The organism is Acinetobacter sp. YH12200 (assembly GCF_013418175.1).
GTDB classification, from domain to species: domain Bacteria; phylum Pseudomonadota; class Gammaproteobacteria; order Pseudomonadales; family Moraxellaceae; genus Acinetobacter; species Acinetobacter pseudolwoffii.
This window is the reverse complement of the sequence record NZ_VPCO01000020.1, coordinates 1-57,671: the sequence shown is the minus strand read 5'-3', so window position 1 is coordinate 57,671 and position 57,671 is coordinate 1. Positions and strand designations below refer to the sequence as shown.

At 45.3% G+C, this 57,671-nt stretch carries 47 protein-coding genes, 5 tRNA genes and 1 pseudogene (1 of these 53 running past the window's edge); 28 read left to right on the top strand and 25 right to left on the bottom strand.

The annotated features are described in order from the left end of the window. The 4 genes in view from mnmC to FTU90_RS12505 are tightly spaced (at most 39 nt apart) and all read right to left on the bottom strand, a layout consistent with a single transcriptional unit that may run on beyond the window. Window positions 1-1,723, bottom strand: partial view of an FAD-dependent 5-carboxymethylaminomethyl-2-thiouridine(34) oxidoreductase MnmC gene (gene mnmC, locus FTU90_RS12520; RefSeq protein WP_159138800.1) — the 5' portion only. Its footprint begins 176 nt before the window's first position; only the first 1,723 of its 1,899 coding nucleotides appear in the window; the start codon lies at window positions 1,721-1,723; its stop codon lies beyond the left edge, outside the window. 39 nt (window positions 1,724-1,762) lie between these two features. Further along, window positions 1,763-2,269 carry a hypothetical protein gene (locus tag FTU90_RS12515; RefSeq protein ID WP_100329844.1) on the bottom strand — a complete coding sequence of 169 codons (507 nt, stop codon included), beginning with the start codon at window positions 2,267-2,269 and terminating at the stop codon, window positions 1,763-1,765. A gap of 5 nt (window positions 2,270-2,274) precedes the next feature. Beyond that, the gene (locus FTU90_RS12510) at window positions 2,275-2,577 is read right to left on the bottom strand and encodes a YciI family protein (protein WP_005098111.1); all 303 of its coding nucleotides are present in this window, start codon (window positions 2,575-2,577) and stop codon (window positions 2,275-2,277) included. Between the two features lie 28 nt (window positions 2,578-2,605). Further along, on the bottom strand, window positions 2,606-3,217 hold the full coding sequence (locus FTU90_RS12505) for a septation protein IspZ (protein WP_005168649.1): 612 nt from the start codon (window positions 3,215-3,217) through the stop codon (window positions 2,606-2,608). A gap of 44 nt (window positions 3,218-3,261) precedes the next feature. Between FTU90_RS12505 and FTU90_RS12500 the strand changes: the two genes are divergently transcribed. Beyond that, window positions 3,262-4,116, top strand: coding sequence for a PHP domain-containing protein (locus FTU90_RS12500; RefSeq protein WP_005098107.1), 855 nt, complete (start codon window positions 3,262-3,264; stop codon window positions 4,114-4,116). 74 nt (window positions 4,117-4,190) lie between these two features. On the opposite strand, the gene FTU90_RS12495 is transcribed toward FTU90_RS12500, so the two are convergent. Then, window positions 4,191-5,102, bottom strand: a complete 912-nt coding sequence (locus FTU90_RS12495; protein ID WP_180072748.1) for a bestrophin family protein — start codon at window positions 5,100-5,102, stop codon at window positions 4,191-4,193. Between the two features lie 64 nt (window positions 5,103-5,166). Continuing rightward, window positions 5,167-5,868, bottom strand: coding sequence for a DNA repair protein RadC (gene radC / locus FTU90_RS12490; RefSeq protein WP_180072746.1), 702 nt, complete (start codon window positions 5,866-5,868; stop codon window positions 5,167-5,169). 113 nt (window positions 5,869-5,981) lie between these two features. Between radC and coaBC the strand changes: the two genes are divergently transcribed. Then, on the top strand, window positions 5,982-7,256 hold the full coding sequence (coaBC, locus tag FTU90_RS12485; protein ID WP_005098105.1) for a bifunctional phosphopantothenoylcysteine decarboxylase/phosphopantothenate--cysteine ligase CoaBC: 1,275 nt from the start codon (window positions 5,982-5,984) through the stop codon (window positions 7,254-7,256). 230 nt (window positions 7,257-7,486) lie between these two features. Next, entirely contained in the window at window positions 7,487-7,999 is a 513-nt protein-coding gene (locus tag FTU90_RS12480) for a hypothetical protein (protein ID WP_005098102.1), read from the top strand. A gap of 75 nt (window positions 8,000-8,074) precedes the next feature. Here the strand turns inward: FTU90_RS12480 and dusA are convergent, their stop codons facing one another. Then, window positions 8,075-9,100 (bottom strand): tRNA dihydrouridine(20/20a) synthase DusA, encoded by a 1,026-nt coding sequence (dusA, locus tag FTU90_RS12475; protein WP_100535415.1) that lies wholly within the window; start codon window positions 9,098-9,100, stop codon window positions 8,075-8,077. Between the two features lie 275 nt (window positions 9,101-9,375). On the opposite strand from dusA, the gene FTU90_RS12470 reads away from it, so the two are divergent. Beyond that, entirely contained in the window at window positions 9,376-10,020 is a 645-nt protein-coding gene (locus FTU90_RS12470) for a hypothetical protein (RefSeq protein WP_180072743.1), read from the top strand. Window positions 10,021-10,034: 14 nt separating this feature from the next. On the opposite strand, the gene FTU90_RS12465 is transcribed toward FTU90_RS12470, so the two are convergent. Next, window positions 10,035-11,222: an MFS transporter gene (locus FTU90_RS12465; RefSeq protein WP_180072741.1), complete on the bottom strand. Its 1,188-nt coding sequence runs from the start codon at window positions 11,220-11,222 to the stop codon at window positions 10,035-10,037. Window positions 11,223-12,164: 942 nt separating this feature from the next. Here FTU90_RS12465 and FTU90_RS12460 point away from each other — a divergent pair. The 3 genes from FTU90_RS12460 to FTU90_RS12450 are packed head-to-tail and all read left to right on the top strand — an operon-like array spanning window position 12,165 to window position 15,076. Continuing rightward, window positions 12,165-13,292: a Re/Si-specific NAD(P)(+) transhydrogenase subunit alpha gene (locus FTU90_RS12460; RefSeq protein WP_180072739.1), complete on the top strand. Its 1,128-nt coding sequence runs from the start codon at window positions 12,165-12,167 to the stop codon at window positions 13,290-13,292. Window positions 13,293-13,303: 11 nt separating this feature from the next. Then, entirely contained in the window at window positions 13,304-13,627 is a 324-nt protein-coding gene (locus tag FTU90_RS12455; RefSeq protein ID WP_004281642.1) for a proton-translocating transhydrogenase family protein, read from the top strand. Window positions 13,628-13,630: 3 nt separating this feature from the next. Continuing rightward, window positions 13,631-15,076, top strand: a complete 1,446-nt coding sequence (locus FTU90_RS12450; protein ID WP_005098093.1) for an NAD(P)(+) transhydrogenase (Re/Si-specific) subunit beta — start codon at window positions 13,631-13,633, stop codon at window positions 15,074-15,076. Window positions 15,077-15,355: 279 nt separating this feature from the next. Here FTU90_RS12450 and rsfS read toward each other — a convergent pair whose 3' ends face one another. From rsfS to FTU90_RS12425, 5 genes are all read right to left on the bottom strand, one after another. Next, complete coding sequence (gene rsfS, locus FTU90_RS12445) at window positions 15,356-15,763, bottom strand: ribosome silencing factor (protein WP_005098092.1); 408 nt, start codon at window positions 15,761-15,763, stop codon at window positions 15,356-15,358. Between the two features lie 81 nt (window positions 15,764-15,844). Then, a complete protein-coding gene (locus tag FTU90_RS12440) occupies window positions 15,845-16,633 on the bottom strand; it encodes a hydroxypyruvate isomerase family protein (RefSeq protein ID WP_180072737.1) in 789 nt (262 codons plus the stop codon). Window positions 16,634-16,673: 40 nt separating this feature from the next. After that, window positions 16,674-17,543 carry an NAD(P)-dependent oxidoreductase gene (locus FTU90_RS12435; protein ID WP_159138805.1) on the bottom strand — a complete coding sequence of 290 codons (870 nt, stop codon included), beginning with the start codon at window positions 17,541-17,543 and terminating at the stop codon, window positions 16,674-16,676. A 36-nt stretch (window positions 17,544-17,579) separates the two neighbouring features. Further along, window positions 17,580-18,368, bottom strand: coding sequence for a crotonase/enoyl-CoA hydratase family protein (locus tag FTU90_RS12430; RefSeq protein ID WP_100329837.1), 789 nt, complete (start codon window positions 18,366-18,368; stop codon window positions 17,580-17,582). Window positions 18,369-18,472: 104 nt separating this feature from the next. Then, window positions 18,473-21,280, bottom strand: coding sequence for an ATP-binding protein (locus tag FTU90_RS12425; RefSeq protein ID WP_159138806.1), 2,808 nt, complete (start codon window positions 21,278-21,280; stop codon window positions 18,473-18,475). Between the two features lie 366 nt (window positions 21,281-21,646). Here FTU90_RS12425 and cysM point away from each other — a divergent pair, with 366 nt between their 5' ends. The 5 genes from cysM to FTU90_RS12400 all read left to right on the top strand — a co-directional run bounded on the left by cysM (window position 21,647) and on the right by FTU90_RS12400 (window position 27,903). Then, window positions 21,647-22,576 (top strand): cysteine synthase CysM, encoded by a 930-nt coding sequence (gene cysM / locus FTU90_RS12420; protein WP_005098086.1) that lies wholly within the window; start codon window positions 21,647-21,649, stop codon window positions 22,574-22,576. Between the two features lie 18 nt (window positions 22,577-22,594). Next, entirely contained in the window at window positions 22,595-23,413 is an 819-nt protein-coding gene (locus FTU90_RS12415; RefSeq protein ID WP_005098085.1) for a 3'-5' exonuclease, read from the top strand. 6 nt (window positions 23,414-23,419) lie between these two features. Continuing rightward, entirely contained in the window at window positions 23,420-24,796 is a 1,377-nt protein-coding gene (rlmD, locus tag FTU90_RS12410) for a 23S rRNA (uracil(1939)-C(5))-methyltransferase RlmD (protein ID WP_005098083.1), read from the top strand. Between the two features lie 44 nt (window positions 24,797-24,840). Beyond that, window positions 24,841-27,150, top strand: a complete 2,310-nt coding sequence (locus tag FTU90_RS12405) for a bifunctional (p)ppGpp synthetase/guanosine-3',5'-bis(diphosphate) 3'-pyrophosphohydrolase (RefSeq protein ID WP_005098082.1) — start codon at window positions 24,841-24,843, stop codon at window positions 27,148-27,150. A 99-nt stretch (window positions 27,151-27,249) separates the two neighbouring features. After that, window positions 27,250-27,903, top strand: coding sequence for a hypothetical protein (locus FTU90_RS12400; protein WP_159138807.1), 654 nt, complete (start codon window positions 27,250-27,252; stop codon window positions 27,901-27,903). A gap of 47 nt (window positions 27,904-27,950) precedes the next feature. Here FTU90_RS12400 and secF read toward each other — a convergent pair whose 3' ends face one another. From secF to queA, 8 genes and pseudogenes are all read right to left on the bottom strand, one after another. Then, window positions 27,951-28,925 (bottom strand): protein translocase subunit SecF, encoded by a 975-nt coding sequence (gene secF / locus FTU90_RS12395; protein WP_171509130.1) that lies wholly within the window; start codon window positions 28,923-28,925, stop codon window positions 27,951-27,953. Window positions 28,926-28,933: 8 nt separating this feature from the next. Beyond that, window positions 28,934-30,832 carry a protein translocase subunit SecD gene (secD, locus tag FTU90_RS12390; protein ID WP_005168609.1) on the bottom strand — a complete coding sequence of 633 codons (1,899 nt, stop codon included), beginning with the start codon at window positions 30,830-30,832 and terminating at the stop codon, window positions 28,934-28,936. A 51-nt stretch (window positions 30,833-30,883) separates the two neighbouring features. Continuing rightward, window positions 30,884-31,213, bottom strand: coding sequence for a preprotein translocase subunit YajC (gene yajC, locus FTU90_RS12385; RefSeq protein WP_005098077.1), 330 nt, complete (start codon window positions 31,211-31,213; stop codon window positions 30,884-30,886). Between the two features lie 101 nt (window positions 31,214-31,314). Then, window positions 31,315-32,445: a tRNA guanosine(34) transglycosylase Tgt gene (tgt, locus tag FTU90_RS12380; protein ID WP_005098076.1), complete on the bottom strand. Its 1,131-nt coding sequence runs from the start codon at window positions 32,443-32,445 to the stop codon at window positions 31,315-31,317. Between the two features lie 119 nt (window positions 32,446-32,564). Beyond that, window positions 32,565-33,415 (bottom strand): annotated as a pseudogene (locus tag FTU90_RS12375) (hypothetical protein). 111 nt (window positions 33,416-33,526) lie between these two features. Further along, window positions 33,527-34,096, bottom strand: coding sequence for a LemA family protein (locus FTU90_RS12370; RefSeq protein ID WP_005098074.1), 570 nt, complete (start codon window positions 34,094-34,096; stop codon window positions 33,527-33,529). Between the two features lie 57 nt (window positions 34,097-34,153). Next, window positions 34,154-35,182, bottom strand: coding sequence for a hypothetical protein (locus FTU90_RS12365; protein WP_180072735.1), 1,029 nt, complete (start codon window positions 35,180-35,182; stop codon window positions 34,154-34,156). 15 nt (window positions 35,183-35,197) lie between these two features. Further along, window positions 35,198-36,232, bottom strand: coding sequence for a tRNA preQ1(34) S-adenosylmethionine ribosyltransferase-isomerase QueA (queA, locus tag FTU90_RS12360; RefSeq protein WP_180072734.1), 1,035 nt, complete (start codon window positions 36,230-36,232; stop codon window positions 35,198-35,200). 167 nt (window positions 36,233-36,399) lie between these two features. On the opposite strand from queA, the gene FTU90_RS12355 reads away from it, so the two are divergent. Continuing rightward, window positions 36,400-36,486 (top strand) — tRNA-Leu (locus FTU90_RS12355). Between the two features lie 257 nt (window positions 36,487-36,743). Here the strand turns inward: FTU90_RS12355 and FTU90_RS12350 are convergent. Continuing rightward, on the bottom strand, window positions 36,744-38,975 hold the full coding sequence (locus FTU90_RS12350; protein ID WP_074383515.1) for an NADP-dependent isocitrate dehydrogenase: 2,232 nt from the start codon (window positions 38,973-38,975) through the stop codon (window positions 36,744-36,746). 486 nt (window positions 38,976-39,461) lie between these two features. Here FTU90_RS12350 and FTU90_RS12345 point away from each other — a divergent pair, with 486 nt between their 5' ends. Then, complete coding sequence (locus FTU90_RS12345; protein ID WP_005098068.1) at window positions 39,462-39,971, top strand: DUF1543 domain-containing protein; 510 nt, start codon at window positions 39,462-39,464, stop codon at window positions 39,969-39,971. Between the two features lie 136 nt (window positions 39,972-40,107). Then, window positions 40,108-41,100: a DUF2804 domain-containing protein gene (locus tag FTU90_RS12340; protein WP_074383514.1), complete on the top strand. Its 993-nt coding sequence runs from the start codon at window positions 40,108-40,110 to the stop codon at window positions 41,098-41,100. 61 nt (window positions 41,101-41,161) lie between these two features. On the opposite strand, the gene FTU90_RS12335 is transcribed toward FTU90_RS12340, so the two are convergent. Next, a complete protein-coding gene (locus FTU90_RS12335; RefSeq protein ID WP_180041030.1) occupies window positions 41,162-42,040 on the bottom strand; it encodes a metal-dependent hydrolase in 879 nt (292 codons plus the stop codon). A gap of 142 nt (window positions 42,041-42,182) precedes the next feature. Here FTU90_RS12335 and FTU90_RS12330 point away from each other — a divergent pair, with 142 nt between their 5' ends. Beyond that, on the top strand, window positions 42,183-43,220 hold the full coding sequence (locus FTU90_RS12330) for an AraC family transcriptional regulator (RefSeq protein ID WP_180072732.1): 1,038 nt from the start codon (window positions 42,183-42,185) through the stop codon (window positions 43,218-43,220). A gap of 48 nt (window positions 43,221-43,268) precedes the next feature. Here the strand turns inward: FTU90_RS12330 and FTU90_RS12325 are convergent, their stop codons facing one another. Continuing rightward, window positions 43,269-44,603 carry a Na+/H+ antiporter NhaC family protein gene (locus tag FTU90_RS12325; protein ID WP_180072730.1) on the bottom strand — a complete coding sequence of 445 codons (1,335 nt, stop codon included), beginning with the start codon at window positions 44,601-44,603 and terminating at the stop codon, window positions 43,269-43,271. A 365-nt stretch (window positions 44,604-44,968) separates the two neighbouring features. Between FTU90_RS12325 and trpA the strand changes: the two genes are divergently transcribed. The 4 genes from trpA to FTU90_RS12305 are packed head-to-tail and all read left to right on the top strand — an operon-like array spanning window position 44,969 to window position 48,987. Next, complete coding sequence (gene trpA, locus FTU90_RS12320; RefSeq protein ID WP_159138815.1) at window positions 44,969-45,769, top strand: tryptophan synthase subunit alpha; 801 nt, start codon at window positions 44,969-44,971, stop codon at window positions 45,767-45,769. 1 nt (window position 45,770) lies between these two features. Beyond that, a complete protein-coding gene (gene accD / locus FTU90_RS12315) occupies window positions 45,771-46,667 on the top strand; it encodes an acetyl-CoA carboxylase, carboxyltransferase subunit beta (protein WP_034608357.1) in 897 nt (298 codons plus the stop codon). Then, window positions 46,664-47,947, top strand: coding sequence for a bifunctional tetrahydrofolate synthase/dihydrofolate synthase (gene folC, locus FTU90_RS12310; protein WP_159138816.1), 1,284 nt, complete (start codon window positions 46,664-46,666; stop codon window positions 47,945-47,947). Before accD ends, folC begins: the two co-directional genes overlap by 4 nt. After that, complete coding sequence (locus FTU90_RS12305; RefSeq protein WP_373683527.1) at window positions 47,938-48,987, top strand: SPOR domain-containing protein; 1,050 nt, start codon at window positions 47,938-47,940, stop codon at window positions 48,985-48,987. The genes folC and FTU90_RS12305 overlap by 10 nt, the downstream gene beginning before the upstream one ends. A 396-nt stretch (window positions 48,988-49,383) precedes the next feature. On the opposite strand, the gene FTU90_RS12300 is transcribed toward FTU90_RS12305, so the two are convergent. After that, entirely contained in the window at window positions 49,384-50,019 is a 636-nt protein-coding gene (locus tag FTU90_RS12300; protein WP_159138817.1) for a peroxiredoxin, read from the bottom strand. 333 nt (window positions 50,020-50,352) lie between these two features. On the opposite strand from FTU90_RS12300, the gene secA reads away from it, so the two are divergent. From secA to FTU90_RS12260, 8 genes are all read left to right on the top strand, one after another. Beyond that, window positions 50,353-53,079: a preprotein translocase subunit SecA gene (gene secA / locus FTU90_RS12295; RefSeq protein WP_005098055.1), complete on the top strand. Its 2,727-nt coding sequence runs from the start codon at window positions 50,353-50,355 to the stop codon at window positions 53,077-53,079. A 137-nt stretch (window positions 53,080-53,216) separates the two neighbouring features. After that, on the top strand, window positions 53,217-53,570 hold the full coding sequence (locus FTU90_RS12290; protein ID WP_005098054.1) for a hypothetical protein: 354 nt from the start codon (window positions 53,217-53,219) through the stop codon (window positions 53,568-53,570). A gap of 158 nt (window positions 53,571-53,728) precedes the next feature. After that, window positions 53,729-54,949: a bifunctional glutamate N-acetyltransferase/amino-acid acetyltransferase ArgJ gene (gene argJ, locus FTU90_RS12285; protein WP_074383508.1), complete on the top strand. Its 1,221-nt coding sequence runs from the start codon at window positions 53,729-53,731 to the stop codon at window positions 54,947-54,949. 152 nt (window positions 54,950-55,101) lie between these two features. Next, window positions 55,102-56,169, top strand: a complete 1,068-nt coding sequence (gene nadA, locus FTU90_RS12280; RefSeq protein ID WP_159138818.1) for a quinolinate synthase NadA — start codon at window positions 55,102-55,104, stop codon at window positions 56,167-56,169. A 151-nt stretch (window positions 56,170-56,320) separates the two neighbouring features. Beyond that, window positions 56,321-56,397, top strand: a tRNA-Pro gene (locus tag FTU90_RS12275). Window positions 56,398-56,431: 34 nt separating this feature from the next. Continuing rightward, a tRNA-Arg gene (locus FTU90_RS12270) sits at window positions 56,432-56,508 on the top strand. Between the two features lie 33 nt (window positions 56,509-56,541). Next, window positions 56,542-56,617: transfer RNA gene (locus FTU90_RS12265), tRNA-His, on the top strand. A 17-nt stretch (window positions 56,618-56,634) separates the two neighbouring features. Continuing rightward, window positions 56,635-56,711: transfer RNA gene (locus FTU90_RS12260), tRNA-Pro, on the top strand. Window positions 56,712-57,671 lie beyond the last annotated feature (960 nt).

Sequence of the window (57,671 nt, the reverse complement as noted above, 5' to 3'; positions counted from 1 at the left end):
AACTATAAATTTCCTGTTCAGGCTGCATTTTACCGAGTAAAGGAAAGTAATCCTGACTTTGGGCACGTAGCGCTGCACGGCCATGCCAGGTGTCCATCGGTGCTAATGACGCGGCATAATCTGGAAAGACGCTCTGGAGCAGCTCATGATTATGTGCATGATCTTCTGGGAGCACCTCTGTATCCTCCCGACCAGGATGGAAAGATGCACCGAGAATTAAATGTGTATCATCCAGTTGCATACAATACCCACCGTAGTTATAAGCAGTCTCTTTGCTTAAAGGCTGAGCGCTATTGTTTAGCCAGCTCACTTGTCCACGAATTGGCTTGAGTGCCGGATAATGCTCAAAGAATTGTGCTGTCTCGCGCGCGCTACAAACCAGCACATGATCAAACTGACCCAAACAATTTTCATTTTCAAAAAGTTTGGGTTGAGATAGCTGCTCAATTTTGGTGATTTTTGCTTGGATATATTTAATATTCGGATGCTGTAAAATTTCATCACGCAATTGATGCGGAGAAATAGTTCCTGCTGCTAAAAGTTTTAAACTTGAATATTCAGTATGCAGTTTCTGCTCATCCGCCGTTTGCACTGAAAGAATATGTGCTGGATATTCATTTGCCAGACTTAAAAGAGTCTCGGGATGTTTGAGTGCCAATTGACTGACCTGAATCGGTCGAAAGGCTTTGAATTTTGCATAATGAGTCAGCGCATGTTGCCAAGCCAAGGTCATTAAATGTTCTGCACTCTGCTCAATCGGGCAGAGTTTTGGGTTCAGGAGCGCAAGCGGGTTACCAGAACCACCAGCAAGTGGCGCTGATTGATCGTAAATCGTGACTTGGTGGCCACGCTGCGCAAAGGCCCAGGCAGCACTTAAACCTGCGATTCCGGCACCAATAACCGCAATCTGGCGTACATTAAATTCAAGTTCAGGATTTAATGCTATTTTTTTTTGAGTAATATCCTGATCTGCATCCGAATTGGCTGGTTCAGATAGTTTCCAGATGGCTTTGAGCATTTCACGTTTATGCCCAAAACCTCTTGGACGTGAAATGGAAATCCCATGATTCTTTAGGCCACGTTTCAGGACACCTGCGACACTAAAAGAAGCGAAAGTGGTGCCGATCTCGGATAAACGCACAATATTATTTAAAACATTTTCTTCCCACATGTCTGGATTACAAGACGGCGCAAAACCATCCAGAAACCATGCATTCACAGGTGCGGTTTTTTCCATGATGGGAAATACATCATGGGCATCTCCAAGCCACAAGTCGATTGAGAAACATTCTTCCGGGAAGCTTAAGCGGTGGCAGCCTGCAATTGGCATCGGATATTGGGAAATCAGTTGATCTGCCAATGGCTTGAGTTCAGGCCAGACATTTAAAGCGCGAATCAGATCGGGTTTAGAGAGCGGAAATTTCTCCACTGAAATCGCATGCAAATGACTGTGATTGTCCGGACGGGTCTGCTGCCAGAGCTGCCATAACGCCAGAATATTCAGTCCTGTGCCAAAGCCGGTTTCGCCCACACAAAAATATTCAAACGGTTTTAAGTCAGTCAGGCGGGTCGGCAGGTCATTGCCATTTAAAAAAACATGGCGGGTTTCCAGCAAACCATTGTCTTTAGAAAAATAAACATCGCCAAACTGTTTAGAGACAGGCACTTCAATGCCATCCACCAATTGCCAATCGAGATCGGCGGTTTGAATTGCATGCGACAAAACGACTACAACCTTAAATAAGTCCGAAAGGGGAATAGATTACCATTGACGGCGACGTTTGGTATAAACGTAACTGGCAATCAGAAAGCCCAGCAAAACGCCTACGGCCAACGTGGCAGCACCATACAGGAACATCTGCGCACTGCGTTCGCTTTGTAAAACCTGTACTTGCACGCCAAGATTGTCATTTCTGAGCTGTAGTTCCTGATTTTGTGCTAACGCTTCCAGATTGGCTTTTTCCAGCTGTTGCAGACGTGTCGCCTGATCTTTCACCAAGGCTTTTACTTTGGCATCTTGCTGAGCTTTATTTCTGGCGAGTTCTTCAGCAGTCAGTGGCTTATTTCCAGTTGCCGGAAGGGCTTGAGATGCTGTTGCAGCCACAGGGATGATTGCAGGTTTTGGCGTAGCAGTGGGGGGTGCGACTGCAGCTTGTACAGCGGCGGCGGCGACACTGTTCGGTGTTGTCTGAACTGTGGCAACTTCTACTGCCCATACAGAATGAAAGGTACAACAGAGGCCAATAACACTGGCAAGAACAACACGCATAAACCTTATCCTTGAGGGAATGCTTTGTTAAACGGTTTCACATCAATCTGTGCATATACACCTTCTTTCAGGAAGGGTTCATCCTCTAACCAGGTATCCAGGTCTTCACGGCTGTCAAAATCGACAATGATGGTACTGCCATAAAAGCCGGCTTGTGGATTACTCGGATCTTTCGGCATCGCGCCTGCAACAATCAGACGGCCTTCATCATTCAGCTTTTGCAAGCGGGCAAGATGTTGTGGACGAATGGCAAGACGTTTCTCCACTGTACCTTCCTGATCGGTACAGCTAACGACAAATAACGGCATGATGATTCTCAATCGTTTGTAGTTGGATTTATTCAGCAGTCTTAAAGTATTTACGCAATACAATAAACTGGATAATGATAAAGGAAAACATCACGATCATGTCACCGAATGCCGTAAATTCGCCCCAATATTTTCCATCCAGCCACAAGTAGGCAAAGAAGGTATGTAAAAATGACATCAGTGCAAACATGGCGACCCAGGCATAGTTCAGTTTGATCCAGCCTTTTTCACTTAAGTTGAAAACCGGGCCAAACAGACGCTGAATCAGTGGCTTTTTATCTTTACTAAACCAAGGCGACAGCAGGAATACGCCCGCAAAGACCAGATTCAGCAATACCGCCTTTAAACGGATATAGAAATCGTCGCTCAGCATCAGAGTGATCCCACCAAAAATCACGGTCATAAACAGTACAATCCATTGCTGCTTATCCAGGCGGAATTTTTGCATGACAAATAACGCACCATAGACCACCAGCATAGCAATAATCAGACCAGTGGTTGCCACAAGAATATTATTATTGTCGACACCCCCCGCAGAACCGATCAATTGCAAAAGTTGATGGTCAGTGTCTTTTGGATCTACAGTTTTATATAAATAAAAGAAAATAATGAGTGGCACAAAGTCTAAAAGTGCTTTCATGTTAGAGTATCTAAATCTGATTAAATAAATGTCATAGTATAGAGATGCACGGCGTAGATTTACATACACATAGCAATATTTCTGATGGAACTTTAACTCCACAGCAATTGGTCGAGGCTGCCGTAGAGAAATCGGTGCATACTTTGGCATTGACAGATCACGACACTATGGATGGCCTGGAACTGGCACAAGAAGCCGCTAAAAATCATGAGATTAAGATCATTTCTGGGGTGGAAATCTCCAGCCAGTGGTCACGTCCAGCCACCAAGAAAAATTATGGTGTGCATATTGTTGCACTGAATATGCAAAATCCTGAGCCTTTACAAAAAGCCCTCAATCAGCAGAAGAAAATCCGGGCGGAACGCTCGAAACAGATCTGTGACTTACTGATTCCTTTAATTGGTCAGGATATTTATGCCGATGTACTGGTCAAAGTCGATAATATCCCTGATCGGGTAACACGGACGCATATTGCCAAAACCTTAGTAGAAAAGGGCATTGTGACTCGCCCGCAACAGGCTTTTGATAAGTACATCAAGGAAGGTAAGAAAGCCTATGTCAAATTTGATGGCTTGAGTCTTGAAGACACGGTTCAGGTGATTCATGAAAGTGGCGGTTTTGCAGTGCTGGCACATCCGACCAAATATGACCTATCTGCAACCAACATTCGTTACCTGATCGAGATCTTTGCCAAGTTTGGTGGCGACGCCGTTGAACTGCCGCCAGCGGTAGATCCAAGTTCTACTCGCCAGATGGTCGATCGGATGATTGCGGAGCATCGTCTGAAAGTTTCGATTGGCAGTGACTTTCATGGCGACCATATGCCATGGATCAGACTCGGGAATGTGCCGAGCCTAAAACCGGGACAAGTCGGGATTTGGGAGAGTTTTGTTGATTGAGTGCTTTACTCGAACTTTGTTCTTGCAGAGCAGAAGTGCCCTTTGCTGATAGAAAAGGGCAAGAGAAGAATAAATTACAGTAGGTTATGATCTTTGGCCTGAATCGGTGGTGGGGTTGGTTTGCCCAGCGTGCCTAAGAGTTCAATTTCAATGGTACGTACCATTGAGTCCAGTGGCAAATCATTACTTTGCGTGCCAAAAGGTTCTTCAATTTCTGAGCTTAAGGCATCTAGTCCTAAAAAGGTATAAGCTAAAATACCGACCAGTAAAGGCGTAAATAAACCCAATGTTGAACCCAGGCTAAAGGGCAAAATAAAACAGAAAAAATAGACGGTACGATTCAGCAAGACTGAATAGGCAAAAGGTAAAGGCGTCGTCGCAATCCGGTCACAACCAGTCTGGACAATACTTAGTTCCGCCACGTGATTATTCATCTGCATATAGATGATGTCTGAGATTTCACCTTCTTTGAGCGCCTGCATTAACTCCCATTGAATCAGGCTTAAGGTATATTGCGGCGCGTTGGCCTGTTGATAGAGCTGGGTCACAGCTTGCTGGCTCATGCCGCTGGTTTCAACCAGTTCGGTCGGATTGGCTGTCTGATGGCGTAGCCGGTCACGGAGAACATTGGCAAAGACAATCACGTGCTGAATTACACGTTCACGGCGACCTTGAGACAGCATCCGGCAATCCCGGTCAAAATGTCGTGAATTGGCAATCAGAATACCCCAGAGTTTGCGGGCTTCCCACCAGCGGTCATAACAGGCCGAATTCTTAAATCCGAGAAAGATCGACAGCACCACTCCAATCAGGGTAAAGCCAACCAGGGGTAATTCTGGAAAATGAAAATAACCAATATGCGACAAGCCACCAATGATGGCCGAGATCAACATCACTACGCCTAAAGGTGGCAAAACTTTCGGCAAAATTGTACCTCGCCAGGAAAACAGCAATTTAAAAAGACTTGGCTGGTCACGTACAATCATTTATTGGAATCATCACAGTTTTTTCATGATCTTCTTGACTTGTGCCAGCTTTGTCAAGTGCTAATCACCTGTGTATTTCGGGTTGAATGAGTTGCTGCTCGGCAAAAGAAAAACTGCCCTCTAGGGCAATGATACAGTGGTCGATTAAATAAATATCGACCAGTTGACAGGCCTGCTGAATCTGGCGAGTCAGATGCAGATCTGCTGGAGAGGGATAGGCCCGGCCGAGTGGATGATTATGCGCAATTACAATTGAGGTTGCCTGTTGGCTAATCGCATAACGTAGCAATTGATTAATGGAAATATCACATGCATTGATGGAGCCATAAAACAGTTTTTTAAAGGCAATTTTTCTTAAACTGGCATCCAGACACAGCATGGCAAACACTTCCTGAGTTTCACCGAGCAGTTCAAAACGTAAGTAATCTCTCAGCCGCTTGGAATTGGTAAGTTCCAGTGCATCCTGTTTCAGGTGCTCGGCTATGTAACGCCGTCCGAGTTCCTTGACGGCCATCAGTTGAGTATATTTACTGATGCCCATGCCATGAAACTGGCTGACTTCCTGTAAAGGTGCATCGAGCAACGCAGTCAAATGACCAAAATGCTGAATCAGCAAACGCGCCAGATCAACTGCCGAATGTTGCTGGGAACCGGAGCGTAGAAAAATAGCCAGTAGCTCGGCATCGGACAGACTTTCTGCGCCATATTGAATTAAGCGTTCTCGCGGCCGTTCTTGTTCCGGCCAGTTTTTAATAGAAAATTGCATAGTTATTAGACTTATTTATTATGAATTATCAGTTTTCCCGCAAGCTGATCTCTTGGGAATGCCATTATTTAATGCTATTGTGAGCCCCACTGCAACAGAAAGGTAGCCTGTTTGTGAGCTTCGATGTAAGTGTAATTCCTCATAAAAATATCATTTTAGCTGTGACTGGCGGCATTGCTGCCTATAAAAGTGCGATTCTGGTTCGTCGTCTGAAAGATGCCGGATTTAATGTGCGGGTGGTGATGACCCAAGGGGCACAGGCTTTTATTACACCTTTAACGTTTCAAGCCTTATCAGGCAATCCGGTCCATACGGCATTACTGGATCCTGAAGCGGAAGCAGGTATGGGGCATATCGAGCTGGCACGTTGGGCGGATCTGTTACTGGTTGCACCTGCAAGTTGTGACACCTTGGCAAAGTTTGCAGCAGGTCTGGCAGATGATTTGCTCAGTACTTTATATCTGGCGACCAAAGCACCGGTCTGGGTAGCGCCTGCCATGAACCAGCAAATGTGGGCAGCTAAGCCAACACAACGCAACTTGGCCACTTTAATTGAAGATGGTGTGCATGTGATCATGCCGGATGCCGGATCTCAAGCCTGTGGCGATGTGGGTTTAGGCCGTATGCCTGAGCCGGAAGATCTGGCACGACAAGTCACAGAATATTTCCATCAAGCACAGCGTGCGATCGCAGAAAAATTTGGTCAGCTTGCGGGTAAACGTGTCACCATCACCGCCGGTCCAACCCGTGAAGCGATTGATCCGGTACGTTATATTTCCAATCACAGTACCGGTAAAATGGGCTTTGCTCTGGCAGCTGCCTGTTATGCCGCTGGGGCAGATGTGACCCTGATTGCAGGGCCAGTGACTCTGGATACACCAAATGGCGTCAAACGCAAAAATGTCAGTTCTGCCGTAAAAATGCTCAATGAAAGCATGCAGATGCTGGAAGATGGCTGTGATATTTTTATTGCAACTGCTGCGGTGGCGGATTACCGCGTGGCGGAAGTTGCAGAACACAAAATTAAAAAATCTGGCGATGAGCTGAATGTGGCGCTTGTGAAAAATCCGGATATTGTGGCGACTATTGCCCAGCAAGAGAAACGTCCATTTATGGTCGGTTTTGCGGCGGAAACCCGCAATATTGAAGAATATGCCGCGGGCAAACTGGTCGCGAAAAAACTGGATATGATTGCCTGCAATGATGTCTCACGTGCCGATATCGGTTTTGCGTCGGATGAAAATGCCATGACCGTATTTTTTGCCGAACAGTATCAGATGGATAAGCGTGATCTGGAAAAAGCCTCCAAGCAGGAAATTGCCCAGCAGCTGATCGAAGCGATTCATGATGCCTTGCATCGTGATCCATCCAGTGATGACGATTTTTAAAAGAATCTTCACAAAAAAAAGCCCTGTTAGACTCAGGGCTTTTTTATGAGTAAATTTTTATCATTTATTCAAAAAGCTGTAGAAATCTTAAATAATTTAGTCATGATTCATGCACTGCTTATTTCTTGTTTTTTCAAAAAAGCATAAAATAGGTCACAGAATAAGCAAGCATAACAATACTGCATATATCAGCTATAAGCAGGAACAGGAAAGAAAAAGAAGGAGGCGCTATGAGAACAATCATTGTGTTATGGATGATCGCCTGTCTGGCTGGATGCAGTTACTTTGTCTCGATGGATGAATTGGCCAGAAATATTCAAGCGCAGATGCAACAGGAATTTAATTCCAATCAGGATTATCAACGCTATCGTTTTACTGTGCAGAAGGTCAAAATTGTCCAGCGGCAGGGCAATCAATTTAAAGCGATTTCTCATCTGAATTATCAGGGGGAGGCATATCCGGTCAATGTCAAAATTTTTAAGGTCGATGGAGGCTATAGGTGGTCGATCGAAGAGGATGCCTTTGCTTTTATTGATGAAATTGAAATAGAGCAATACCGGCAGCAACTGGATCGGGAGTTACAGCAGCTGGCTTCAGCCTTAGATGACCTGGAACCTGTAGATGAGTCAAAAGAACATGAGCGCGGTTCTCTGGTCACACCCATTGCCGAGCCAGAATTTCAAGGTGTTTCTTATCAGGAAGAACCGGTTCCGGTCGGTAATATCACCGCATATACTCAATAACGTCTTCGCTCATCTCTATAAAAAAGCACCGATGATCGGTGCTTTTTTATATCGATTAGACTTTTAAATTCGTATTTAGGATTCAACTTGCTGATGTTCACGCACATAGTCTTCAGTACGTTGCATTGCTTCTTGAATATTAAACAGCGCAGTTTCCACATCTTTCAAGGTTTTGGCATTGCCACCGCTTAGTGCCTGACGCCATTTACGTGCACCCGGCAAGTTCTGGAACAGTCCTAAAATATGACGGCTAATAATTGACAATGGTGCACCTTCTGCCATGCGCTGGGCAATATAAGGCAGCATTTGTTGCATGATCTCGAAACGATCCGGTGCATCCAGATTCCACAATTGGCCCAGTTCAGCCAATAAGTACGGATTATGATAGGCTTCACGACCAATCATCACGCCATCGACATGTTTGAGATGTTCCAGCGTTTCGGCATAGGTCTTGATCCCGCCATTGATTTCAATCAGCAGATCAGGACGATCCTGCTTCAGGCGATAAACATCTTCATAACGCAGGGGCGGCACATCGCGGTTTTCTTTAGGCGATAGACCTTTTAATAAGGCAATGCGCGCGTGTACGATAAAATTATTGCAGCCGGTTTTGGCTACGGTATCGACAAAATGCAGCATTTCTTCATAAGACTGCATATCATCAATCCCGATCCGGTGTTTTACAGTCACTGGAATATCCACCGCATGCTGCATTTCAGCAATACATTCCGCGACTAAATCGGGTTCAGCCATGAGGCAGGCCCCAATTTTATTATTCTGTACCCGGTCACTCGGGCAACCCACATTTAAATTGACTTCGTTATAACCCCAATCCTGTGCCATCTTGGTACAGGTCGCGAGATCTTTAGGATTCGAGCCACCAAGTTGTAGCACGATCGGCTGTTCTTCGGTGTTAAAGTCCAAATGCCGTTTGGCATCCCCATAAATGATGGCACCTGTGGTGACCATTTCAGTGTACATAATCACATTTGGGTTAAACAGACGGGCAAAGAAGCGATAGTCTTTGGTGGTCCAATCCATCATCGGGGCAACACTGATTCGTGGTTGAAGTTTATTTTCAATGGTGGTCAGATCAGTCATTCAAAATTATGCCTTAACGAAATGGAAGAAGAAGGGATGAATAAATCACCCAAAGATTATTTTTTTTTTGCCCAAGCTCGCTAGGCCAACATCGCAAAAAAAGAGGGCGTAATACTAGCATAAAATCAGCAGAACGACCCGGCGAACTTGAGTCAAGCCAGTAAGTCCAGGACATAAAACAAGAAATAAAATTAGAATTCCAAGTCATTCCAGAATGGTATATTTTGATAGTAGAAACACCAATATAAAAAATGATAGAAATAAGGAGAATAATTATGCTGTTATTGGAGGAGATTTATAAAAGCCATAAAGCACAAAATTCAGCACATTTTAACTTAAAAATTCATCGTGGCTTAGGCTGGTTTAAAAAAGCGCTAGACTTGGATCAAGATCTGGATTTTAAATTCATCAGTCTATGGATTGGTTTTCAGGCTATTTATGCAGAAGAGGATGATCGGGTTCAGGGAAAGGATAAGCTGCATCAATTTCTAGAAATACTTTGCCAAAATGATCTGGACCAGAAGATTAATCATATTGTCTGGGAAAAGTACAGTCAGCCAATCCACTCACTCTTAGCGAACCCCTATATGGAACAAAGTTTTTGGGATTATCGTCACCAGAAAATTAGTCTGGAAAGCTGTAATGCTGAACTGGAAACACAGAAAAAAATCATACAGCATGCTTTAAATGAGCGAAATTCTGTCGAAATTTTAGTCGGGGTGTTTCGTCGTTTATATACATTACATCATCAGCTCATGCAGGGCGGAGTTACCTATCATAGTTCCCTGAATCACAAGTCACTCGAGGAAAGCTGCCGGATTCTGGCCGCTTTGCTGCCGGTCTTTATCTGTATTTTATTGGAAAATTCAGTTGCTCTAGATTTAAATAAACCTTTCTATCCAGCGGCTCAAGTCAGCTAAGTATAGTTAAGCATCTAGGCTGCTGTCCGGGCGTGATGCCATTGATCCAGTAAGGCGAATAGGGTAGCGCCTAGGGCCAGCCCGAGTCCTGCAATACAGGTCATGCTCCAGCCCCCATGATGCCAGGCATAAACCCCTAAGGCTGAACCACAGGCACCGCCAATAAAGTACAGGGTCATATACAGTGAATTGACCCGTGATTTGGCATCCGGGCGCAGGCGGAAAATCACATTCTGATTACAGCTATGCGTAATCGCCAACCCCAGATTAATCAGTCCATAGCCCAGAATATAGCTCAGCAGCGATACCGCACCAAAATATAGGAACAGCCAGCTCCCAATCAGGATCGAACAGCCAATCCAGCTCAAGGTTTTGATATGGCCCCGATCGGCCCATTTGCCAATAAATTGAGTCGACAATGCACCAAAGACGCCGACCAGTGTCACCAGACCGACCATGACATCAGACAGCTGGAAAGGTTCTTGGGTCAGCAGCAGGGCAATGGTCGAGAACAGCATGCTCATGGCGGCAAAAGCACAGGCACCGGTAAGAGAGCGCAAGACCAGTCGTGGTTCATGTGTTAATAAGCTCGTCATAGATTTGAAAATCGCTGCATAGCTGATTCTTAGACGTGGCAGACTCGGTAATTTTCCTCGCAGATAAAAACTTAAAGCCAGCATGCTGATGCCACTGACGATATAGATCATTTTCCAGTGAAACAGGTCGGACAATAATCCCGCAATACTGGTCGAGAGCAGAATACCGACCAGCAAGCCGCTCATCAGGAAACCCACTACTTCTCCAGTTTTTTCCGGTTTGACCGCCATGGTGGCCAGGGGAATCAGAATCTGTGCAGCCACGGAAAACAACCCGGCAATGATGGTGCCAACCCACAGCATCGGCAGGTTTATTGCACTGGCACAAATAAATAAACCTGCAGCTGCACCCAGCATGAGAAAGGGAATCAGCTTGGTTTTATTCAGCATATCGCCCAAAGGTACAATAAACAGCAGGCCTAATGCATAAGAGATTTGAGCAAAGGTAACGGTGAGTGCCACTTGTGATTCCGGCACCTGATAATATTGCTGAATCGATGAAATCAGTGGCTGGCAATAATAGTTGGCGCCGGCACATAAACCACAGGCAATCGCCATCAGCCATAATAAGGGCTTGTTTTGACTGATATCGAGGGGCGTGTTCATAGCAGCAACCTTATCTAAGCCGAGGAGAATTTAAAACAAGCAGCGCATTGATGCAGGAATGAAAGGCACTATAAGTGAGAACTTTAGGCTTTAAAAGTAGAAAAATATTACAATGACTCAATGAAAAGATCTTAGAAAACCAGTCAGGAATAATCAGGTTGCCAGATTTTTGATCAATAGCTGGCTTTATTACAATGCATAGGACAAAGAAAGAACGGAAAATCCCCTGAAAATGAAAAAAATTAAATAATGGCTCTCATTTTATGCGCAGATATGGTGCATAAACTTTATTTTAGTCACTTATTCGGTTTATGACATTAATATAATAAATGGTCAGCAAGATTTTTGTTCCTCTTGGTCTGATCATTTTAGAGATAAGTGACCCTTAGACCCACAGATCTCGTTGTGTCACATCCATCAATTCAACCCTAGCTCGATGGGTGTTAAATCATAACTAAATTGAATAAAAGGTATTACTTTACAGATCAGATAGCTTATCGGGAATAAGTTCTTTATTTGTCAATAAAGTCAAATTTAGAAAACTTGGAGAGCTAAAGTGCCGCTGTCCTTAGCAGAGAGACCTATTCAGAAACGGGTAGCATAAAGAACCAAAACAGGAATTTTGGTCAGAAAGATCAATGTAACAAAAAAAATCTCAAGTAGGCGGCTTATCAGCCGAGCGCATTTTCAGGTTTTCATTCAGGTGAATGAATATCGTTTATAAAATAATCAAATATAAATATTTGGCGTATATAAGCCACGCACCAGTACAGCAACATTTTTATGAATCATCAGTTCAATATATAGGCATTTATTAAATAAATAGTAGGTAGTAATTTCAAACAGTTTGATTAGAATCCAAAAATTCAACAAGAACACATCCTGAGGGGAAGCATCGTTTAAGCGATGTTTACTTAAGAAAAATTAGCTTGAGGAACGCTCATGCAGATCGGAATTCCAGCCGAAACTGTTGTCGGTGAAAATCGCGTCGCTGCGACGCCAGAGACAGTAAAGAAATTGATCAGCGCAGGACATAGCGTGATTATCGAACGTAGTGCAGGGCTTAAAGCTGCCTATATCGATAGCGCCTATGAACAAGTTGGTGCCAAAATTACGGATGATGCCTACACCGGCAGTCAATTGATTTTAAAAGTTCGTGCACCGAAAGGTGAGGAAATTCAAAAACTCAATCCGAACACCGCCATCGTGGCGATGTTTGATCCTTACCGTAATACTGAGCTTGACCAATTTGCGGCACAGAACGTGTCTGCATTTGCATTGGAACTTTTGCCACGGACCTTGTCTCGTGCGCAGAACATGGATGTCTTGTCTTCTCAAGCCAACCTTGCAGGATACAAATCGGTGCTTTTGGCTGCGGCTGAATACCAGCGCATGTTCCCGATGCTAATGACGGCTGCGGGGACGGTCAAACCGGCCCGTGTGGTGATCATGGGGGTCGGTGTCGCGGGTCTGCAAGCGATTGCCACTGCAAAACGCTTAGGCGCTATTGTGGAAGCCACAGACTTGCGTCCAACAGCAAAAGATCAAGTGGAATCATTGGGCGGTAAATGGCTGGACGTGCCGATGTCTGCCGAAGAGCAGCAAAAAGCGGCGGATGCGGCCAAGAATGGTTATGGCTGGATGCCGGGTGAGGAATACATCCGCGATCAGGCTGCCATTGTGGATAAAGCCGTATCAAATGCTGACATTGTGATTACCACAGCGCTTTTACCCGGCCGTGATGCACCGCGTTTAATCCGTGCTGAAACAGTGGCGAAAATGAAACCGGGTTCAGTCATTTTAGATATGGCAGTGGAATCGGGCGGTAACGTTGAAGGTTCGAAATGCGGTGAAACTGTGCATACCGGCAATGGTGTCAAAATTCTCGGTATTCCCAATATTCCTTCGACAGTCTCGACTGAAGCATCGGCTTTATATGCACGTAACGTGTTTAATTTTGTCGAAACGCTGTTTGATGCCGATAAGAATTTTGTCCTGAATCCAGAAGAAGAAATTCAAAAAGCCCTACTTGTCACTCATGCCGGCCAAGTGCTGCTGAAACGTGGTTAAGGAGAAGACTCATGGTTGAAACAATTACGATTTTTGTCCTTGCCATTTTCGTAGGTTACTACGTGGTGTGGGGGGTAACGCCAGCATTGCATACGCCGTTGATGGCGGTCACCAATGCCTTGTCATCGATCATTATTGTCGGTGCAATGATCCAGACTGTTGGTCTGCCGGTGATCGGCGTTGAAGGCAGCGTGGATTTCCAGACCATTAACGTGGTGAGCGTACTTGGCGCAATTGCAGTATTCCTGGCGAGCATTAACATTTTCGGTGGCTTTGCCGTGACTGCTCGTATGCTGGAAATGTTTAAACCTAAGCAAAAGAAAAAAGAGGGTTAATCCATGGAAATGATTCGAGAATATGCGGATTGGTTCTACCTGATTGGTGCCGTTCTTTTTATCCTGACGCTACGTGGTTTATCAGGTCCTAAAACTGCAATCCAAGGTAACCGTTACGGTATGATCGCCATGGCGATTGCAGTATTGACCACCTTCTTTGTTGCAGATAATCCTGTGGTGTGGATGATTGTGGGCGCAATGGTAGCAGGTGCGGTGGTGGGTATTGCCCGTGCGCGTACTGTCCCTATGACCCAAATGCCAGAAACTGTGGCGCTGATGCACTCATTGGTGGGTCTGGCTGCGGTCTTGATTGCGATTGCTGCAATTATTCATAACAACAAACTGATTGAACTCGGTCCAGACCTTTTGGCGGCCAATGGCGTCAATTTCCATGAAATGAGCCGTGTTCATTTATTTGAACTGTTCGTGGGTTGTTTTGTCGGTGCAATTACCTTTACAGCATCAGTCTTTGCTTATGGAAAACTGGCTGCGAAGAAATGGGCAAAAACCATTTCTGGCGCATGGGTAAAACCTGTTCAGGCCATCATCTTTATTGCCATGTTGGTGTTTGGTTTCATGTTCTTCTCAACAGGGAATATGACCGCATTCTGGGCAATGACAGCACTTGCACTGGTCTTTGGCTGGGTATGGATTGCACCTGTCGGCGGTGGTGATATGCCGGTGGTGGTCTCGCTACTCAACTCATTCTCTGGTTGGGCTGCAGCCGGGATTGGTTTCACGCTTGAAAACAACATGCTGATTGTGGCAGGTTCACTGGTCGGTTCTTCAGGTGCGATTCTGTCTTATATCATGTGTAAAGCCATGAACCGTTCAATCATCAACGTTCTGTTTGGTGGCGCAATGGGCGGTACAGCTGCGCCGACAGCAGGTGCGGGTGAGCAGGTACAACGTAACCACCGTTCTGGTTCAGCAGATGATGCGGGCTTCCTCATGTCAAATGCGGACAGCGTGGTGATTGTACCGGGTTATGGAATGGCGCAAGGTCGTGCACAGAATGCGGTCAAAGAACTTGCGAACATCTTAAAAGAGCAGGGCGTAACCGTACGTTTTGCAATTCATCCGGTGGCAGGTCGTATGCCAGGTCATATGAACGTATTGCTGGCTGAAGCTGATGTGCCGTATGAAGATATTTTAGAGATGGATGAGATCAACTCTGACTTCCCGGCAACGGATGTGGTGCTGGTGATTGGTGCAAACGACGTTGTCAACCCAGCAGCCAAAGATGATCCAACATCGCCGATTTATGGCATGCCGATTCTGGAAGCGCATAAAGCACGTACTATTATGGTAATCAAACGTTCAATGGCGACCGGTTATGCAGGTCTGGACAATGACTTGTTCTATAACGACAAGACCATGATGATCTTCGGTGATGCCAAGAAAGTGGTGGAAGATATGACCAAAGCGATTAATGGTACGGGTCACTAATCATTTAAATCCCCCTAAGTCCCCCTTTAATAAAGGGGGATTTTTTATTTTTTATTTTATATTTTATATTTTATATTTTGGAAAAAAGATGATTGAGCGGTCATCGAACGTCTATGTTTATGATGAATTTATCCTAAAATACCCATCAAATCGGTGCATAAGACAAGATGAAAATTAAAGAAAAATAGCTGTAGCTTGAGTTGTATTAACGCTTATAAAGTCCGATGAACAGGCAATAAAAAAGCGACCTACACAGGTCGCTTTTTTGAATATTCGATTTTACGCTACAGAGTTTGTATCTGCAGGATTGCGCCATAAGCTTTCTAGATCATAGAATTTACGCGCTGTTGGAAGCATACAATGAACCACTACATAACCGAGGTCGATGAGGATCCATTCAGCATCACGTTCGCCTTCAATACCAAGCGGACGGAAGCCAGCTTTACGTGCTTCTTCAGCAACGTTATTGGCCAGTGATTTGATATGACGTGTCGATGTGCCGCTTGCAATGACCATAGCATCAGCCACATTACTGATACCGCTGACATCAAGCTCAACAATTTCTTTTGCTTTTACATCTTCAAGTGCAGCATGTACGACTTTTAAGCAGTCCTGTACAGCTTGAGAATTTGAATTCATAGTAAGATCGTGAGAATTAGAAGCGCTGGGCGATGGTTCTAAATTCATGGGGTGTGTAATTTCCTAACAATTATGCATGGTCTAATATAGCGGTTTTAGTGCTGAATTTCAAATGAAGCCGCAGTCCACTCAGTCATGCTCCGGAAAGAACTCAGCTTTCCAGACAAAGGAGTCATTGGAATGCTGCATCGGCTTATATTCGGCAGCGACATAAGCTTGATATTGACTATGTTTTAACCACTGAAATATATCATGATATTGAATAGACGCCGTATTGGGTTGATGTCGTCCCGGACAATCCGCAAACTGGATATGACCAATCAGGTGAATATTTTCTTTTAAATTTTCCAGTACATCTTCGCCCATCATCGCCATGTGATAGCAGTCATACTGCATTTTTAAGGCCGGATGATTGACCGCTTCCAGCATTTCCTGAGCTTGTGCAACATTTTGAATCAAAAAATGTGGCATATCGGTGCCATTGACCATTTCAAAGACCGGTTCAATTTGATGCTCGAGCAGCATTGAACAGGCTATTTTCAGATTACTTGCCAGCGTATTCAGGCAGGGCAACAGGTCACAATCCAGAGGCTGTTTGCCGGCCAGAATATTGACCCGAGGTACATTTAAGGCCGTGGCATACTGGATAGCTTGTTCAACAGCATGACGGAACTCGATTTCCCGCCCCGGGATACCGGCCAGGCCATGGCCGCCCTGCATTAAATCACCGGCAGGCACATTAATCAGGCATAAGTTCAGTTGATGGATGCTGAGCTGATTTTGAATCTGGCCAATCGTCAATTCATAAGGAAACTGGATTTCGACATGATTAAAGCCCTGTGCTCGAGCCAGCGCGAAGCGTTCGATGAGTGGCACTTCGGTAAAAATCATCGACAGGTTAACGGCAAGTTTAATCATGTATTTTCCTTATACATTCAGGGTATTACAAAAGTAAAAATTATGCGTGCTTGAGCTGTTGAATCACAGTGGCCAGATCGGCCTCGGCAAAGCCCTGGGCCTGATGGATTTGCAGCTGTGATAAGGCCTGAGTCGCGACCGGAACATTCAGATCAAAGCTTTGGGCCAGTTGCACGGCATTGTTCAGATCTTTAGATAAGGTCTGCACTTTCCATTGCACCGGTTCGAAAGTTTGTGTGGCCATACGTGGTGCCAGAATCTGGAAAGGTTTGGAATCGGCAAAACCACCTGCCAAGGCAGGTGCCAGTAGGCGTGTATCTACACCTGCAAGGCCCGCCAATGCCACTGCTTCCGCGATCAGGGTACTATTGGCTGCGACAATGAGCTGATTACAAATTTTGGTCGCCTGACCAGTACCGGTGTCGCCCATACGGGTGACGCGCTGTGAAAGTGCTGCATAAATTGGGTCAAGATGTTCAATCATTGCGGCATCACCACCGGCAAAAATCACCAGACTGCCTTGTTCAGCACCTGCGGTACCGCCTGAAACTGGGGAATCAATCCAGCTCACCTGTTTGGCCTGTGCTTGTGCTGCAAGCGCGTGAGTTTGCTGCACCGAAAGGCTGGAAAAATCCACAATGATTTGATCGGCAACCAAATACGGCGCGATCTGCTCAAAGACCGATTGCACCGCCTGATCATCTGCCAAGCAAGTCAAAATCACTGGATAATCCGCAATCTGATTCAAAGACAGCGCAGTTGCACCCAAGTCGATTAAGGGATGGCAAGCCGCCGGGGTACGGTTCCATACCGCAACCTGAAAACCTGCATGTAGTAGACGGGTCGCCATCCGGCGTCCCATCAGGCCCATACCCAAAAAGGCAATCTTAGTATCGCGATTTAACTGCATGCTTTTTCTTATTCCTTGCTTGGACTCTAACTCGATTTAGTTATATTGGCGTGGCACGAACTGGACTTCCGGATTCTTGTCCTTTTTACGAGCCAGCTGGCTGTTTTTACCTAGCAATAATTTCAGCTGCCAGATTTTTTCCATACGTAAAGATTTATTTGGACGATGCTGCATGGCATCCAGTACAAACTTAGAGGCCATCAGGGCATCCGGAGAGCGTTGCAGCATTTCCTCAGCCAATGCTTGTGCGCGTGCCAGTGGTTCTTGATCCACATGGGTAACCAGACCAATCTCTTTGGCATAGGCACCGTCAAAAATCCGGGCAGTCAAAGTCAGTTCTTTGGCCAGATCAATCCCAATCAGGCCTTTCAGCGAACGGCTGAGCCCCATATCTGGTACCAGTCCCCAACGGGTTTCCATAATCGACATTTTGGTATCAGGATGTGCAATACGGATATCTGCGGCCAGAGCAAGCTGCATACCAGCGCCAAAACAGAAGCCCTGCATCGCAGCGATCACCGGCACCGGTAATTCCTGCCAGACCAGAAAGGCTTTCTGGAACAGGCTCTGACCCGGACGGATTAACTCCCAGGCCGCATAGGCACGATTTTTAGGATTATTTAAATCGGCCAGATCAATGCCGGCACTAAACACCTGCGCTTCACCGGTTAAAATGACGCAACGGATACTTTTATCTTTTTTGATTTTCTGCGCAGTCGCAACCAGTTCACGCAGCAGGGCAAAGCTCATGGCATTGCGTTTATCCGGGCGATTCAGTGTAACTGTGGCAATGCCGTTATTTTTTTCCAAGCGCACGAGTGACATGGCATTCTTCCTTATTTTCCTGAGCCGAGCATAACATGCGGCCCGTGAGCTTACATGACAGCTCAGTCATACTTTCTAAGTCACGGACTGAGCAGCTTCAAGTTTTAATTCAAATGTTGTTTCAGAATTTGCTGGGCGGCCTGTTCAACTTGTTCGACCACGGCTTTAAGTTCATCAAAATGTTTCAGCACGTCTTGAACAAAGTTTTCGTCGGCCTTGCGACGTTCTTTACGCAGGGTTGAAACGAACTGTTCAAATCCGCCCGTGACTTTCTGCAAAGTCGGTGCGCCGACATAGCGGGTTGCACCATATAAACGATGCAAGACATGTTCCAGTTGCGGGAAATCTTCCAGTTCAATTAACTGCTGCATTTCAGTGAGTTCATCGGCAAAACTGTCGACCAGCATGCGCAACAGGTCTACTGCCAGATCTTCCTTATTGGCTGCCAGTTGCAGGCTTTGCTGCCAGTCCAGAATATTCGGATCCAGTGCATCAATCACATGGGCGCGTTCCAGCACTGGAAGCCGTTTAAAATGTTCGGTGGTCCAGTGGGTCAGAATCTGCACAATCTGCTCGATCTGGATCGGCTTGGTGACATAATCATCCATGCCATTTTGCAGCAGCTTATGTTTTTCATCTGACAGCGCATGTGCAGTCAGGGCAATAATCGGCAGTCGGTTATGGTTTTCAAAGGTCGATTCCAGTGAGCGAATCGCACGTGTGGTATCAATTCCCGACATCACCGGCATCTGAATATCCATAAAGACCAGATCAAAAGCCGGCTGTTTCTGCTCATAACGGCGCTGGATGATATCAATCGCTTCCTGTCCGCTCAGGGCTTTGCTGGTGGTGACATTCAGTTCAGCGAGTAATGCTTCCAGAACAATCAGGTTGGGCAAATGGTCATCGACGGCCAGAATATGCAGACCCTGACCATTAAAGTCTTCATGCTGTTCCTGATCGAAGACCGGTTGATTGCCCAGCAGCTGAATCAAGGCACTGCGGCTGAGTGGCTGATGCAGAGCACGGGCACGATGGTCGTTCAGCATGCTTGGATCGAGTTGCATCTGATAACCATATACGGCCAAATGACCCTGATAACGCGAGCGGATCTCGCGTAACAGGACTTCGCTGTCGCCACTATGATCGACGATGAGCCAGGTGTTTTCAGAATTCTGTAGATGATTCAGGCGGCTAAACAGATCCAGAATCGATGCGCATTCAATATGCTTGACCTGATAATTTTCCAGATAATGACGCAAGACGTTCGCGGTTGCCGGATGGGCCAGATAAGACACCACCGTCAATTCATTGAAATCTGGATGTTCAATTACAGTATCTTCATCGACCAGGAATTGTGCAGTAAACCAGAAAGTTGAGCCTTTTTCGGTTGGGGCACGTTCCTGATTATCTTCAAAACCAATCTGGCCATGCATCAGGCTGACCAGCTGTTTGGAAATGGCCAGCCCCAGCCCTGTACCGCCAAACTGACGGGTGACCGAAGTATCGCCCTGTGAGAAAGACTCGAATAATTTTTTACGATCGGTACCACTCAGGCCAATGCCGCTGTCCTGTACACTAAAATGCAAGACACATCGATCGATGCCATCATGTTCCATGCGTGCCCGGACAATAATTTCGCCATCCGGAGTGAACTTGATTGCATTGGAAATCAGGTTGGTCAGAATCTGCTTAAAACGTAAGGCATCGCCAATCACATGTTTCGGTACACTGTCCGCATAGTAAAACGCCATATCAATATGTTTTTGCGCGGCCAGTGGCGAGAGCATGTCCATCACATCAAAAATGGCTTCTTCCAGATCAAAAGCTGCTGTTTCCAGTTCCAGTTTGCCGGCATCAATTTTGGAAAAGTCCAGTACATCATTAATCAGTGCCAGCAAATGCGCCGAAGATTTACGAATGGTCTGCAAATATAAGCTTTGCTCATTGCTGAGATTGCCCTGACGCAAGAGCAGATGAATAAAGCCATCAATACTGTTTAGCGGGGTACGTAGCTCATGGGAAATGTTGGCCAGAAATACCGACTTGGCCTGATTGGCCGAGATTGCCTGGTCACGTGCCTGACGGTAGGTAATATTCTGGACTTCCAACGTGTCCAGAGTACGGCGTAAATCATCTTCGGTCTGTTCGGTATGTTCGCGCAGTTCCAGAAAGCTGAAATGCAGACGTTTCACCACATTGGCGATATCACGCTGCAATAAACGCAGTTCTCCAGTGCTGTTAATCACCATATGCTGACCCAGGGTGTCGGCATTCAGGCGTTGCAGCTGCATGCGAATTTCATACATCGGTGCAATCCAGCGCCGTGAGTAGAAATTCAGACAGAGTAATAACAGCAATAAGGTCAACAGACCGGTCGCAATCAACACGATCAAGACCCGGTAACGGGCAATTTCCAGCGGCTGATTATCCAGTTCAATTGCCAGCCAGCCTTTAGAAAAACTGTTTTCATTCACTTTAATGGCATAAATATGATTGTCTTTATGCAGAATCGGGCCAATAAAGTTACCGCTTTTATCAAAATCGGGCCAAGCGGCCTGTTCCTGAAAGCCGATACCTAAACGATTCTTGCCACTGTCATCCAGAATGGCTGCCCGAACCAGATGTTTTTCATTGAGCATATTCTGCATGGCATTGTGGGCCTGATCATATTGCCAGGGATACAGGCTTAAAATATCCAGTGCATACTCAGACGTGCCTTGAAAACGCGTCATAATGGCAATTGCCATCTGCTTTTGCTGGGCACGTGCGGCATTCGAGGTTTCAGTCAACACCAGCATCGCGCCAACACAGGCCAAAATAGTAATCGGCACAAAAATCAGCGCAATCAACTGTCCATAGGCGTGATTTAAGTGTAGGCGTTTAAACAGCTTTTTATTGATCGTTGACATGATTTAAGCAGTATTTTCTTTATGTCTGGCATATTAGCATGCTTTAAATCGACAGTTAAAATTTAAGCATTATTTTTATAAGGGTTCAGATCAACCTTTAAAAATACAAGAGATTTCAGTTAAATGATTGCTGAAATACAGTGAAAAGCGGGCGATGAAGACTTCAGTCGTCTGAAAGTCCGGGGCTGAAAATAACGCTTTTATATTCACAGCTGAGCTGCTTGATCTTGCTAAATCACAGGGAAATGAAGTTTATAGCAGGATACTGAGTCTGTTTTAGAGAGTTTCCTGAAAAAGCAGTGCTAAATGGATGCAGGGAAAAGCATTTTTTCATACAATAGCCGCACCTCGATATAGGTGCACACAATGAGTAATACCACCCCCGATTTTCAAGCAGATGAATTTTTGTTAGACCACTATGTCGGCAAAACGCCACTGGTGCGTTTACAGCGTCTGGTAAGTCACACTCAAGCTACAGTACTCGCGAAACTCGAAGGCAATAATCCGGCAGGATCGGTCAAAGACCGTCCGGCCTATAATATGATCATGCAGGCCGAGAAGCGTGGACAGATCAAGCCGGGTGATACCCTGATTGAAGCAACGAGCGGAAATACGGGGATTGCATTGGCGATGGTCGCAGCGATGCGTGGCTATAAAATGAAGCTGATCATGCCGAACAATATGAGTCAGGAACGTAAGGATGCGATGCGTGCTTATGGTGCCGAGCTGATTGAAGTTACCAAAGAACAAGGCATGGAAGGTGCACGTGATCTGGCCGCTCAAATGCAAAATGATGGCGTGGGTCTGGTACTGAATCAGTTTGGCAATCCGGATAATGTCGAAGCACATTATCTGACTACAGGTCCTGAAATCTGGCAGCAAACCGGTGGCAAGATTACCCACTTTGTCAGTTCTATGGGTACAACCGGCACTATTATGGGTGTCTCGAAATATCTGAAGGAAATGAATCCGGAGATTCAGATCGTGGGTTTACAGCCATCTGATGGTTCAAGCATTGCCGGAATCCGTCGCTGGCCGGAAGAATATCTGCCGACCATTTTTGATCGCAGTCGCGTGGATCGTATTATCGATATTCCACAAATTGAAGCTGAAAAAACCATGCGTAAGCTGGCGCAGAAAGAAGGCATCAGTGCTGGTACTTCATCTGGTGGTGCAGTGTGGGCTTCCATAAAGCTGGCGGAAGAACATCCGGATGCCGTCATTGTGTGTATTATTTGTGACCGTGGTGACCGTTACTTGTCTACAGGGTTATTCTCTGTGCAAGATTCTGAATAATTATTTGAGCACTGTGTTATGCGCCTGCCTGTTTTAACTTTCGATATTGAAACCCAAACCGATCTCAAATCAGGCGCGCATTTATTTGGTCTGGACTTGCCTGAAGCAGATCTGGATCAGGCCCTGACCAAACTGCGCCGTCAGGATTCAGGCTCTGATTTTCAGCGTCCGCCCTTGCATGAAATTGTCTGTATTTCCGGTTTATGGATCGATGAGCAGGGCATGAAGCTGTTTTCTTTTAGCCGGGAACAGCATTCTGAAGCGGAAATTTTAAGAAAATTCTTATCGATTTTTGATAAGCGTCATCCGACGCTGGTCAGCTGGAATGGTTCACAGTTTGATTTACCGGTGATTTTATACCGTGCCATGTATCATGGACTCTCTGCACCGAGTCTATTCGATCAGGGCGAAATTGACACGCAAAAGCGTTATAATAACTACCAGAATCGTTACCATCATCGTCATGTCGACTTAATGGATGTGATGGCCATGTTCCATGCGCGTCATTTCCAGAAGCTGGACGATGTTGCACATTTGCTGGGTTATCCGGGTAAACGCGGTGACGGGGCCTATCGGGTTCCTGAATATGTCCGCAATCAGCAATGGACCGAACTGACCTCTTATTGTGAAGGCGATGTGCTGAATACCTGGCTGGTCTATATCCGCTGGCTGTTGTTAAAAGGACAGCTGTTATTGCCGGATTATCAGCATTTGCTGCACAGTACGATTCAATATTTGCATACCCAACCGCAGCATGCGGACTTTTTATCGGTTTGGCGTGAAACGTCACAAAGAACTGACTTTACCCGTTTTGATTTTCCAACTCCCACATCCTAGGTTTTCATGAAGCATCGAGCACACACACGTCCTACCCAGCAACCCGAGTACATTTTTCAGGTTGAGTCACTTTCGCATGAGGGACGTGGCATCGCTCATTATGGTTCACACCCGGATCATCCACCGCATAAACACGGCAAGAAAGTCTTTATCCGTTATGCCTTGCCCGGTGAAACCGTGCGTGCTCGCATTACCCGTGAAGTTAAAAAACTGGAAGAAGCTGACAGTCTTGAATTACTCAGCGAAGCTTCCGAAATTCGCGTCAAGCCGATCTGTGCACATTTTGGGGTCTGTGGCGGCTGTAATATGCAGCATATCGCAGCCGATGCACAGATTGAACTAAAACAGAATGTGCTGAAATCGCATTTACAGCATTTTGCTGGCATCCAGCCTGTGCAGTGGCTTGCACCGCTACGTTCCGAGCGTGAAGATTATCGCCGTAAAGCCCGGATCGGAGTGCGTTATCTGCCGGCTAAAGACACATTGGTGGTGGGTTTTCGTGAGAATCAAAGCAATAAATTAACCTCGATTGATCGCTGCATGATTCTGGATCGTGAATTTGGATCGCTTACAAGCCTTAAACAATTGCTGCAAAGTCTCAATGGCAAGGCTGACATTGGTCATATAGAATTGGCCATGGGGGATCAGGATATTGCCTTACTGGTGCGTGAAACTGCAAAATTATCAGTGGCTGATGTCAACCAATTGCGCGAATTTACGTTACAGAAAGGCTGGCAACTGTATGTGCAGCCTGCCGGCAAAGATACACTCTCGCGAATTGATGCTCCAGATGCCGCGGCGCGCTTGCACTATAGTCTTGATGACTTTGATGTGAAATTCGGTTTTAATCCTGTGGACTTCACTCAGGTGAATTCGACTATCAATCCGCAAATGGTAGCGCTGGCATGTAATTTGCTACAGTTGCAACAGGGTGAGCGGGTTCTGGATCTATTTTGTGGATTAGGAAACTTTTCTCTAGCACTGGCACGCTGTGTAGGCACATCCGGTCAGGTGATTGCGGTGGAAGGGAGTGAAGAAATGGTGCAACGCGGTGCGGAAAATGCCAAAAATAATGGTATTGCCCAAGTTGCTTTTTATTCACAAGATTTAACCAAAGATTTCTCGCACCAGACTTGGGCAAATCAAGGTTTTGATGCATTATTGATTGACCCGCCACGTGCTGGCGCAGAAGAAGTCATGCATTATCTTCCTCAGTTTGGCGCAAAAAGAATCGTTTATGTGTCATGTAATCCTGCGACACTCGCAAGAGATGCAGGGCTCTTGGTACAACAGGGTTATCGCCTCACTCAAGCCGGAGTGATGGATATGTTCACGCATACTGGGCATGTTGAATCGATTGCATTGTTCGAAAAAGAAAATTAAATGAACGATTGAAGAAATGATGTATTTACAAGTAGGAGAAGGGTATGGTCACAGTACGTGAGCAACTCCCTGGACGACTCAATGAGTTGTCACAGGAGACGACTGTAGAACATGCCGAACAAGCACACCACGATCTGACTGAGTGGTTGGATCGGGTTCGTGGCATATTAGATGGGGCACCTTTACAGCAGCTCGAAGAAGTCGCCCACTTAACATTAGAAAGAGAGCTGCAAAGTACGGTTCAGCATCGTTCCAATACCTTTTATACCGGTATTGAGATGGCAGATATTTTGGCACATCTGCATGTCGATGAAGATACCCTGTCTGCGGCCATGCTCTATCGTTCGGTGCGTGAAGGCGTCATGCCACTGACTGAAGTGTTAGAAAAATTTGGTGAGCAAGTGCATAGCCTGGTCAAGGGCACGCTGGCCATGGGTAAACTGTCTGAACTGATCGAAAAAAATAAACGTCTGGAAGACCATTTCGATAATAATCAGCGTGAACATCTGTCCGGCATTTATAAAATGCTGATTTCAGTGACTGAAGATGTGCGTGTGGTTCTGGTGAAGTTGGCAGAGCGTACCTATGCCTTGCGTGAGCTGACCAATTCCTCGCGTGAACGTCAGGAGCGGGTTGCCCGAGAAATTCTGACGATCTACTCACCACTGGCGCACCGTTTAGGCATCGCCCAGTTAAAGTGGGAACTGGAAGACTTGGCCTTCCGTTATCTTGCGCCAGAACGTTATAAAGAAATTGCTTCTTTACTGAATGAAAAACGTTTAGAGCGAGAGCAATATATTCAATTCGTGATTGATAAATTACGCAATGAATTGTCTGAATATGGCATCGAAGCTGAAATTAACGGACGCGTAAAACACATTTATTCGATTTATCGAAAAATGAAAAGCAAGAGCCTGAGTTTTGACCAGCTCTATGATATTCGTGCCTTAAGGGTATTGGTCAAGAGCGTACCGGAGTGTTACCACAGTTTAGGGATTGTACATCAGATCTGGCGACATATTCCGCATCAGTTTGATGACTATATTACCAATCCAAAAGCCAATGGCTATCGTTCCCTGCATACGGCTGTAATTGCCGAGAACAAATCACTTGAAGTGCAGATTCGTACTTACAGCATGCATGAAGAAGCAGAGCTGGGGGTGTGTTCGCACTTTAATTATAAAGAAGGCTCGAAAACCACCGATCATTCTTTTAACCATCGTTTGCATTCCTTACGCGCAGTTCTCGAGCATTATCAGGAACGCAATGAGTCCAGTGCACATAAAGAAGCAGAAGATGAAATCGAAAACTTCGAACATATTCAAGACTTCGAAGGCTTCGAAAAAATTTATGTGTTTAGTCGTGATGGTGATATCAAAGAGTTGCCGCGTGATTCAACTGTGCTCGACTTTGCTTATCATGTGCATACCGAAGTTGGTAACAAATGCTATGCCGCGCGTGTCAATCAGCGCTATGTGCCACTGACCTATACCCTGAAAACCGGGGAACAGGTCGAGATTCTGACCAAAAAAGACCGTGAGCCGAATCGGGACTGGCTGGTTAACTCTCTGGGTTATATCAAGACTGCACGTGCGCGCGACAAGTTGCGCCACTGGTTCCGTCAACAGGACCGCAGTAAAAACCTGGAAGTCGGCCGTGAAGTGCTGAATAAAGAATTGTCACGTCTGGCGATTCATCCAAAATCGATCGATTTGAGTGATTATTGCAATCATTTTAATGTCAAAACTGGTGATGACATTCTGGTGAATCTGGTCAATGGTGATATCAGCCTGCATGCCTTGATTAATCAGGTGAATCGTCATATGCATCTGGATCAGGATGAACCTGAGCTGGTGCTGAAGCCAGCGCTGAATCCGCGTGCCAGTCATACCCTGTCAGCGCACGGTATTCTGATTGACGGGCTGGATAACGTAGAGCTGCATGTCGCGCAATGTTGCCAACCGGTGCATGGTGAGTCGATCGCTGGCTATATCACCCTGAATCGTGGGGTAAGCATTCATAAGGTGGCTTGTCCGGACTATGTGCGCATGATCACCCAAGAGCCTGAACGTGCGGTAGAAGCCGACTGGGAAATGCAGCCGACTCGTGGCCAGAGCGTACAGATTGTGGTGGAAGCCTATGATCGACGTGGTCTGCTCAAAGATTTGACGCAAGTGATTTTCTCCGATCAGATCAATATCCGTCAGGTCAATACCATTTCGGAAGCGGATGGTATCGCCAATATGAAGCTGTTGATTGAAGTCAAAGGCCTGGCGCAACTTTCCAAGCTGCTGGCTCGTCTTGAGCAGCAACCGGGGATTATTAGTGCCCGTCGTCTGGTACAGGGTACTTAAATTCCTATGAAATCAGTTGAAAAGCCTGCAATTTGATTGCGGGCTTTTTTATTGTAAGGTATTTGAATAAAATGGATAAAAAAAGATCAGTAGATGGATATGAGTGCGCCAGAAATATTTGAACGAAGACGACATCATCTGACAAAAGTGATTGATCAGCTGATTGACACCCAGCAATTTAAAACCGGCAAAGAGATCTGCGAGCATTTTGGCTTGTCTGCTGCCTATATCGCACAGTTACTGAATAGCAAACGTCAGATCGGGGAGAAGGCGGCAAGGGAACTGGAACAGCAGCTTGGCTTAGCCCGTTTAATTCTGGATCAGACGGTCGAGCCGAAGATTGAACTTGCTACAGCTATAGAACAGGTCGCTTTGTTTCAGATGCAGGTGGTACAGCAGCAGGCCTTTAAACTCAATCCCATAGATTCTACGGTTTCGTTCAATCCGGATATTTTTCATCTGCAAGCACAGCATTATGCGATTCAGGTGGCAGAGCGCTATTATTTTCCCAGTCTGAAACCGGACTGGTGGCTGGTTTGTGATAAAGAGTTGCCAGTTTTGGGGATGTGCTGTGTGTATCTGGCCAACGGCTTGCAGCTCATTTTAGAAGAGTTGGGCGAAGCTCAGGATGTTTATGAATTTCGAAGTCTGGATGAAAATCGGAAAGTCATTTTCCAAAAAACAGATATTGAAAAAATCCATCCAGTGATTGCGATTCTGCCGGCTACTTCAACATTCAAACAGCAGAAATAATTCAGCCCATCCTAGGACGGGCTGAACGATGAAAATGAAATATCAGATTAGGGAATCTGGTTTTCGTCTTCAAATTCTGGCTTGACTTGTACGATAAAGTCCTGACGGTTTAAACCACGCCAAAGTGCAAATCCAGTCCCGATATAGATTGAAGAGTAGGTACCGACAAAAACGCCGACAAACATCGCAATCGAGAACCATTTCAGGCCATCACCACCCATGAGCATCATTGCAACAACAACCAGCAATAGCGTCATAGAGGTATGAATGGTACGGCGTAAGGTTTCGGTCAGGGCAATGTTAATCACTTCAAGCGGTTCTGCACCCCGAATCTTACGGAAGTTCTCACGGATACGGTCAGAGACCACGATATTATCGTTCAGTGAGAAACCAATGATCGCAAGGAGTGCCGCAAGTACCGTCAGGTCAAATGGCCACTGCGTCATGGCAAAAATCCCGAGGGTCACCACGATGTCATGGAACAGCGACAGTACTGCACCGATCGCCAGTTTGAGCTCAAAGCGGATGGTGACATAGACCAGCATCAGTAAGAGCGCCAGTGCTACAGCACCAGCAGAACGAACATAAAGCTCGTTACCCACCTGTCCGCCGACCACATCAAGCTTCGGTACCTCTGCCGCATTATTTGGCAGCTGAACCGCTGCTGTGACCGCTTTGGTCAGGTCTTCAGCTTCAATGTCTTCCTGAACGGGCATACGTACCATCAGGTCGCGTTCTGAACCCAAAGTCTGCACCACGGCATCGTTGAAGCCAGCCTGGCTGAGTGCCTTGGAAACATCCTCCGGTTTGACCGGATTGGTATAGTTCAGCTCGGCTGCCACACCACCGGTAAAGTCCAGACCCAGGTTCAGACCTTTAGTGGCAATAAAGAACAGACTCGCAACCGTTAAGAAGATAGACAACAATGCCGCAGGCAAAGCAATCTTCATAAACGGAATGACGCGTTCGTCTTCAGGGCGACCATACTGTTTCTGATTCAGTTGAGTATTTTCAGTCATCATCGATCTCCTTAAATGCTCAACTTTTTCAAGTTACGTTTTTTGCCATAAATGATCTGTACCACGGCACGGGTCACTGTAATGGCAGTAAACATCGAGCAGACGATACCAATCATCAGGGTCACGGCAAAGCCTTTGATCGGACCTGTACCAATCGCGAACAGAATAAATGCAACCAGGAAGGTGGTGAGGTTCGAGTCGAAAATGGTGTTATAGGCTCGATCATAACCCGCCACGATCGCCTGTTTCGGCGAGGCACCCCATTTCATCTCTTCCCGTATTCGTTCACAGATCAGTACGTTGGCATCGACCGCCATACCGATGGTAATCACGATACCGGCAATACCAGGAAGGGTCAGAGAAGCACCAATCCATGACATGACGGTAAGAAGCATGGCCAGGTTAAAGACCAGAGCAAAGTTGGCAATCACACCAAACAGACGGAAGAATACCACCATCCAGATCGCCACCAGAATGAAGCCGATTTGCGTTGAAAGTACCCCTTTGTCGATGTTTTCCTGACCCAGACTTGGACCAATCACACGTTCTTCGACAAAGTACATTGGTGCAGCCAAAGCACCTGCACGTAGCATCAAGGCAAGTTCAGCAGCTTCCTGCGGAGAATCCAGACCAGTAATACGGAACTGAGAGCCGAGTACCGCCTGAATAGTTGCAGCATTAATCACGACAGATTCAGTATATGGGGTACGAACTTCAGTTTGAGTACCGGTCGCAGGGTCTTCCACATAGCTAATGCGCTGTTTGTTCTCGATGAACAGTACCGCCATACGTTTGCCAACCGCATTACGGGTCGCATCCGACATCAGTTTGCCGCCTGCGCTGTCTAGCGTAATGTTGACTTCAGCACCGCCGGTGTCCTGACTAAAGCCAGAAGATGCATTCTGAACACGTTCACCAGTCAAGATCCGGTTGCGGTTCAAAAGCAGCTGACGACCACTGTCCAGGGATTCATAAGCGAATACTTCTGTACCTGGTGGCAATGTGCCAGTCGCCTGACCGGTATATGGATCAATATATTGATCATTCAGGTCAGAAACCAGACGAAACTCAAGGTTTGCGGTACGACCCAAGACACGTTTTGCTTCTGCAGTATCCTGTACACCCGGCAATTCAACCACAATACGGTTGCTGCCTTGGGTTTGCACCAATGCTTCTGCCACACCCAACTCGTTAATACGGTTACGTAAGGTGGTCAAGTTCTGGTTGACTGCATAAGACTCGATTTCTTGCTTACGTACATCAGTATAAGTCAAACGTAAAGTCGAGCCGGTATCAGTCGCAACAGCCTGCTGGGTAAACTCATTGCCATTACGGCGCAAGAAGTCCATTGCTGCAGCACGATCATCGTTGCTGGCAAACTGCACCACAATGGTGTTGCTGCTTAAGTTCAGGCTATTAAATTTCAGGTTGTTATCACGCAACTGACGACGTAGGTCTGTCGCAGAGGTTTCCATGCGCTGCGCAATCGCTTTGTCCATGTCCACTTCGAGTAAGAAGTGAACACCGCCACGTAAATCCAGACCCAGCTTCATTGGCTTGGCACCAATTTTTTGCAGCCATTCCGGCGTGGTCGGGGCAAGGTTCAATGCAACCACGTAATCATCACCTAATCCGCGACGTAAAGCTTCTTTGGCTTTAAGTTGCAATTCACTTGAATCTACACGTAATAAGGCAGCATTGTTGCTAAAGCTATTGTCATGGGTGGCAATATTTTCAGTTGTTAAAATTTGCTCTGCTTTTTGTACGATGCTTGCATCAATTTGAGTACCGGCTTTGGCACCCGAAATCTGTACAGCAGGTTCATCTGGATACAAACTTGGCAGGGCATATAAGGTACTGATGACTAGTACAACTAGAATCAGTACATATTTCCATGCTGGGTAACGCATTTATTTTCTTCTTAAAATGAAAAAGTCGTGCAAGGGCACGACTATTTTTGATTAAAGGTTATTTAAAGTGCCTTCAGGAAGGACTGAAATCACACTCGCACGCTGAACTTTAACTTCTACGCCACGGTTCAATTCAACCACTGCGAAGTCACCTTCAATCTTGGTGATTTTGCCCATTAATCCGCCTGCAAAAACGACTTCACTGCCAACACCAAGGCTTTCAACCAAAGCACGATGTTCTTTGGCACGTTTAGATTGAGGGCGCCAGATCAAAAAATAGAAGATTGCAATAAAAACCGCAATCATCAAAAGGTTCGCCATCATGCTGGGTTGTTGTGCAGCTTCACCTGCAGCGTGAGCAGTCGAAATAAAAAGGCTCATTACATTTTCCTAAAATAAAAAAACTGGTGATCAACTTGATAATAAATTGACATATTCTTGCAATTTACATTGTCTTTTTCCTCAGCGCAAATGCTGATGGATTAATCTTGCGGGCAAGGGGGTACTTCCAGGCCACGACGGGCATAAAAGTCCTGCACAAACGCATCAAATGTACCGTTGTCCAAGGCATCACGCATGGATTCAGTCAAGCGCAGGTAATAACGCAAGTTATGAATGGTACCGAGCATCGAACCAAGCATTTCCCCACATTTTTCGAGGTGGAATAAATAAGCACGAGTGAAGTTGGTACAGGTGTAGCAATCGCAATGTGGATCAAGCGGGCTTTGATCGTGACGATATTTTGCATTACGGATCCGTACCAGACCATCTGTGACAAAATAATGACCATTACGTGCATTTCGGGTTGGCATCACGCAGTCAAACATATCGACACCACGGCGCACCGCTTCCACAATATCTTCAGGCTTGCCGACACCCATCAAATAGCGCGGTTTATCTGCCGGCATTTGTTCTGGAAGATAATCCAGTACCTTGATCATTTCCTCTTTAGGCTCGCCAACGGACAGACCGCCAATCGCGTAACCATCAAAGTCAATATCAAGCAGGCCTTTTAACGATTCTTCACGTAAGTCTTCATACATGCCACCCTGAATAATCCCAAACAGTGCATTACGGTTTTTCAGAACCTCATGATGTTGGGTTTTACAGCGCTTCGCCCAGCGCAAAGACAGTTGCAAGGATTTTTGCGCTTCTTCATGCGTCGCAGGGTAGGGCGTACATTCATCAAAAATCATCACAATGTCAGAGTTCAGCGTGTGCTGAATGTCCATTGAAATTTCAGGCGATAAAAATACTTTTGAACCATCGATGGGTGAGCGGAAGGTGACCCCTTCTTCTTTAATTTTACGCATTGCACCCAGACTGAATACCTGGAAGCCACCGGAATCGGTCAAAATGGGATTATTCCACTTCATAAATTCGTGCAGGCCACCATGTTCACGAATCACATCGAGTCCTGGACGTAAATACAAATGGAAGGTATTGCCCAAAATGACTTGAGACTTGATCTCTTTAATATCACGCGGCAACAGGCCTTTCACCGTACCGTAAGTGCCGACAGGCATAAACATCGGGGTTTCAACCACACCATGTTCAAGCGTTAAACGACCACGACGGGCGCGACCCGACTGACCTAATTTTTCAAACTTCATAGGAGTTCCACATCCAGGCGAAAAAACAGTTCGCTGCTAGTTCATAGCTAAAGGGCGCTATTTTCCTTGATTCTTACGCTAAACGCCAGCATTGTAGAGCATTCGCTCTGTAATTTTATTTATCGTTGAATAAATGCAAGATCAGGTGAAATAGTCGAATTTGCAGAAAACTGTTGCAAGCGCTGCTGGATATCTTCCCGGCTAAGAGCACAGCTGCCATCCGGTTCAGAGGCCATGGCGGCAATATGCTGGATCAGTTTCTGGATATAGATATTGCTGTCGATAAAGTAGGATTCCAAGGTCAGCAAATAGGCATCGTGCGCCACTTGCAGATAATCATAAGGCTCCATCACCAGCATTTGCTCCAGATCAATCAGAATGTCTTTGTCATTTTGCGAGAGTTTTAATCGCTTACTGATTTCAGAAAAAGGCTGGGCATGTCGGGAGGCTAGAAAGTTTTGCAATAAGGCACTTTCTGGGTTGAGTTCCAGTGCAGATCGGCGTTCAAATTCGGCCTGGTTTGGCAGGCTCAGGAAAAAAAGTATATTGCCCAGATCCAGACCATAGGCTTCGGAGAGGCGATATTTGGCCTGTTTGAATGTTTGCAGTAATAAATCCAGATGTGTTGTGTGGAGCTGTTGCTGTTCTAATAGCGGATGACCAAAACTATGCTGGGTTTTAAAATAATCAGCCAGCAAAGTTTTGAAGGGGATCAGTCCAGAGTCGGGCGCAGCTTGTGCCCGATAACGCCATTTTGGGACATTCCAGCGATCTTGTTCAGCCAGATATTGCCGCTGATCTTCCGGATCTTTAAAAATATGCATTCAGTCGAAATGGCCAGATCATCCAGCAGTAAAAATTCGTCAAAGACCAGACTACAGGCATAGATTCCATCGTCCTGATAATGGTCATAAAGCTGATAAAATTCTTCCACCAGCGTCTGCTCTAAGCGCTCTACATAATTCAGCATAATTTTTATTCTTTATTTTATTGGTTTTATAAAGGTGTAGCTTCATCCTGGGTCATTTTATTATAAGTTGAGTACGCCAGGATGAGAAAGTCGATCAGATGAGATAGTTGCTCAGTGAAAATTTGGACGATAGTCAAAACTCTGGGTTGCGCTCTGATCGCGAAAAGGGCGAACTGCTTTTTTTCCTAACAGCATATTATTAATCACATTGTGTGGAAAAATCTGGATCTGGTTATTAAACAGTTCCACATTGCGATTATAAATGGTAATTGCCGCACCGACATTTTCATTCTGTTCTTCAATTTCAGCCATCATTTTCAGATAAATGTCATTGGCTTTTAGCTCGGGATAGTTTTCAACCACTACATTGAGGCTATGCATGAGTTGTTTGTTCAGGCTTTCAATGCGCTGTAACTGAGAAATGTCGGCATCGTTGATATTTAAATTCATGATGTTCTGACGCAGTTCGGTGACTTTTTCCAGTGTGCCTTTTTCAAAAGAAGAATATTGCTCGACCAGCGGCTGCAGTCCATCCAGAATTTTCAGTTTCTGCCGTTCATAACTGGCAACATCCGACCAGGCGCGAATCGTCGCGTTGTGATGACGGACAATACTGTTGCGGATCATAATGATCAGCACAATCAGCGCAATAATAATCAAACATAAAACCAAAAATCCCATGCGAGATATCCCCAATTCATATTTATATTCTGAAAATATTGATTTAAAAAAAAGCAGTTATTTTAAAAACTGCACAAGATCATGTTGTAACTGTTCGAGTTGTCTTAATTTAAACGTTCTGAGATGGCCGCGCAATGTCGAAATATCATTGATATGACGATGCTTGCTCGACACCTGAAATAAATCATGAGGCCCCAGATAGCAGAGCATCCGATTTTCCGGATGAAACAGTAAATCCCCCTGACGCTGTGCAAAAAAATCGGCCAGACGCAGTACAAAACCCGGACTGAGTAATTTGGCGGTTTGCATCGGATCACTGCCATAAAAGCTTAAGCGTTGATTGGTACGAATATCGCTACTATGCCAGGGATGGTTATAAGGATAATAAAATTTACGTCGAGAAGTCGTGACCGCCAGTCCCTGAATCTGGATATCAAAGACAAACACGCCCCACAGGTCTTTGTGAACCTGCATTAATTTAACCGGCTGCCCTTGCTTGTTGCGAACCTGTACTTCATCAATATAGTGATATTGAAACAGCAGCACCTGATGTTGCTGGCCGTTTTCATCTTCCCATACCGTGCTGGCATAACGTGTAATCTCATTACTCAAAGAACCTTGATTGAATAAGGGGAATAAACGTTTTAAATGTCCAATAAAATGCAGGGGATTTAAAGGAATTGAAATATGCTGTGGCTGTTGCTGAAAGGCAAGCTGATATTTTTTGGCCAGTGCTGCATCTTCCAGAAAGCCAATAATTTCATCTAATGGTTGTTGTTGCTCATAGCAAAGATAGGCCCAGAACAGCAGCAGACCGCCCAGAAAAACGCCACTTTGAATCCAGATATTTTCCGGTGCAATAAAAATGCTGACGATGAGCAACAAACCAATACCAGCCAGCGCCAATGGCAGATTATTTTCAAATTTTAGCGTTATCGGGCCATTCCAGGGATGCAATCCGTCCAGCAGGTCTTGATGACTCTTGGCTTGACGGCCCAAATCCCACAGCCGGGCGATATTCTGAAACACCACTGCATTTTTCTTGCGGCGAATATGAATGGACTGTTGTACAGACTCGATCGGCATGGGCAGCTATTCTCGCTATTGTGCCTGATCAATCAGCATGGCATCGCCATAACTGAAGAAACGATATTGGCTGTCTACTGCATGCTTGTAGGCATTCAGAATGTTGTCACGATTGGACAGGGCAGACACCAGCATTAACAGGGTCGATTCTGGTAAATGGAAGTTGGTAATCAAACGATCGATCACTTTAAACTGATAACCCGGATAAATGAAAATCTGGGTATCACCGGTCCAGCCTTTCAGCTCACTGCCATTGGCCTGCGCCGCACTTTCTGTGGCACGGGTAGCCGTTGTACCAACGGCAATGACTTTATTGCCACGCGCTTTAGTTGTTTTGATGAGTTCCATCGACTCATCGGACACCTGGCACCATTCGCTGTGCATGATGTGATTTTCAATATCGGTAGTGCGTACTGGTAAAAATGTACCTGCGCCCACATGTAGTGTGACAAAGGTGGTTTGAATTCCTTTGGCTGCTAACTTTTTCAATAAGTCTTTATCGAAATGCAGAGAAGCCGTAGGTGCTGCGACACTGGCCAGCTTGGTTGGATCATTAAACACAGTTTGATAACGTTCGGTATCAATTTCTTCTGCTTCACGGTTGAAATAGGGCGGAATAGGGAGGGCGCCATATTTGTCTAAGACGTCTAAAATCGGCTGTGAAAATTCCACAATAAACAGGTTTTCATGACGACCTTGCACGGTCACTTTTACTGCATCTGGGCCAATAAACAGTTCTGCACCGGCTTTCGGTGAGTTGCTGGCCTTGATATGACAATGTGCAATGAACTGATCCATCATGCGTTCAACCAGTACTTCTATGGCACCGCCTGAGGCACGTTTGCCTTTTAGACGTGCTTTCATGACTTTGGTGTCGTTCAATACCAGTAAGTCGCCGTCTTCAAGCAAGTCCAGAATGTCGGTAAATTGATGGTCGTGATATTGACCGTGTGCGTCGAGGTGCAGCAGGCGAGAGGCACTGCGTGTTTCCAGAGGATAGCGAGCAATCAGCTCATCGGGGAGATCAAAATTAAAATCAGAAAGTTGCATGATGATTTACGCTAAAAAAACTGCGGCTAGTATAAACTTTTTTCTTTTTTATAGCGGGAATTGCTCGATTTTAAAACGAAAAAATGCCATTTGTTTTAAAAATAAACAAATGTAAATATTCTGCGTTGACAGTGCCGAGAAATCGCGTATTATACCTTTCATCCACTCCCGAGGTGGTGAAATTGGTAGACGCGGCGGACTCAAAATCCGCTGTCAGAGATGACGTGTCGGTTCGAGTCCGACCCTCGGGACCAAAATTCTAGAAAACCCCAAGCACATTCAGTCTTGGGGTTTTTTATTGTCTGTATATTTAAAAGTATTTATTTTCATCATTTCTTAAAATGGTTTTTGACTGAATTTGAGTGGTTTTGTCAGTAAGATGATGATTTATATCTATAGCGAAAAATAGATTAATTGAATAACTTTGATACATCAATCAGACATAAAAAACCGGCGCCTAGACGCCGGTTTTTTTATTTTACATTACTGATCAAGTCAGTTTTGCAAAAGCTTAGATCGTAGCAAGTGCTGCATTCAAAGTAGCACTTGGACGCATCACTGCATTTACTTTCTCTTGATCAACAGCGTAGTAACCACCGATGTCTACTGATTTACCTTGAACTTCAGCAAGCTCAGTAACAATTTTCTCTTCATTTTCAGCTAAAGTTTTTGCAAGTGGTGCAAATTTCGCTTTCAATTCAGCATTTTCGTCTTGAGCAGCAAGTTCTTCAGCCCAGAACTTCGCCAGGTAGAAATGGCTACCACGGTTGTCGAGTTCGCCAGTACGACGAGAAGGTGACTTGTCGTTATCTAGCAATTTGCCAGTTGCACGGTCTAAAGTTTTAGCAAGTAACTTGATGTTGTCATTGCCTTCTTTAATACCCATTTCTTCTAGAGAAACTGCAAGCGCCATGAATTCACCGAGTGAATCCCAGCGTAAGTGGTTTTCTTCAACTAACTGCTGTACGTGTTTAGGCGCAGAACCGCCTGCACCTGTTTCATACATGCCGCCACCCGCCATTAACGGCACGATTGACAACATTTTTGCAGATGTACCCAATTCCATGATCGGGAACAAGTCAGTCAGGTAGTCACGTAAAATGTTACCTGTTACAGAAATGGTATCTAGACCGCGCGCAACACGTTCAAGCGTATAACGCATTGCACGTACTTGTGACATGATCTGGATATCAAGACCGGTAGTGTCGTGATCTTTCAGGTATTTTTCAACTTTCTTGATCAGTTCATTTTCGTGTGGACGGTACGGGTCAAGCCAGAAGATTGCCGGCATGCCAGAGTTACGTGCACGCGTTACTGCAAGTTTCACCCAGTCGCGGATCGGTGCGTCTTTCACCTGACACATACGCCAGATATCGCCTTCTTCCACGTTTTGTGACATCAACACTTCGCCAGTTTCAAGATCAACGATGTTAGCAATACCCGCTTCAGAGATCTCGAAAGTTTTGTCGTGTGAACCGTATTCTTCCGCTTTTTGTGCCATCAAACCAACGTTCGGTACTGTACCCATTGTACGTGGATCAAAATTGCCATTCCACTTACAGAAGTTGATCATTTCCTGGTAAATACGTGCGAATGTTGATTCAGGCATGACGGCTTTACAGTCATAAGGTTTGCCATCAGCGCCCCACATTTTACCGCCACCACGGATCATTGCAGGCATAGAAGCATCTACAATCACGTCATTTGGTGAATGGAAGTTCGTGATGCCTTTGGCAGAATCAACCATCGCAAGTGCTGGACGATGTTCTTGGCAAGCATGTAGATCTGCAATGATTTCTTCACGTACAGAGGTTGGTAGAGTTTCGATCTTTTCATAAAGACCAGCCATACCGTTGTTTACGTTCACGCCAAGCTCATCAAATAACTTGCCGTGTTTTTCAAATGCGTCTTTGTAGTAAATTCTCACACAGTGACCGAATACGATCGGGTGTGAAACTTTCATCATGGTTGCTTTCACGTGAAGTGAGAACAAGATGCCGGCTTCTTTACAATCATCTAATTCTTTTTCATAGAAATCGCAAAGCGCTTTTTTGCTCATGAACATTGAATCGATGATTTCGCCATCTTGAAGCGCAACTTTTGGCTTAAGAACGATGGTTTTACCAGACTTGGTGATCAATTCCATTTTCACATTACGTGCACGGTCTAAAGTCATCGACTTTTCGCCATGGTAGAAGTCGCCTTCGTCCATGTGTGAAACGTGAGTTTGAGACCACTGTTTCCACTCGCTCATAGAGTGTGGGTGTTTTTTCACATAGTTTTTAACGGCAGCAGGTGCACGACGGTCTGAGTTACCTTCACGTAGTACCGGGTTTACTGCTGAACCAAGACATTTGCTATAACGTGCCTTGATTGCTTTTTCTTCTTCAGTGGCCGGGTTTTCAGGATAGTCAGGAAGGGCATAGCCTTTAGACTGGAGTTCCTTGATACACGCTGTTAGCTGGCCAACAGAAGCACTGATATTTGGGAGTTTGATAATGTTCGTGTCTGGATCTTGTGTAAGACGACCTAGCTCAGCTAGAGTGTCAGGCACCTTTTGCTCTTCGCTTAGGTAATCTGTAAATTCAGAGAGCACGCGCACAGCTACAGAGATGTCACTTTTGACGATCTCAACGCCAGCTGGCTTAGTAAAGGTCTCAATGATCGGCAGCAGAGAATAAGTCGCCAGTAATGGCGCCTCGTCGGTCAGTGTGTAAATGATAGTTGACTTTCCACCAGCCATATATAGCCCCTTGCGTTGGATTGAGTTTCTGAGGGCCGAACTTTTGGTCCAGCCTCATTGAACCGATTTGCTTAAATAAAAACATTGAGAGTATCGTCTTTCAGCGCATTTCAGTCAACGAAATATGCTTTTAGATTGAAATTTGGGCGAAAATTTGTACAGATTTGTATGGTTTAGCTGTGTTTGTATTTTGTACAAAAAAATAATTTTCTGCGATTAGAAATCATTGTGGTGCTGGAAGGAAATTTTATGCTACCAGATTGTATTCACTGAAGATGAGTTTTTGAGCATTGGGCGGGATCGTGATGATCTCGAAATACAAATAAATGTTGAGTAAGCAGATACTATTTCGGGACAATTTCTTCGGGTCAATTGAGGAAATTTGTCTTGACGAATCATCACCTCAATATCATGGAATTACTTTGCGATATACTTCTAAGCATTGATCAAATCATTCTTAAAATTGCAGCGAAATAAGGAAATCGAATGCCCAGTTTATTTATTGTGATGCTTGGTGGCCGTCATGCCCGTGCCAATACAGAAGTTCATGATGTGGTACTGGCAGTAGGCGAAACTCTGGAAGAAACCTATCCTCAACTGAAAAATGCCTGGTTTGCCGAGCAAAAAGGGCTGCATATTGATGCTTGGGCGCAAATTAATGGACTGGAGTTCGAGGGCAAAAATTATCACGTTCAATTTAGCGATGCTGCCCCGAATCAGGCTGCCGAAAAGCTTTGGCTGATTAATTTAGGTGGTTATGATGCACGTGAATTTGGTGAGCTGCACCGTTATGTGCTGGTGGTGGCACAGAATGCCATGGTGGCAAAACAGCGCGGTAAAGCTTATTTCGCCAAGCACTGGCAAAAACAGCATACTGACCGGGTGCTGGATGTCGATGATTGCATTGCGATTGATCAGGTGTATGGCCGATATGTACAGCTGGTGGAGGGACATTTTAGTGCGAATCGCTGGGAAAATACCTATCTTACGATTTAAAACTGAAGCATAGGGCTATAGCGTGGCTGAGGGTCAGGATTCGACGAGTGACTTAAAAAAAATCTTTATCAAAGTTCAATAATCTGCATAATACCGGAAAGGAAAAACAGCTTTTGACTGAGATGGAACATCTTAAATGGATTTAATTCAGGCAAATGGACAACCGCACTATGGACGTTTCAAGGAACTTCCAAAAAGTATTGACTATCAGGCATATCAATACAAGAACCCTTATGGTCAGGTGCTGTCAGGCTGGCGTAAGCATCTAAAATATAAGAAATTCAAATTTTGTAGTATTCAGCACGAACATTATACCATTGGGCTGGCGATTGCCGATATTGCATGGGCAGGGCACAGTTTTGTCTATGTCTACAACCATATGACCAATGACGTTCTGGAATGGAATGCGATTAATTTCCTGTCTCGCCATACTGTGCTGGATGAACAACCATTATTCAATCACAGTTATTTTCATAAATCGCCTTTTCAGGTCGATATTCAGCATGCCAACGGTGTGCGCTATATCAATGTCAGTAAATACGGCGAAATTCAGCTCAGTGCACGAATCTTTTGTGCAGGAACCGATCCTTTAAGTATGTGTAGCCCAACTGGTATCAACGGTTGGACTTATACGCAAAAGCTCACGACCTTAGGTTGCGAAGGCTATTTTTTAAATAAACAAAAACAAAAGATTCAATTTAACGAACGAACTTTTGCCTTGCTGGATGACACCTGTGGCTTTTTACGTCCAGAAACTGCCTGGTTTTGGTTGTCGTGTAACTTTTGGGATGCGACCAATCAGCGGATTGGAATTAATTTAGCATCCGGTGTTAACGAAAGCTTTGGTAATGAAAACTGTTTGTGGATCAACGGAAAAATTTATCCATTGGCTGATGTGCTCTTTCAGCAGGCATCCGAAACTCAATGGACGATTCAATCGCTAGATGAAAAGCTAAATCTGACTGTAAGCACAGGCTGGCGACGTTATGAAAATCTGAATTTGCGTCTGGTCGGCAGCCAGTTTAGCCAGTGGCAGGCCAAAGTCTGTGGCACCATTCAGCAGGATGATCAGGAAATTATTTTACTGAATGAATATGCCTTGCTTGAGCAGCATTATGCCAAATGGTAAATCAGCTTAAATCAAAAAGCCTTCAATTTTGAAGGCTTTTTGATTTAAGCGATGCTCACGTTTAGTCTTTCGCGGCCTGCCAGAAGGCTTCACCGGCTTGAATCGGATCGCCGGTTTCATTTAGGGTGTTGATCCAGACCTCGTATTGGGCAATCACTGGGTGCTGACTCGGATGAAAGTCTTTTTTAAACCAGTCTCGATACTGTTTGCCCATTCGGGTCAATGTGCCTTTTGGGCCAAAAAACCAGGGTAAGCTCTTGATATTCATCTGCAAGCGTTGCAAGGGACTAAAGCCATCATGTTTCAGCATGACATTGGCACGATAGACGGTAAAACTAAACATTAAAATGGTCGTGCTGACTAAGGTGGCTCGACGGGTAAATTCTGGGGTTTTAGCCACATTTTTCATCACATCAAAAGCTACATCGCGGTGTTCCATTTCCTCAATGGCATGCCAGGCCAATAATGCCCGTACAAAAGGATGGGCATCTTTCAGGGTCTGTTTTTGTCCATAAAAAGTTTCTGCCATAAGCGCCGTTAAGTGCTCTGCCGCAGCGGTAATGGCAATATTAAACTGGGGTGAGCGGTGCTTCAGATCATAATTGAAAATTTTATTTAAACGTTCAATAAATTGGTCTACAGGCATGCCTTGCTCGCGCATCAACTGATTCATTTTGTCATGCGCGATGCCGTGCTGGGCTTCCTGGCGGATAAAATCCGCGACACGTTGTTGCAGTTCCGGGTCCTGGATCTGATCGCGGAACAGGCGGACACTCTGAATAAAATAGCGCTCGCCGTCTGGAAAGGTCAGGCTCAGGGCATCGAACATGCGTGTCATAAAGGGATCGCCGCCGAACCAGTAACGTGGAATTTCATCCAGTTTAAAATCAAGTTGGGTGCGAACCACAGGCTGTAGGGCGGATTTTAATATGGCGTTCATCTTGTAGATTCTTTTTTGTGACGATGCTGACAGTATGTCGGCGAATCTCGCCATTGTTTTGACAGAGCTTGCCAATTTTTATACATTTTATGCCAAATGAAAATAAAACTGGTCAGATTAGAGCTGCCAGCGAGAATCGCACATGCAAGACATAAAAATATCCAATGGTTATCTTCAGCTCTGGGCGACTTATTTGCGTGATGTGGGGATTGAACCCTTAACTGCCGACTTTCTGCAAGATGTGCATGACTCGCTTGTGACCCTCATCGATCAGCCTTTTGATACACAAGTACCTTTGGAATTGTTGAATCATATTATTTTAACTACTCGGCAACATCTGAACTGTCCGCAGCTGATTTTTGAAATCGTGCAGGTCATTCGTCCTGAGCATTTTGGTGTACTGGGTTATATGGTTTCACGTAGCAGTAGTGTCGCGGAAATGATCGGCTATAGCATGCGCTTTCAGCGGCTGGTGATTGATGGCAGTGAATTCGTGCCTTTACAGTTGAAGCAGCATGAACACAGTATGGAACTCTATTGGGGCTATTTAGATGAAAAATATAATTTGTTAAATGAGCTCACCATGGCAGCAATGGTGCAACTGGGACGGGTTATTTTGCAAGAGCAGCCACTTTTATTGCGTTGTGTACGACTGGCTCATGCAGCTGAAATGGCACAAATACATTATCAAAAATTCTTTGCCTGTGAGGTTCAGTTTTCTCAAGATTATTATGCTCTGGAACTGGATGTACAGGGGCTAGCTCATGGGTCTGAGCATGCTGACCCCATATTATTGCAGTTGCTGACTCTTCAGGCGGAACAGGCGATTGCAGCAAAAGCACCTGTTGAAAATACCTTGCAGCAAGCACAGCAAATCATTGCCGAACAGTTGCGAACCAGGCAACAGGCGATCAAAATTGAGCAGCTTGCCCAGCAGTTGTGGATGTCGACCCGAAGCTTGCAACGCTTATTCAGCATATATCAAACTTCATTTAAAAAACTGCTGCAACAGCAGCGCATCAAACGCTGTGAGATTTTGTTACAGCAGGGGCTTAGTCTGAGCGAGATTGCTGAAGCGCTGGATTATTCCGACCAGTCGGCCTTGGCCCGCGCCTATAAAGCAGCCACCGGACAGACTTTGTTCCAGCGCAAGAAACAGTTAAAGCATGCACAGCAATAAAAAAGCGACCCAATCAGATCGCTTTTTGATGTGAGGATGATACAGAGATTAAGCGGTTGCTTTAAGGTTGGGGAATCTCAACGCAATCGCAGCAATTGCGAAGATGGCCAGAATCCAGCAATAGTACAAGCCGCCAATCAGTTCAACCGGTGAGATTTTTGCAATCGAGCAGGCGAGGAGCAACTGTGCACCATAAGGAATCAGACCTTGTACCACGCAGGAGAAAATATCCATCAGTGCTGCAGAACGCTTGGGATCCACGCCGTATTCTTTGGCGACTTCACGTGCCATATCACCCGACAGAATAATTGCGACGGTATTATTGGCCATAAAGATATTTGAAAATACCACCAGAAAGCTGATCCCGATTTCGCCGGCCCTTTGCTGCCCAACTTTAAACAGACGGGTCAGGCTATAAATGCGCTCGATTAGCCAGCGTAAACCACCTTCACGTTGCATGATCGCTGACAGACCCCCCAGAAACATGGACAGTAATGCCACTTCAAACATGCCGACAAAGCCGTCATAAATCGAAGTATTCAGCTTGAGCAGGTTAAATTCAGGCGTCGCAAACAGACCGAACAGACCCGAAAGCAAAACACCAATGGTCAGTACTGCGAGGACATGCAGGCGACTAAAAGCCAAAACAAAGACCGCAATATAAGGTAAGACCAGTAACCAGTTAAAATCTTTATATTCTACGGGGCTGGAGCTGCCTGTACTTAAAATATAAATCACAATGGTGCTGATAGAGGCCGGTACAGCAATCCAGACATTGACTTTAAACTTGTCACGTAATTGCACCCGCTGGCTGGTGGTGGCTGCAATGGTGGTATCTGAAATCATGGAAAGGTTGTCACCGAACATGGCACCGCCTACGACTGCACCAATGGCGTAGATCACATTAATATCGGTGACCTGGGTAAAACCAAAGGCAATCGGGGCACAAGCTGCAATGGTGCCCATGGAGGTGCCCATCGCCGTGGCAATAAATGCCGAGATGATAAACAGCATCGGCAAGATAAATTCAGGCGGAATAATCGACAGGCCCAGTTGTACCGTGGCATCCACACTGCCAATCGCACTGCTGACACTGGCAAAGGCACCGGCCAGCATAAACACCATAAACATCAAAATTAAGTTCGGATGACTGGCCCCTTTTAGAAAGGCTTCAATGCCCTGATTGAGTTTGCCGCGATACACCAATGCAGCCAAAATAATCGCAGGCAGGGCAGCAACAGGCGCTTTCACCTGATAGAACGCGAATTCGGTTCCAATCAGGGAATGATAGATCCCGCTACCCAAAAACAGGGTTAAAAATACAATAAGCGGCAGCAGTGCAATGGCGCGTGCCTGCACTGTAGCCTCAGAATCAGTCTGCATAGGAGATAAAAAAGTAAGAGAATAGGACTAGTATAAAGCAGGTTTTGCAATTTCAGAAAACTTTAAATGAATGCGCTAACATCTGCATTTTTATTAATTTTTGCATGATAAAAATAAGTTTATCTAAATATTCAGGATTTTGGCTAATAGCAAAATTAGGCATCTTTGATCATTGTGAAAAAAATCAAAATAATCGTAAATAGACCCTTCCGAATTGTTTTGAAATCTTCGTACAGGAAATGAAATACTCGAGGTCGGTATCGCAGACTGTTCATTGGACAAAAAATAGCGTTACAATGCGACGTCTTGTATTTTTACATAGTCAATGCCTCAAGTTTGAAACACGTTAAGGAAAGCTCAGCCCTATGTCACGTTTAGCCACACGATTTGAACAACTTAAATCTCAACAGCGTAAAGCTTTAGTTTCTTATGTGATGGCTGGTGATCCGCATCCAGAGGTCACTGTACCTTTGCTCCATGCAATGGTAGAGGCGGGTGTCGATGTGATTGAGCTGGGTCTTCCTTTCTCCGACCCGATGGCAGATGGTCCCGTAATTGCTTTAGCGGCTGAACGTGCGCTGGCAGGCGGAACCAATACTTTGGACGCACTGCACATGGTGAAAGAATTTCGCTTGAAAGATCGCGAAACACCTGTGGTGCTGATGGGTTATCTGAATCCGGTCGAAGTGATTGGCTATGAAAAGTTTGTGGCTTATGCTTACGAATGTGGAGTAGATGGCGTGCTGCTGGTGGACTTACCGCCAGAGGAAGCACAAAGTCTGGGTGAAGTACTGGAAAAATATGACATGGATCAGATTTTCCTGCTGGCACCCACTTCAACCGATGCACGTATTCAACACGTAGCGAAACAGGCCACTGGCTTTATTTACTATGTATCCTTGAAAGGCGTGACCGGTGCAGCAACTTTAGATGTCTCTGAAGCCGCTGCCCGCATTCAAAAGATTAAAGCTGTGACTGATGTTCCTGTAGGCGTAGGTTTCGGTATCAGCGATGCTGCATCTGCGAAAGCGATGGGTGTTGCTGCCGATGCAGTTATTGTGGGAAGTGCGTTTGTAAAGCAGTTTGCAACGCTTGCACCAGAACAAGCCGTTGTTGCGACGGTGAATAAAGTCAAGGAGCTTCGAGCAGCGCTCGATGAGTTATAGTATGAGTCAACCCGTGAAATCAGGCAAAATTCTGAGCCCATCGACCCCATGGACGGAACGCATTGTTCCAGGCATTCATGTACCCGATGAGCAAACGATCTACAAAGCGACATTTACCGAGCCTACGGTCGAGTGTCCTGAATGTCATGCTTTGGTGACCCGTACCGCGATGTCATTCAATGCCTATGTTTGTCCGCAGTGTGATGAGCATTTACGCATGAAAGCCCGTGATCGCCTGAACTGGTTCTTTGACCAGGTACAGACTGAACTGGGTCAGGAGTTTAAGGCTAAAGATCCGTTAAAGTTTGTCGATAGCAAAGCTTATCCAGAGCGTATGGCAGAAGCGCAAAAGAAAACCGGCGAAACCGAAGCGTTGGTCGTGATTCAAGGCCTGCTAAAAGATGTCCCAATGATTGCCTGTGCATTTGAATTCGATTTCATGGGCGGCTCTATGGGGACAGTGGTCGGTGACCGTTTTGTTCAGGCGGCAGAGCGTGCGATTGAAGCCCGTCAGCCCTTGATCTGCTTTGCTGCTTCAGGCGGTGCACGTATGCAGGAAGGCATGTTGTCCTTGATGCAAATGGCACGTACTTCGGCTGCTATCCAGCGTTTAAAAGAAGCAGGCCTGCCTTATGTGGTGGTATTGACGCATCCGGTATACGGTGGTGTCACTGCATCATTGGCGATGCTGGGTGATGTACATCTGGCTGAACCGAAGGCGATGATTGGCTTTGCCGGTAAACGAGTGATCGAACAAACTGTCCGTGAAAAACTGGAAGAACCGTTCCAGCGCGCGGAATATTTGCTTGATCATGGGGTAATCGATCAGATTGTTCACCGTCACGCATTACGTGATACAGTTTACCGTATTGTTACGAAATTGATGAACCTGCATTGAACACAGCACCGCTAGCAACAGATTCTTTAAGTACATGGCTCGATTATTGGAGCCATGTTCACGTTACGGGTATTGATTTAGGTCTGGAACGGGTTATTCCGGTGGCTGAAAAGCTCGGTGTGACACGTCCGGCGGCCAAAGTGCTGACGGTGGCTGGAACCAATGGTAAGGGTTCAACCACCACCACACTGGCTGCGATTTTGAATGCACAAGGCTTCAAGGTCGGACTGTATCAATCTCCACACGTGTACCGTTTCAATGAGCGGGTAAAACTGCGCGGCATTGAAGTTGAAGATCAGTTGTTGGTGGATGCTTTTGTTCAGGTGGATCAGGCTCGTCGCGAATGTGATTTGAGCCTGTCTTTCTTTGAAGCGACCACTTTGGCCGCTTTTGTGATTTTTAAAGATCAGTTATGTGATGTCTGGGTGCTGGAAGTCGGTCTGGGCGGTCGTCTGGATGTGGTTAATGTGGTTAATCCGGATGTAGCAGTGATTACCAATATTGGTCTGGATCATACCGATTGGCTCGGTGATAGCATCGAGAAAATTGCCTTTGAAAAAGCCGGAATTATCCGGCCGAATATTCCGGTGGTGTTTGGTGGACAGCAACAGATTCCACAAGCCATTTTAGCTAAAACTCAGCAATGCAACGCGCCCTTATATGCGGTGAATCGTGATTATTTCTATGAAGTATGTGCAGATGGCCAGTCTTGGGCCTTTGCCTCTTCGGGTACGACCTTAAAACTTCCTACAGGATCGTTGGCGCTGGATAATATTTCCACCGCTGTGGCTGCAATTTTGCTGAGCGGTTTAACGGTCAGTCAGCAGGCGATTGCACAAGGGATTCAGACTGCAAAGTTGCCGGGACGTTTTGAAGTCTGTCAAATCCAGAATAAAACCGTGATTTTTGATGCCGGACATAATCCGCATGGGGTCGAGTTTCTGCTGAAACAGTTGCGAAACTATTTAAATTACAATCAAAACTATAAAAATATCGTTTGTGTGTTTTCAATGTTGGCAGATAAAGATATAAATTCTGTCACCAAGTTATTGAAAGACACGGTTCAATTGTGGAAAATTGCACCATTATCCGTCCCACGTGCGGCAGAGCTCACAGTTTTGGCTGAAGCTCTAGGCGGTGAGGCGGTAGAACAATTTGACAATGTGAAATTAGCTTTTAAATCAGCACTGGATCAAACAGATAATAATCAGCTGATTTTGGTATGTGGATCATTTCATACCTTAGAAGCGGTATGGGAGTATTTGGAAGAATGTCAATGAATAACAAACAGCGCTGGATGGGCGGTGTTGTTTTACTCGGTGGTGGTGTTTTATTGGCAGCATTACTCCTGAAAGGTCAAGATGAAATCAAGCAGGATCGTCAGCAGAAACCGGCACAGGTTGCGGAAGTGGAAACTAAGGATGCAGTGAATCATTCGCTGGGTTCCTTGACGGTCGATGTGGAAACAGAAAAGCGTTTACTTGAACAGCAACGCCGTGATCGGGAAAAATCTGTGGCAGAGCAGGAGGCTCGTGCGGCTGAATTTTTAGCGATGCAGCAGCAGGCAGAAGCAGATGCGGCGCGTAAAGCGGCTGAAGAATATGCTGCACTTAATGCGCATCGTATGGGACAGCAAAGCTCGGATAATATTCCACCAGAACTGGTCGAAGACGAACAGGCCAAACAGAAACGCTTGGCTGAAGAAAAGGCTGCACAAGACAAAAAGCTAGCCCTGCAGAAGCTTGAGCAGCAAAAAGCCAACAGTTCAACTGAAGCGGCCAAGAAAGAAGCGGAGCGTAAAGCCGCTGAAAGCAAAGCGGCTGAAGAAAAACGTAAATTGGAGCAACAGCAAAAAGCCGAAGCAGAACGTAAGACGGCTGAGGCAAAACGTAAGGCTGAGGAAGAGCGTAAGGCAGCCGAGAAGAAAGAAGCTGAACGTAAAGCCGCCGAAGAAAAACGTAAAGCCGAAGACAAACGTAAGGCTGAAGAAGCCAAGAAAAAGGCAGCAGAAGACGCCAAAAAGAAAGCAGAAGCTGAGCAGGCACGTAAATTGCTGGAAGGTGAAAGTGACAAGCAGTGGATGGTGCAGGTCGCACTGGCAGCCAATGAAGCCAATGCAGATGCGGTTGCGGCAAAACTGCGTGCCAAGGGTTATAAAGTGACCAAGAGTCCAACCTCTAAAGGGATTCGTATCATGGTCGGTCCATCAAAGGATCGGGAAACTGCTGATGCTTCGCGTAAAAAAATCGCTGCAGATGACAGTCTGAATATGAAATCTGCCTGGGTGATTGACTGGGTGCCTTTAGATAAGCGTAACTAAGACGGCGTATTACTGTACTTTGGTTTAAAATGGATTCAGGTTATGCCTGAATCCATTTTTATTGGGGAGCAAAAATTAAAAAGGTGACAAAGCTCTCAGGATTAAAAAAGCCTATCTAAAGATAGGCTGGTGATGAACTTCGAAACCGGCACGTCATTCGGGTTAGAAATTCAGTTTTAATCTTGCTGCTTTTTATATAGATACATCAACGTTAAGAGTGGATGTACTTATACATATTCTTTATGAACAGAGCAGTGCTCTGCTTATCTATTACTGCGCACTTCACTTGTGTTGCGCAAAATTAAAAAGGAATCGTTTTAATTTGTTGCTCGAAGCATAGCTTCTCGTCTTCTTGCGGAATATATTCCTCAGGGCGAAGCAGTGTCTTGCTGATCCTCACTCAGGATGTGGCGTTAAGCGCAGGTAAGGCGTGATCGCGGTATACCCTTTAGGAAAACGTTGTGCAATTTCAGTCTCATCTTTTAGGGAAGGCACAATCACCACATCATCGCCATGCTGCCAATTGGCAGGTGTTGCGACTTTATGGCTGTCGGTGAGTTGCAATGAATCCACCACACGCAAGATTTCATGGAAATTACGACCCGTCGATGCCGGATAGGTAATAATCAAACGGACTTTTTTGTTTGGATCGATGACCACCAAAGAGCGAACTGTGAGCGTTTCACTGGCATTCGGGTGAATAAAGTCATATAGTTCAGACACTTTACGATTCTGATCGGCAATGATCGGAAAATTGACCGTGGTATTTTGCGTTTCATTGATGTCTTTAATCCAGCCATGATGCGATTCAACATCATCAACCGATAAGGCAATGGCTTTGACACCACGTTTTTCAAATTCATCTTTCAACTTTGCGGTATAACCAAGTTCAGTAGTACATACCGGCGTATAGTCCGCCGGATGTGAAAATAAAATGCCCCAGCTATCGCCCAGAAAATCATAAAAATTAATCAGGCCTTCACTGGATTTCTGTTCAAAATTCGGTGCGGTGTCGCCTAGACGTAAACTCATCTTTTTGCCTCAATTGGTCTTTTAATGTAGAGATGAGATTTAATATGAACTAATTTTTTTATGATTAAAAATAGTGTTTTTAGCTTTCTTTATGAATAAATAGCATAAGTGATTTGTTTTATCTATCTAGAATCAAACAAATCAGTCGTCTAATTGACTATATTGCACAGCTAAAGTTTGCTACATTACTTTGCCTTAGATCTCGGGGCTAGAACTCAGGATCAGATTTTTTTCAGCGGTTTTATAGCAAAACCCTTGTAGTTCAAATTTCTAGCACCATAATAACGACTAAGAACATATTCATTTGACAAGCAAGATTTAGAGAGTCTATTCATGTTGGCAAGTCTGATCGGAGGAATCTTCGGTACCAAAAATGAGCGCGAACTCAAACGCATGCGTAAAATCGTAGACAAGATTAATGTGCTCGAGCCGACGATATCTACCCTTAGCGATGCAGACTTATCTGCAAAAACTGAAGAATTCAAACAACGATATAATAAGGGTGAAAACCTCGATAAATTATTGCCTGAAGCATTTGCAGTCTGTCGTGAAGCCGCCAAGCGGGTCATGGGCATGCGTCATTATGACGTGCAGCTGATCGGTGGTATTACCTTGCACGAAGGTAAAATTGCAGAGATGCGTACCGGTGAGGGTAAAACCCTGATGGGTACCTTGGCCTGTTACCTGAATGCCATCAGCGGTCAGGGTGTGCATGTCATTACCGTGAACGATTACCTGGCACAACGTGATGCCGAGCTCAACCGTCCATTATTTGAATTTTTGGGTTTAAGCATCGGGATTATTTATTCCATGCAAAATCCGATGGAAAAAGCGGAAGCTTATCGTGCCGATATTACCTACGGTACCAATAACGAATTTGGCTTTGATTACCTGCGTGACAACATGGTGTTCTCGCTGGCTGAGAAAAAGCAGCGTGGTTTAACCTATGCGATTATTGATGAGGTCGATTCGATCCTGATTGATGAAGCACGTACTCCGCTGATTATTTCCGGTCAAAGTGAAGATTCTTCACAGCTTTATGCAGCCATTAATAATATTCCACCAAAATTACAGGCACAGAAAGAAGAGAAAGTGCCGGATGGCGGTCACTTCTGGATTGATGAAAAACAGCGTTCAGTTGAAATTACTGAAGTGGGTTTTGAAACCATTGAAAGTGAACTGATTGAAATGGGCTTGTTGGCAGAAGGCGAGAGCTTGTATTCAGCGTCGAACCTGAATCTGTTGCATCATGTGACTGCGGCAATTCGTGCCCATTATTTATATCAACGTAACGTGCAATACATCATCAATGATGGTGAAGTGATTATCGTCGATGAAAATACCGGTCGTACCATGCCGGGCCGTCGCTGGTCTGAAGGTTTGCATCAGGCGGTAGAAGCCAAAGAAGGTCTGGAAATTCAACCAGAGAACCAGACCCTGGCAACCACAACCTTCCAGAACTATTTCCGTCTGTATAAAAAATTATCGGGTATGACCGGTACCGCTGATACTGAAGCCGCGGAAATGAAAGAAATTTATGGTCTGGATGTGGTGCTGATTCCGACCCATCGTCCAATGATCCGTGATGACCAGAACGATTTAATCTATTTAAATCGTGAAGGCAAATATAACGCGATTATTCAAGAAATTCAGCGTGTGCATGAAGCCGGTGTTGCGCCAATCTTGATTGGTACGGCAACCATCGAAGCATCTGAGATTCTATCCGATAAGCTGAAAGCTGCGGGCATTACCCACGAAGTACTGAATGCCAAACAGCACGAACGTGAAGCGGATATTATTGCGCAAGCTGGTGCGCCGCGTGCCGTAACCATTGCCACCAACATGGCGGGGCGTGGTACCGATATTCTGCTGGGTGGTAACTGGAAAGCATTGCTGGCCAAAATTGAAAATCCGACAAGCGATGACGAAGCGCGTCTGAAAGCGGAATGGGATGTTAATCATCAATCTGTTCTGGATTCGGGTGGCTTGCATATTATCGGTTCTGAACGTCATGAATCACGCCGTATCGATAACCAGTTGCGTGGTCGTGCAGGCCGTCAGGGGGATCCGGGTGTATCGCGTTTCTACCTGTCGCTTGAAGATGACTTGATGCGTATTTTCGCCGGTGACCGTGTGGTGGGTATGATGCGTGCCATGGGCTTGCAGGAAGATGAAGCGATTGAACACAAAATGGTGTCTCGCTCGATTGAGAATGCACAGCGTAAAGTCGAAGCACGTAACTTCGATATTCGTAAGAACTTGCTGAAATACGATGACGTGAATAACGAACAGCGTAAGATTATTTATAGTCAGCGTGATGACATTCTGGCAGAAAATTCGCTGCAAGATTATATTGAAGAAATGATCCGTGAAGTGATGCAGGGTGTAATTGCCAATTATATTCCGCCTGAGTCGATTCATGACCAGTGGGATATTGAAGGTCTGGAATTGGCCTTGCGTGAAGACATGTCACTGGATCTTCCTATCGCACAATGGCTGGAACAGGACCGTCGTCTCGATGAAGAGGCATTGGTGGTGCGTATTAGCGATGAAGTACTGAATCGTTACCGTTCACGTCGTGAACAAATGGGTGCGGAATCTGCAGCATCGCTTGAACGTCACTTTATGCTGAATTCTCTGGATCGTCACTGGAAAGAACATCTGGCAGCGATGGATTACTTGCGTCAGGGCATCCATTTACGTGGCTATGCACAGAAAAATCCAGAGCAGGAATATAAAAAAGAAGCCTATAACCTGTTTGTGAATATGCTGGGTGTCATCAAATCGGATGTCGTTACAGATTTATCGCGTATTCATGTTCCAACACCTGAAGAGCTGGCTGAAATGGAAGCGCAGCAGCTGGCACAGGCTGAGGCAATGCGTTTGCAGTTATCTCATGATGAGTTCGACGGTTTACTGGCAGATGAACATGAAAATACGACTGAACAAAATGCTGAGGCAAATCCGGTAGCGCCAGTCTTTGAAGCGCCGGCAAGCCGTAATGCACCTTGTCCATGTGGTTCAGGCCTGAAATATAAACAGTGTCATGGCAGAATCTAAGCGATATTGAAAATCAGAGCCACATGGCTCTGATTTTTTATGTATAAAGATTTTTCAGAAACTGAATACTATTTGCAGTCCTGCGGATTAAATGGTATTTAATGGCTCATTCAACACCGAAAAGTGGAATAACCTGAATGAAAAAAGTATTAAAAACGCTCATGATTGCCGCTTTGGCCATGCCTGCTTTAAGTTTTGCAGAAACTGCAGCCACCACGACACTTGATAAAGTTCAGCAAGCAGTGGGTTCTACTACAGCTCAAGTACAACGTACAGATGAACAAGTGACCGTGGCCAGCCCGCGTACCGGGATTCGTTATACCTTTGCCAATCAGAATCGCCCGATTGTGTTGCAGACCGCTGCGATTGCACCGGCCAATGCGGCCAATGCAGATCGTATTGTGGCATCTAATCCGGCACTTTCTGCCGCGAGTCAGCAGCAAGCGAAGCAGGCTTTATTAAATGAAGCAGGGCAACTTGCGAAAAATTAAAATCTCCGATTTTTTAAAATGCAGAAACCAGTCTTGATGACTGGTTTTTTATTGTGAAAATCCATCATAAATCTCAAGCTGACTCAGGCTTTGGCTCGATTTTTTGTTGCAGATCAACTAAGCTGTATTTTTCCGAAACTTCAATATTGGACTTTAAAATGGCAGTTGGTGACGTATCTATGCCACAGATGCATGTGGTAAAAGGGGTTAAAATTGGTTCGGCTGAAGCCTATGTGCGCTATCAGAACCGACGTGACCTGGTGATATTTGAACTGGCTGCAGGCTCCAATGTTGCAGGGGTATTTACTCAAAATGCCTTCTGTGCAGCCCCTGTGCATGTATCTAAAGCGCATTTACAGGTAGGGAATCCGCGTTACCTGGTGATCAATACCGGTAATGCCAATGCAGGAACCGGCCCTACAGGCATGGCAAATGCAGAAGCCACCTGTGCCAAGCTGGCTGAACTGGCAGGGGTACAGGCTGCTGAAGTCTTACCATTCTCTACGGGTGTCATTGGCGAGCAATTGCCAATGGAGCGTTTGCTCAGCGGTTTACAACCTGCGCTAGACTCATTGCGTGATGATGCCTGGGTCGATGCTGCAACGGGAATCATGACCACAGATACTACACCGAAAGGCGCTTCAGAGCAGTTCGAGCTGGATGGTGCCACCTATACCATGACCGGTATTTCCAAGGGTGCCGGCATGATTCGTCCAAATATGGCGACTATGCTGGGTTATGTGGCAACCGATGCTCCAATCAGCCGTGAACTGGTTCAGCAGTTATTAACAGAAACAGTAAATGTGTCGTTTAACCGCATTACCATCGATGGTGATACTTCAACCAATGATTCCTGCATCTTGATTGCCACAGGTCAAGGCGGGGGGGCTGAAATTACTTCGACTGAAGATCCACGTTATGCAGTCGTGCTTGATGTGTTAATGCGTACCATGAAACGCTTGGCGCAACTGATTGTGCGTGATGGTGAAGGTGCCACCAAATTTATTACAGTTGCGGTAGAAGGTGGTGCTAATATTCAGGAATGCTGTGATGTGGCTTATAGCATTGCACATTCGCCATTGGTTAAAACTGCGATTTTTGCTTCTGATCCAAACTGGGGGCGTATTCTGGCAGCGATTGGTTATGCTGGTGTGCCGAATTTAGACGTTGCAAAAATTCAGGTTTGGTTAGATGATGTACAAATCTGTAAAGATGGTGGTGCGGCGGCAGACTATACTGAAGCAGCTGGTGCAGGTGTGATGGCCCAAGCTGAAATGACGATTCGTGTTGATCTTGGACGTGGTACAGCGAAAGACACGGTCTATACCTGTGACCTGTCTTATGATTACGTCAAGATTAATGCAGATTATCGTTCATAATTCAGATCGTTTCTAAAGCCTCCGTTGTGGGGCTTTTTTTATATCTTATGATTTTTAATGACTGGTCAAAAATGGCATTTTGCCAATTGTGATTAGGGTGTAGGGTAAATGTCCGTGTCATAACGGATAATTAGGGTAGAGTAAGAGTTGTTATGAATAGTGCGACCAAATTAATAGCCAATGAAGCAAAGTCGATTGTGCAGGCGCATTTAGATCGTTTAGGCGTTCCTCAAGAACATCAAATGAGCCAGCAGGAAAAATTAGACAAATTTGCACAAATCAAGGCTGAGCTGGAAAAACAGGATGCCGTTTTGGTGGCGCATTATTATTGCGATCCTGAAGTGCAAGAACTGGCTGAGTTGACCGGTGGTTGTGTTTCGGATTCTCTGGAAATGGCACGTTTTGGTCGCGATCATCCAGCCTCTACGTTGGTGGTGGCAGGAGTGAAATTTATGGGTGAAACCTCAAAAATTTTATCTCCAGATAAAACCGTGCTGATGCCAACCCTGGAAGCAACCTGTTCACTGGATCTTGGTTGTCCGGTTGATGAATTTACAGCTTTTTGCGATGCGCACCCCGATCATACCGTGGTGGTGTATGCCAATACTTCCGCAGCGGTGAAAGCGCGTGCCGATTGGGTAGTGACTTCTAGCTGTGCAGTGGAAATTATTGAACATCTGGATAGTCTCGGTGAAAAAATTATCTGGGCGCCGGATCAGCACTTGGGCCGATATATCCAAAGCAAAACCGGTGCAGAAATGTTGCTCTGGGATGGTGCCTGTATCGTGCATGAAGAATTCCGTTCACGCGGTATTGTCAATATGAAAGCACTCTATCCCGATGCTGCGGTGTTGGTACATCCGGAATCCCCCATGTCTGTAGTCGAGATTGCCGATGCAGTAGGCAGTACCTCGCAACTGATTAAAGCCGCACAGACTTTGCCACATCAGCGTTTAGTTGTGGCTACGGATCGTGGTATCTTCTATAAAATGCAGCAAGCAGTTCCCGATAAAATCCTGATTGAGGCACCAACTGCGGGGGAAGGGGCAACCTGTCGTTCTTGTGCGCATTGTCCGTGGATGGCAATGAATGAGCTGGATGGTATTTTGCATGTATTACAGCATAAGGATCAGGAAGTACATGTCGATCCTGTACTGGCTGAACGCGCAAAACTGCCTCTAGATCGCATGTTGAATTTTAGTGCCGGACTAAAACGTTAAAATTTGTATAAAAAATGTCTGAAGCGCTTGATAAATAAACGCTTGGCGCGTTTTTTAGGTTTTTTTTTAAGATAGGTGTTGACGTCTCCGGGCGTCACGCCTAGAATGCACACCGTACCGAACGATGTTCGATACGAAAGCTGAGATGAATCGGAGCATAGCACAGCCTGGTAGTGCACCTGGTTTGGGACCAGGGGGTCGTAGGTTCGAATCCTACTGCTCCGACCAATTCTTCAAGGCAAATGATGTTTGCATCAGTAACGCGCTTGTAGCTCAGTTGGATAGAGCATCCGCCTTCTAAGCGGATGGTCACAGGTTCGAATCCTGTCAGGCGCGCCATTTGGTCGCTTGATGTTAAGAATCAAAATGATGGTGGATGTAGCTCAGTTGGTAGAGCCCTGGATTGTGATTCCAGTTGTCGCGGGTTCGAATCCCGTCATTCACCCCAACTTTTAAAGTTGAAATCGGAGCATAGCACAGCCTGGTAGTGCACCTGGTTTGGGACCAGGGGGTCGTAGGTTCGAATCCTACTGCTCCGACCATCTCCTTAAAGATGGTCGAGATAAAAGATACCGCGTTAAGCGGTTTTTTTATGCCTAAAATTTAATAAATATAAAAAATACACAATATTATTTATAGTCGCCTTTTTAATAATTGTTTATGTAATCACTTGTATCTCTATATCAATTTATTTTTCACTCAATATAGCTATGCAGGTGAGATGGGTTTTTTATTTTATGTCTTTTGCTGAAGAAGGATTATGATGCGTTTAAGGATGGGGGAATATTGAGGCATTCTCATTTTCATACTATTTTATTTTGGTGAAGTGTATGCGTTCCTCAGCATTTATATAAAAGGGAAATATAAATAATTTATCAGTCTTGATATCTATATTTTTCTTACTAAAGAAAAGATGAATTACAATATAAATCTGAAATCCACCAGAAATATCTTTTATAAGTAAATAAACACTATAAACCTCCTTGGAATGTATATTTTTTACTCAGGAAATAGGAAAACCTGCACTTTTTGTAGAATAAATAAACAGTCGTTGGGTTTTTGCTGAATTATTTAGAAATAGGGGTTGTGTTGGGTGTGAAATGCTGTAGAATGCACATCCATCGGCAGTAATGAAGATTAAAACTTCTGATAAAACAGTAACTTAGCGCGAAGTGTTAAGATTGGGTTTTGTTGGATAAGTTTAAATTAATTTGAATTACGGATTGACACTTTAGAAATTCAGTGTAATATAGCCGACCTAGCTTGCTGGTGACGAATCAGCAAGAAGATCATTAAGAGATTATGAAGAACAACTTGTGTGGATTTTTACTGGTTGATCGATCGAAATTATTTTCATTGATTGATGGTAGAAATTACTCGAAGTTTATTTGAGAAATATTTGTCAGAAAATTGATGAGCCAAGATTGGTGTCCTTTAGGCACTACTGATTTTAAACTGAAGAGTTTGATCATGGCTCAGATTGAACGCTGGCGGCAGGCTTA

Coding starts and splice junctions, on each gene's coding strand:
- FTU90_RS12515 (WP_100329844.1), bottom strand. CDS start 2,269: ATGCGTGTTGTTCTTGCCAGTGTTATTGGCCTCTGTTGTACCTTTCAT.
- FTU90_RS12510 (WP_005098111.1), bottom strand. CDS start 2,577: ATGCCGTTATTTGTCGTTAGCTGTACCGATCAGGAAGGTACAGTGGAG.
- FTU90_RS12505 (WP_005168649.1), bottom strand. CDS start 3,217: ATGAAAGCACTTTTAGACTTTGTGCCACTCATTATTTTCTTTTATTTA.
- FTU90_RS12500 (WP_005098107.1), top strand. CDS start 3,262: ATGCACGGCGTAGATTTACATACACATAGCAATATTTCTGATGGAACT.
- FTU90_RS12495 (WP_180072748.1), bottom strand. CDS start 5,102: ATGATTGTACGTGACCAGCCAAGTCTTTTTAAATTGCTGTTTTCCTGG.
- radC (WP_180072746.1), bottom strand. CDS start 5,868: ATGCAATTTTCTATTAAAAACTGGCCGGAACAAGAACGGCCGCGAGAA.
- FTU90_RS12480 (WP_005098102.1), top strand. CDS start 7,487: ATGAGAACAATCATTGTGTTATGGATGATCGCCTGTCTGGCTGGATGC.
- dusA (WP_100535415.1), bottom strand. CDS start 9,100: ATGACTGATCTGACCACCATTGAAAATAAACTTCAACCACGAATCAGT.
- FTU90_RS12470 (WP_180072743.1), top strand. CDS start 9,376: ATGCTGTTATTGGAGGAGATTTATAAAAGCCATAAAGCACAAAATTCA.
- FTU90_RS12465 (WP_180072741.1), bottom strand. CDS start 11,222: ATGAACACGCCCCTCGATATCAGTCAAAACAAGCCCTTATTATGGCTG.
- FTU90_RS12460 (WP_180072739.1), top strand. CDS start 12,165: ATGCAGATCGGAATTCCAGCCGAAACTGTTGTCGGTGAAAATCGCGTC.
- FTU90_RS12455 (WP_004281642.1), top strand. CDS start 13,304: ATGGTTGAAACAATTACGATTTTTGTCCTTGCCATTTTCGTAGGTTAC.
- FTU90_RS12450 (WP_005098093.1), top strand. CDS start 13,631: ATGGAAATGATTCGAGAATATGCGGATTGGTTCTACCTGATTGGTGCC.
- rsfS (WP_005098092.1), bottom strand. CDS start 15,763: ATGAATTTAGAACCATCGCCCAGCGCTTCTAATTCTCACGATCTTACT.
- FTU90_RS12440 (WP_180072737.1), bottom strand. CDS start 16,633: ATGATTAAACTTGCCGTTAACCTGTCGATGATTTTTACCGAAGTGCCA.
- FTU90_RS12435 (WP_159138805.1), bottom strand. CDS start 17,543: ATGCAGTTAAATCGCGATACTAAGATTGCCTTTTTGGGTATGGGCCTG.
- FTU90_RS12430 (WP_100329837.1), bottom strand. CDS start 18,368: ATGTCACTCGTGCGCTTGGAAAAAAATAACGGCATTGCCACAGTTACA.
- FTU90_RS12425 (WP_159138806.1), bottom strand. CDS start 21,280: ATGTCAACGATCAATAAAAAGCTGTTTAAACGCCTACACTTAAATCAC.
- cysM (WP_005098086.1), top strand. CDS start 21,647: ATGAGTAATACCACCCCCGATTTTCAAGCAGATGAATTTTTGTTAGAC.
- FTU90_RS12415 (WP_005098085.1), top strand. CDS start 22,595: ATGCGCCTGCCTGTTTTAACTTTCGATATTGAAACCCAAACCGATCTC.
- rlmD (WP_005098083.1), top strand. CDS start 23,420: ATGAAGCATCGAGCACACACACGTCCTACCCAGCAACCCGAGTACATT.
- FTU90_RS12405 (WP_005098082.1), top strand. CDS start 24,841: ATGGTCACAGTACGTGAGCAACTCCCTGGACGACTCAATGAGTTGTCA.
- FTU90_RS12400 (WP_159138807.1), top strand. CDS start 27,250: ATGAGTGCGCCAGAAATATTTGAACGAAGACGACATCATCTGACAAAA.
- secF (WP_171509130.1), bottom strand. CDS start 28,925: ATGATGACTGAAAATACTCAACTGAATCAGAAACAGTATGGTCGCCCT.
- secD (WP_005168609.1), bottom strand. CDS start 30,832: ATGCGTTACCCAGCATGGAAATATGTACTGATTCTAGTTGTACTAGTC.
- yajC (WP_005098077.1), bottom strand. CDS start 31,213: ATGAGCCTTTTTATTTCGACTGCTCACGCTGCAGGTGAAGCTGCACAA.
- tgt (WP_005098076.1), bottom strand. CDS start 32,445: ATGAAGTTTGAAAAATTAGGTCAGTCGGGTCGCGCCCGTCGTGGTCGT.
- FTU90_RS12370 (WP_005098074.1), bottom strand. CDS start 34,096: ATGGGATTTTTGGTTTTATGTTTGATTATTATTGCGCTGATTGTGCTG.
- FTU90_RS12365 (WP_180072735.1), bottom strand. CDS start 35,182: ATGCCGATCGAGTCTGTACAACAGTCCATTCATATTCGCCGCAAGAAA.
- queA (WP_180072734.1), bottom strand. CDS start 36,232: ATGCAACTTTCTGATTTTAATTTTGATCTCCCCGATGAGCTGATTGCT.
- FTU90_RS12350 (WP_074383515.1), bottom strand. CDS start 38,975: ATGGCTGGTGGAAAGTCAACTATCATTTACACACTGACCGACGAGGCG.
- FTU90_RS12345 (WP_005098068.1), top strand. CDS start 39,462: ATGCCCAGTTTATTTATTGTGATGCTTGGTGGCCGTCATGCCCGTGCC.
- FTU90_RS12340 (WP_074383514.1), top strand. CDS start 40,108: ATGGATTTAATTCAGGCAAATGGACAACCGCACTATGGACGTTTCAAG.
- FTU90_RS12335 (WP_180041030.1), bottom strand. CDS start 42,040: ATGAACGCCATATTAAAATCCGCCCTACAGCCTGTGGTTCGCACCCAA.
- FTU90_RS12330 (WP_180072732.1), top strand. CDS start 42,183: ATGCAAGACATAAAAATATCCAATGGTTATCTTCAGCTCTGGGCGACT.
- FTU90_RS12325 (WP_180072730.1), bottom strand. CDS start 44,603: ATGCAGACTGATTCTGAGGCTACAGTGCAGGCACGCGCCATTGCACTG.
- trpA (WP_159138815.1), top strand. CDS start 44,969: ATGTCACGTTTAGCCACACGATTTGAACAACTTAAATCTCAACAGCGT.
- accD (WP_034608357.1), top strand. CDS start 45,771: ATGAGTCAACCCGTGAAATCAGGCAAAATTCTGAGCCCATCGACCCCA.
- FTU90_RS12305 (WP_373683527.1), top strand. CDS start 47,938: ATGTCAATGAATAACAAACAGCGCTGGATGGGCGGTGTTGTTTTACTC.
- FTU90_RS12300 (WP_159138817.1), bottom strand. CDS start 50,019: ATGAGTTTACGTCTAGGCGACACCGCACCGAATTTTGAACAGAAATCC.
- secA (WP_005098055.1), top strand. CDS start 50,353: ATGTTGGCAAGTCTGATCGGAGGAATCTTCGGTACCAAAAATGAGCGC.
- FTU90_RS12290 (WP_005098054.1), top strand. CDS start 53,217: ATGAAAAAAGTATTAAAAACGCTCATGATTGCCGCTTTGGCCATGCCT.
- argJ (WP_074383508.1), top strand. CDS start 53,729: ATGGCAGTTGGTGACGTATCTATGCCACAGATGCATGTGGTAAAAGGG.
- nadA (WP_159138818.1), top strand. CDS start 55,102: ATGAATAGTGCGACCAAATTAATAGCCAATGAAGCAAAGTCGATTGTG.